This is a genomic window from Burkholderia sp. Bp9090 (genome assembly GCF_003857985.1).
GTDB lineage: Bacteria > Pseudomonadota > Gammaproteobacteria > Burkholderiales > Burkholderiaceae > Burkholderia.
Map to the genome: position 1 here is coordinate 1 of NZ_QTPV01000005.1, position 57,195 is coordinate 57,195.

Annotated in this window: 53 protein-coding genes; 37 read left to right on the plus strand and 16 right to left on the minus strand. The window is 67.7% G+C overall.

Translation table 11 applies throughout. The features are described 5' to 3' along the window. Positions 1–155, minus strand: a 155-nt coding sequence (locus DIE16_RS37505; RefSeq protein ID WP_185702671.1) for a hypothetical protein, incomplete at its 3' end; no start/stop codon positions are given. A gap of 336 nt (positions 156–491) precedes the next feature. Between DIE16_RS37505 and DIE16_RS06475 the strand changes: the two genes are divergently transcribed. Together DIE16_RS06475 and DIE16_RS06480 are read left to right on the plus strand one after the other, a co-directional pair. Then, positions 492–1,103 (plus strand): M35 family metallo-endopeptidase, encoded by a 612-nt coding sequence (locus DIE16_RS06475; protein WP_260426217.1) that lies wholly within the window; start codon positions 492–494, stop codon positions 1,101–1,103. 13 nt (positions 1,104–1,116) lie between these two features. After that, on the plus strand, positions 1,117–1,875 hold the full coding sequence (locus DIE16_RS06480) for a hypothetical protein (protein WP_124486157.1): 759 nt from the start codon (positions 1,117–1,119) through the stop codon (positions 1,873–1,875). Between the two features lie 112 nt (positions 1,876–1,987). Here DIE16_RS06480 and DIE16_RS06485 read toward each other — a convergent pair whose 3' ends face one another. Next, on the minus strand, positions 1,988–3,067 hold the full coding sequence (locus tag DIE16_RS06485; RefSeq protein ID WP_124486156.1) for a purine nucleoside permease: 1,080 nt from the start codon (positions 3,065–3,067) through the stop codon (positions 1,988–1,990). 364 nt (positions 3,068–3,431) lie between these two features. Continuing rightward, positions 3,432–4,496: a selenide, water dikinase SelD gene (selD, locus tag DIE16_RS06490; RefSeq protein WP_124520046.1), complete on the minus strand. Its 1,065-nt coding sequence runs from the start codon at positions 4,494–4,496 to the stop codon at positions 3,432–3,434. A gap of 105 nt (positions 4,497–4,601) precedes the next feature. Here selD and DIE16_RS06495 point away from each other — a divergent pair, with 105 nt between their 5' ends. Next, entirely contained in the window at positions 4,602–5,438 is an 837-nt protein-coding gene (locus DIE16_RS06495) for a DMT family transporter (RefSeq protein ID WP_124486154.1), read from the plus strand. Positions 5,439–5,681: 243 nt separating this feature from the next. Here the strand turns inward: DIE16_RS06495 and DIE16_RS06500 are convergent, their stop codons facing one another. Continuing rightward, a complete protein-coding gene (locus tag DIE16_RS06500; RefSeq protein WP_124520048.1) occupies positions 5,682–7,190 on the minus strand; it encodes a PLP-dependent aminotransferase family protein in 1,509 nt (502 codons plus the stop codon). 126 nt (positions 7,191–7,316) lie between these two features. On the opposite strand from DIE16_RS06500, the gene DIE16_RS06505 reads away from it, so the two are divergent. The 3 genes from DIE16_RS06505 to DIE16_RS06515 all read left to right on the plus strand — a co-directional run bounded on the left by DIE16_RS06505 (position 7,317) and on the right by DIE16_RS06515 (position 11,474). Next, a complete protein-coding gene (locus DIE16_RS06505; protein ID WP_124486152.1) occupies positions 7,317–8,600 on the plus strand; it encodes a 4-aminobutyrate--2-oxoglutarate transaminase in 1,284 nt (427 codons plus the stop codon). A gap of 89 nt (positions 8,601–8,689) precedes the next feature. Continuing rightward, complete coding sequence (gene gabD / locus DIE16_RS06510; protein ID WP_044845770.1) at positions 8,690–10,159, plus strand: NADP-dependent succinate-semialdehyde dehydrogenase; 1,470 nt, start codon at positions 8,690–8,692, stop codon at positions 10,157–10,159. A gap of 166 nt (positions 10,160–10,325) precedes the next feature. Next, entirely contained in the window at positions 10,326–11,474 is a 1,149-nt protein-coding gene (locus tag DIE16_RS06515) for a hypothetical protein (protein WP_260426216.1), read from the plus strand. A 74-nt stretch (positions 11,475–11,548) separates the two neighbouring features. Here DIE16_RS06515 and DIE16_RS06520 read toward each other — a convergent pair whose 3' ends face one another. Both DIE16_RS06520 and DIE16_RS06525 read right to left on the minus strand, forming a co-directional pair. Then, positions 11,549–13,093 (minus strand): PAS domain-containing methyl-accepting chemotaxis protein, encoded by a 1,545-nt coding sequence (locus DIE16_RS06520; RefSeq protein ID WP_044845772.1) that lies wholly within the window; start codon positions 13,091–13,093, stop codon positions 11,549–11,551. A gap of 409 nt (positions 13,094–13,502) precedes the next feature. After that, complete coding sequence (locus DIE16_RS06525) at positions 13,503–15,047, minus strand: PAS domain-containing methyl-accepting chemotaxis protein (RefSeq protein WP_124520050.1); 1,545 nt, start codon at positions 15,045–15,047, stop codon at positions 13,503–13,505. 546 nt (positions 15,048–15,593) lie between these two features. Between DIE16_RS06525 and DIE16_RS06530 the strand changes: the two genes are divergently transcribed. Continuing rightward, positions 15,594–16,154: a GNAT family N-acetyltransferase gene (locus DIE16_RS06530; RefSeq protein WP_124520052.1), complete on the plus strand. Its 561-nt coding sequence runs from the start codon at positions 15,594–15,596 to the stop codon at positions 16,152–16,154. 114 nt (positions 16,155–16,268) lie between these two features. After that, complete coding sequence (locus DIE16_RS06535; protein ID WP_409333439.1) at positions 16,269–16,745, plus strand: DUF523 domain-containing protein; 477 nt, start codon at positions 16,269–16,271, stop codon at positions 16,743–16,745. 102 nt (positions 16,746–16,847) lie between these two features. On the opposite strand, the gene pcaF is transcribed toward DIE16_RS06535, so the two are convergent. Further along, on the minus strand, positions 16,848–18,050 hold the full coding sequence (pcaF, locus tag DIE16_RS06540; protein ID WP_044845776.1) for a 3-oxoadipyl-CoA thiolase: 1,203 nt from the start codon (positions 18,048–18,050) through the stop codon (positions 16,848–16,850). A 226-nt stretch (positions 18,051–18,276) separates the two neighbouring features. Here pcaF and DIE16_RS06545 point away from each other — a divergent pair, with 226 nt between their 5' ends. Beyond that, the gene (locus DIE16_RS06545) at positions 18,277–19,065 is read left to right on the plus strand and encodes an IclR family transcriptional regulator (RefSeq protein WP_185500311.1); all 789 of its coding nucleotides are present in this window, start codon (positions 18,277–18,279) and stop codon (positions 19,063–19,065) included. A gap of 238 nt (positions 19,066–19,303) precedes the next feature. Here DIE16_RS06545 and DIE16_RS06550 read toward each other — a convergent pair whose 3' ends face one another. Together DIE16_RS06550 and DIE16_RS06555 are read right to left on the minus strand one after the other, a co-directional pair. Beyond that, complete coding sequence (locus tag DIE16_RS06550) at positions 19,304–20,635, minus strand: MFS transporter (protein WP_124520056.1); 1,332 nt, start codon at positions 20,633–20,635, stop codon at positions 19,304–19,306. Positions 20,636–20,698: 63 nt separating this feature from the next. Continuing rightward, positions 20,699–21,889 carry a M20 aminoacylase family protein gene (locus DIE16_RS06555; RefSeq protein WP_044845779.1) on the minus strand — a complete coding sequence of 397 codons (1,191 nt, stop codon included), beginning with the start codon at positions 21,887–21,889 and terminating at the stop codon, positions 20,699–20,701. 228 nt (positions 21,890–22,117) lie between these two features. Here DIE16_RS06555 and DIE16_RS06560 point away from each other — a divergent pair, with 228 nt between their 5' ends. From DIE16_RS06560 to DIE16_RS06570, 3 genes are all read left to right on the plus strand, one after another. After that, on the plus strand, positions 22,118–22,756 hold the full coding sequence (locus tag DIE16_RS06560) for a TetR/AcrR family transcriptional regulator (RefSeq protein ID WP_124892050.1): 639 nt from the start codon (positions 22,118–22,120) through the stop codon (positions 22,754–22,756). Positions 22,757–22,801: 45 nt separating this feature from the next. Continuing rightward, positions 22,802–23,785 carry an MDR family oxidoreductase gene (locus DIE16_RS06565; RefSeq protein ID WP_124892051.1) on the plus strand — a complete coding sequence of 328 codons (984 nt, stop codon included), beginning with the start codon at positions 22,802–22,804 and terminating at the stop codon, positions 23,783–23,785. A 133-nt stretch (positions 23,786–23,918) separates the two neighbouring features. Further along, positions 23,919–24,497, plus strand: a complete 579-nt coding sequence (locus DIE16_RS06570; RefSeq protein ID WP_044845836.1) for a peroxidase-related enzyme — start codon at positions 23,919–23,921, stop codon at positions 24,495–24,497. 205 nt (positions 24,498–24,702) lie between these two features. Here DIE16_RS06570 and DIE16_RS06580 read toward each other — a convergent pair whose 3' ends face one another. Both DIE16_RS06580 and DIE16_RS06585 read right to left on the minus strand, forming a co-directional pair. Further along, positions 24,703–25,578 carry an SDR family NAD(P)-dependent oxidoreductase gene (locus DIE16_RS06580; RefSeq protein ID WP_124486141.1) on the minus strand — a complete coding sequence of 292 codons (876 nt, stop codon included), beginning with the start codon at positions 25,576–25,578 and terminating at the stop codon, positions 24,703–24,705. Positions 25,579–25,765: 187 nt separating this feature from the next. Further along, positions 25,766–26,344 (minus strand): TetR/AcrR family transcriptional regulator, encoded by a 579-nt coding sequence (locus tag DIE16_RS06585; RefSeq protein ID WP_124486140.1) that lies wholly within the window; start codon positions 26,342–26,344, stop codon positions 25,766–25,768. A 203-nt stretch (positions 26,345–26,547) separates the two neighbouring features. On the opposite strand from DIE16_RS06585, the gene zwf reads away from it, so the two are divergent. Further along, positions 26,548–28,023, plus strand: coding sequence for a glucose-6-phosphate dehydrogenase (gene zwf, locus DIE16_RS06590; RefSeq protein WP_124892052.1), 1,476 nt, complete (start codon positions 26,548–26,550; stop codon positions 28,021–28,023). A 185-nt stretch (positions 28,024–28,208) separates the two neighbouring features. Here the strand turns inward: zwf and DIE16_RS06595 are convergent, their stop codons facing one another. After that, complete coding sequence (locus DIE16_RS06595) at positions 28,209–29,153, minus strand: LysR family transcriptional regulator (RefSeq protein ID WP_044845840.1); 945 nt, start codon at positions 29,151–29,153, stop codon at positions 28,209–28,211. Between the two features lie 101 nt (positions 29,154–29,254). Between DIE16_RS06595 and DIE16_RS06600 the strand changes: the two genes are divergently transcribed. The 7 genes from DIE16_RS06600 to DIE16_RS06630 all read left to right on the plus strand — a co-directional run bounded on the left by DIE16_RS06600 (position 29,255) and on the right by DIE16_RS06630 (position 35,788). Beyond that, positions 29,255–30,457, plus strand: coding sequence for an MFS transporter (locus DIE16_RS06600; protein WP_124892053.1), 1,203 nt, complete (start codon positions 29,255–29,257; stop codon positions 30,455–30,457). A 29-nt stretch (positions 30,458–30,486) separates the two neighbouring features. Beyond that, positions 30,487–30,810, plus strand: a complete 324-nt coding sequence (locus DIE16_RS06605; protein ID WP_124892054.1) for a MoaF-related domain-containing protein — start codon at positions 30,487–30,489, stop codon at positions 30,808–30,810. Positions 30,811–30,826: 16 nt separating this feature from the next. Continuing rightward, positions 30,827–31,813 carry an LLM class oxidoreductase gene (locus tag DIE16_RS06610; RefSeq protein ID WP_124892055.1) on the plus strand — a complete coding sequence of 329 codons (987 nt, stop codon included), beginning with the start codon at positions 30,827–30,829 and terminating at the stop codon, positions 31,811–31,813. Positions 31,814–31,918: 105 nt separating this feature from the next. After that, positions 31,919–32,725 (plus strand): 2,5-didehydrogluconate reductase DkgB, encoded by an 807-nt coding sequence (gene dkgB, locus DIE16_RS06615; RefSeq protein WP_124892056.1) that lies wholly within the window; start codon positions 31,919–31,921, stop codon positions 32,723–32,725. A gap of 64 nt (positions 32,726–32,789) precedes the next feature. After that, complete coding sequence (locus DIE16_RS06620; protein ID WP_124892057.1) at positions 32,790–33,905, plus strand: alkene reductase; 1,116 nt, start codon at positions 32,790–32,792, stop codon at positions 33,903–33,905. Between the two features lie 20 nt (positions 33,906–33,925). Beyond that, complete coding sequence (locus tag DIE16_RS06625) at positions 33,926–34,888, plus strand: cyclase family protein (RefSeq protein WP_124892058.1); 963 nt, start codon at positions 33,926–33,928, stop codon at positions 34,886–34,888. Positions 34,889–35,005: 117 nt separating this feature from the next. Beyond that, positions 35,006–35,788, plus strand: a complete 783-nt coding sequence (locus tag DIE16_RS06630) for an SDR family oxidoreductase (protein ID WP_124666376.1) — start codon at positions 35,006–35,008, stop codon at positions 35,786–35,788. Between the two features lie 82 nt (positions 35,789–35,870). On the opposite strand, the gene DIE16_RS06635 is transcribed toward DIE16_RS06630, so the two are convergent. Then, positions 35,871–36,536, minus strand: coding sequence for an O-methyltransferase (locus tag DIE16_RS06635; RefSeq protein ID WP_124666375.1), 666 nt, complete (start codon positions 36,534–36,536; stop codon positions 35,871–35,873). A gap of 48 nt (positions 36,537–36,584) precedes the next feature. Between DIE16_RS06635 and DIE16_RS06640 the strand changes: the two genes are divergently transcribed. The 7 genes from DIE16_RS06640 (at position 36,585) to DIE16_RS06670 (ending at position 43,562) form a co-directional block, all read left to right on the plus strand. Beyond that, on the plus strand, positions 36,585–37,262 hold the full coding sequence (locus tag DIE16_RS06640) for a TetR family transcriptional regulator (RefSeq protein ID WP_124892059.1): 678 nt from the start codon (positions 36,585–36,587) through the stop codon (positions 37,260–37,262). 538 nt (positions 37,263–37,800) lie between these two features. Further along, positions 37,801–39,189 (plus strand): NCS2 family permease, encoded by a 1,389-nt coding sequence (locus DIE16_RS06645; RefSeq protein ID WP_124892060.1) that lies wholly within the window; start codon positions 37,801–37,803, stop codon positions 39,187–39,189. Positions 39,190–39,426: 237 nt separating this feature from the next. Next, a complete protein-coding gene (locus tag DIE16_RS06650) occupies positions 39,427–40,020 on the plus strand; it encodes a hypothetical protein (protein ID WP_124892061.1) in 594 nt (197 codons plus the stop codon). Between the two features lie 30 nt (positions 40,021–40,050). Further along, positions 40,051–40,263 carry a hypothetical protein gene (locus DIE16_RS06655; RefSeq protein WP_124892062.1) on the plus strand — a complete coding sequence of 71 codons (213 nt, stop codon included), beginning with the start codon at positions 40,051–40,053 and terminating at the stop codon, positions 40,261–40,263. Further along, positions 40,260–41,180 carry a LysR substrate-binding domain-containing protein gene (locus DIE16_RS06660; protein WP_044845852.1) on the plus strand — a complete coding sequence of 307 codons (921 nt, stop codon included), beginning with the start codon at positions 40,260–40,262 and terminating at the stop codon, positions 41,178–41,180. The genes DIE16_RS06655 and DIE16_RS06660 overlap by 4 nt, the downstream gene beginning before the upstream one ends. 225 nt (positions 41,181–41,405) lie before the next feature. After that, positions 41,406–42,188, plus strand: a complete 783-nt coding sequence (locus DIE16_RS06665) for an ABC transporter substrate-binding protein (protein ID WP_044845853.1) — start codon at positions 41,406–41,408, stop codon at positions 42,186–42,188. 258 nt (positions 42,189–42,446) lie between these two features. Beyond that, a complete protein-coding gene (locus DIE16_RS06670) occupies positions 42,447–43,562 on the plus strand; it encodes a succinylglutamate desuccinylase/aspartoacylase family protein (protein ID WP_124892063.1) in 1,116 nt (371 codons plus the stop codon). 148 nt (positions 43,563–43,710) lie between these two features. On the opposite strand, the gene DIE16_RS06675 is transcribed toward DIE16_RS06670, so the two are convergent. Continuing rightward, positions 43,711–44,517: a MetQ/NlpA family ABC transporter substrate-binding protein gene (locus DIE16_RS06675; protein ID WP_044849040.1), complete on the minus strand. Its 807-nt coding sequence runs from the start codon at positions 44,515–44,517 to the stop codon at positions 43,711–43,713. Between the two features lie 307 nt (positions 44,518–44,824). On the opposite strand from DIE16_RS06675, the gene DIE16_RS06680 reads away from it, so the two are divergent. The 10 genes from DIE16_RS06680 (at position 44,825) to DIE16_RS06725 (ending at position 54,302) form a co-directional block, all read left to right on the plus strand. Then, positions 44,825–45,985, plus strand: a complete 1,161-nt coding sequence (locus DIE16_RS06680; RefSeq protein ID WP_124666368.1) for a porin — start codon at positions 44,825–44,827, stop codon at positions 45,983–45,985. A 223-nt stretch (positions 45,986–46,208) separates the two neighbouring features. Next, on the plus strand, positions 46,209–46,469 hold the full coding sequence (locus DIE16_RS06685) for a DUF2866 domain-containing protein (protein WP_044849042.1): 261 nt from the start codon (positions 46,209–46,211) through the stop codon (positions 46,467–46,469). 144 nt (positions 46,470–46,613) lie between these two features. After that, entirely contained in the window at positions 46,614–46,997 is a 384-nt protein-coding gene (locus DIE16_RS06690) for a DUF6232 family protein (RefSeq protein ID WP_124486125.1), read from the plus strand. A gap of 71 nt (positions 46,998–47,068) precedes the next feature. After that, complete coding sequence (locus tag DIE16_RS06695; RefSeq protein WP_124486124.1) at positions 47,069–47,296, plus strand: hypothetical protein; 228 nt, start codon at positions 47,069–47,071, stop codon at positions 47,294–47,296. Positions 47,297–47,563: 267 nt separating this feature from the next. Continuing rightward, positions 47,564–49,837: a TonB-dependent hemoglobin/transferrin/lactoferrin family receptor gene (locus tag DIE16_RS06700; protein WP_124892064.1), complete on the plus strand. Its 2,274-nt coding sequence runs from the start codon at positions 47,564–47,566 to the stop codon at positions 49,835–49,837. 49 nt (positions 49,838–49,886) lie between these two features. Then, positions 49,887–50,978, plus strand: a complete 1,092-nt coding sequence (locus DIE16_RS06705; protein ID WP_124892065.1) for a hemin-degrading factor — start codon at positions 49,887–49,889, stop codon at positions 50,976–50,978. Then, on the plus strand, positions 50,975–51,883 hold the full coding sequence (locus DIE16_RS06710; RefSeq protein ID WP_124892066.1) for a hemin ABC transporter substrate-binding protein: 909 nt from the start codon (positions 50,975–50,977) through the stop codon (positions 51,881–51,883). Before DIE16_RS06705 ends, DIE16_RS06710 begins: the two co-directional genes overlap by 4 nt. A 15-nt stretch (positions 51,884–51,898) precedes the next feature. Further along, a complete protein-coding gene (locus DIE16_RS06715) occupies positions 51,899–52,987 on the plus strand; it encodes an iron ABC transporter permease (RefSeq protein ID WP_124892067.1) in 1,089 nt (362 codons plus the stop codon). 17 nt (positions 52,988–53,004) lie between these two features. Continuing rightward, on the plus strand, positions 53,005–53,832 hold the full coding sequence (locus tag DIE16_RS06720) for a heme ABC transporter ATP-binding protein (protein ID WP_124892068.1): 828 nt from the start codon (positions 53,005–53,007) through the stop codon (positions 53,830–53,832). A gap of 86 nt (positions 53,833–53,918) precedes the next feature. Continuing rightward, on the plus strand, positions 53,919–54,302 hold the full coding sequence (locus DIE16_RS06725) for a VOC family protein (RefSeq protein ID WP_124892069.1): 384 nt from the start codon (positions 53,919–53,921) through the stop codon (positions 54,300–54,302). A gap of 31 nt (positions 54,303–54,333) precedes the next feature. Here the strand turns inward: DIE16_RS06725 and DIE16_RS06730 are convergent, their stop codons facing one another. Then, complete coding sequence (locus tag DIE16_RS06730) at positions 54,334–54,945, minus strand: trimeric intracellular cation channel family protein (protein ID WP_124892070.1); 612 nt, start codon at positions 54,943–54,945, stop codon at positions 54,334–54,336. 8 nt (positions 54,946–54,953) lie between these two features. Next, complete coding sequence (locus tag DIE16_RS06735) at positions 54,954–57,074, minus strand: penicillin-binding protein 1A (RefSeq protein ID WP_124892071.1); 2,121 nt, start codon at positions 57,072–57,074, stop codon at positions 54,954–54,956. Between the last annotated feature and the right edge of the window lie 121 nt (positions 57,075–57,195).

Genomic DNA, 57,195 nt, shown 5'->3' on the forward strand with positions numbered 1-57,195 from the left:
CGGCGCGGCACGCCGTCGCGCCATTCGCCCCAGTGCGTGACGATGTCCTGAACGAGCGGATTGCCCGCGCGGTACAGGTTTTCGGTCGCCGGGGCGAAGCGTCGGCCACTACGGCATATTTGTGCCGTAGTCACTGCACCAGTGTAGCGACACAATTGGTGACGTTATCCAAGGTCAATCCAGCGACCAAGTCGCATCCATGCCCGATACAGCGATTGACACGAGCTGATTAGTCTGCCGGTCGCGCTTGCCATCGTAGTCGATGGTCGATCGGCTGTATATTGCATGTCCAGCGGGCTCAATCCAGATCATCACGCCGGTTGAGCCAGCGAAAGGTTGCTTGTTCGCCGCAAGAACCCGCCGTCTTTCCCACCTTCCATTCACACTTCCCAATACTCATTCGTTGCATCGACCGAAATCTGGTACACCTTCGGTCCTACTTCAGGCACTTAGCATCAGCACTCCAAATGATATCCATATGGAGAGTGCCTATGACAACATCGCCACTGCCTGGTGTATCTCTCGATGGACCACCCATCTGTCCGAACATGACGGACGCGGCGTTCAGGAAACGGATGCTCGAATTGCGGGACGAAGCAGTCGAGATCACACTGCGACGGCGCAGGGAACTGATGCTCTGGAACCCGGCCACGGAAGCACGAGTGATCGAGTGGTTCGGCTCGGCAAATAGCGATACAAGACGCAGACTTACTTCAGGGCTCGACGCCCTCGCCAGGGTGATGGCCACGCTCGGGCCAGAAAATTTCGTCCGCATCGGTTCCGATGCCGACCGCGCAACAGGATGTCTTCCAAACATGAAACATCTCGACGCCGAGGTCGCGCATGTCTGTCGCTCCGACACCGCAACTCATACAATCGCCATCAATCTCCCGTTCTGCTCGCTACCCGAGCGATCAGCCGGGAACCTCTCCTCGCAGCAATTGACCATCGTTCACGAATGCGCGCATTTTGCAGACACTTTCGACGCGGGCGACCATCCAGCGGCATACGGTCGACGGGCCAGCGCCCAGTTCGCGAAACGCTACCCGGGCATGGCGATCGGTAATGCAGACAACATCGCGTGGTTCATTCTGGCACGTTGAATCGGAGCAACTCATGCGACGTGCCCTCTCTGTCATATTCGGCGCCCTCCTGTCACTCCCGATACAGGCCAATGCGTGCAAGGTCCTGTTGACCGACAGCATGGAACTGCCGCTGAATTCGGCCGAAATCGCCAACAGCGACAGACTCTCCGTCGTCAGACACTACCTGACCGCCAGGGAATGGACGCGCGAAGGGGCGGCGGTCTCGATCGACGCGACGGCCTACGATTGGGAAAGCCGCCCTAATCAACTCGCGCGGCAACGCGGTGCGCAGATGAAATCGTTTCTCGTGCAACTCGGAATGTCGCCCGACGACATTTACATCGACGAGCGAATCGTGTCGCGCAGGAACGGCAAGCTCGATCCCGATGACAGGAAGCAGCTTTGGGTCCAGTTCGTCCCGAAATGCCCGCCTGCGGGCTGTCAGAGTCTTTGCAACTCGGCAGGTACGCCCGGTGTCGCCAGTCATGCACCGACACCCGAAATGCCGGGGCCCGAGCCCGACTCGAGCCGCTTTTCATGCGGCGACAGTCGTGAACCCACGTCGGCACGTTTCGTGACAACGGAGCGCTGGACCGCACGCACGCGCAACCAGACCTTGCTTTTGCGAAATCAAGACCACCGGCTGCTAACGCATACCTGCTACCGGATCAGCACCAGTGCCACGCAATACATCGGCATGACGGACGAGCACGGTGAGACTGCGCCCATGCAGCTATTGGGGCCGGAATATACGCGCATCGAACTCAAACTCGCGCGCCCCGGCCCGTGATCCTCCGCAGCCGGTCCCGCGGGCCCCAATCCGGTCGCTCCAGGCGATATCGACTCGCCCGGAGCCCGGCCACGCGTGAATGATCGAGTGACTCCAGCGCGGCGCTACCCCCTCACCGGCGCGGCACGCCGTCGCGCCATTCGCCCCAGTGCGTGACGATGTCCTGAACGAGCGGATTGCCCGCGCGGTACAGGTTTTCGGTCGCCGGGGCGAAACCACCCTGGTCCGCATAGTTCAGCAGATTGTCCGCGCTCGTCTGCCCTGCATACGGCCGGTCGAAATCGGAACCCGTGCGCAGCACCGCGACGCGCGACAGGTCGACCCGCTTCACGCTCGCCGCGCGCTTGAGCGCTTCATACGTCGCGTTGTCTTCCTGCGCGGTCATGCAGTAGGTGCCCTTGCCGTCGGTGAGGATCTTGGTCCACTGGCGCGCGCGCTCGCCGATCAGCGTGCCCGAGAACCACGTATTGCCCGATGACGTGTCGCACTGGATCACCGTCGGCGGCCGATTCGCCGGCGCATACGTGAACTTCGCGCGCGCGGCCTGGGCCTGCGCGCTGTCGGCGAGCACGACGTTGCGCGACAGCGCATACGCGGCATCGGTCAGCTGCGGGTTGAGCTGGAATACTTCGGTGCGGTAGTCGAGCGGCGGCTTGTCGTTCGGGCTCTTCGTATTGATGCCGAGAAAGCCGGTATTCCAGCCTGCTGGAATCTCGCGCGCATCGAGTTCCCACTGCAGGCTGAAGTCGACCAGGTATTTCGACCAGGCGGCGGAACCGACCGTGCCTTGCGCGGGGTCGACGCCCGCGATGCCCGACACGAGGAAGTACGTGCGGCGCAGGTCGAAACGCTGCGAGAACGTGAGCGCCATGATCGTCGCGGACGCGTTCGCGTAGCCCATGCCGGTCGTCACCACGCACACGTCCTGCTTGTTGCAGTGAACGGCCGGATAGTCGGGCGACAGGCCGGGCACGGTGATGTCGCGCCACGGGCCGAGCCGGTCGAGCCATGCCTGGCCTTCCGGACCGAACATCGTGATGATCATGACCTTGACCGGGCGGCCCTGTGCACCGGTCTCGGCGAATGCGGCGTTGCCCCCATCGTTGCCCTGGTTGTTCTGCGCAATCGACGGCGCGGTCGCACAGGCGGCAAGCGAGAATGCAGCTGCGGAAAGGATGGAGCGAGTCAGCATCGGCGTTCCTTGTTTCGGTGATGTTGGGTGAGAACGGCTCTCGGAGACTGCGCGAGGGAGTATAGAACGCGCGTGTGCGATGCGGAACCCGACTACGAAACGGCGGGCGGTGTGCGCGGCTCCAGGATTCGCATGAAACGCGGCCGGGATCGACATGCGCGCCGCGCAATAACATCAGGAATACTATCTGATCGACCGACGCACGAGTCGACGTCGATGCGAATGACTGGATGCAAACCACGACGAGCCTTGCGTGGCTCTCGATCCACGGCCCGAACAGGAAATCGTTCATCGGTCGTCGATGCCTTCGAGGGAAGGCATCGATTCTAGCGACCGACAGCGATCCAGCGTGAAAAAAACCGCGTCAGGCGACGTCGACGCGCGCGGGCCCGTCCACCATCTCGCCGATCACGGCCGCACGGTCGAAGCCGTCGGCGCGGAAGCACGCGAGCACGTCGTCGACGGCATCCGGCGCGCACGCGACCAGCAGGCCGCCGGACGTCTGCGGATCGGTCAGCAGCGCCTGCGCGACGGGCGGCAGCCCGTCGGCGAGCCGCACGTCGGCGCCATATGCGGCCCAGTTGCGGCCCGATGCGCCGGTGAACACGCCGTCGGCGACGAACGCCTCGACGCCCGCCAGCCACGGCAGCGATGCGTAATGCACGCGTGCGGTCAGCTTCGCGCCGCGCGCCAGTTCGAGCGTATGGCCGAGCAGCCCGAAGCCCGTGACGTCGGTCAGCGCATGCACGCCCGGCAGCGCGGCGAGTTCGGCGCCCGGCCGGTTCAGCTTGGTGGTCGTCGCCACCATCTGCGCATAGCCCGCGTCGTCGAGCTGGTTCTTCTTCAGCGCGGCCGACAGCACGCCGACGCCGAGCGGCTTGCCGAGCACGAGCACGTCACCCGCGCGCGCGGCCGCGTTGCGCTTCACGCGCGACGGATGCACGACGCCAATCGCCGCGAGCCCGTAGATCGGCTCGACCGAATCGATCGAATGGCCGCCCGCGACCGGAATGCCGGCATCCGCGCACACCGATTCGCCACCGCGCAGCACGGCCGCGATCGTCTCGTGCGGCAGCACGTTGATCGGCATCCCGACCAGCGCGAGCGCGAGAATCGGCTTGCCGCCCATCGCGTAGACGTCGGACAGCGCGTTGGTGGCAGCGATACGGCCGAAGTCGAACGGATCGTCGACGATCGGCATGAAGAAGTCGGTCGTCGCGACGATCGCCTGCTCGTCGTTCAGCCGGTAGACGGCCGCGTCGTCGGAGGTCTCGGTGCCGACCAGCAGGTCCGGGAACAGCGCGGGCGGCGTCGCCCGCTTCAGCAGTTCGGACAGCACGCCCGGCGCGATCTTGCAGCCGCAGCCGCCGCCATGCGACAGGCTCGTGAGGCGCGGAACGGCGGGCGGGGTGAGGGGGGCTTCGGTCATCGTCGGCATCCGGTGAATAACAATGTTCTATTATCGACAATTCCGCGCGAGCGCGCCCGGCACCCACATAATTGACGGCGCCCGCCCTCGTCCGCTCGCTCATTCATGGATCACCTGTTCATCGGCCTCGTGCTGTGCTCCGCCCTCTTGCACGCGATCTGGAATGCATTCCTCCACGTGAGCGAAGACCGTCTCGTCCAGCTCGGCACGATGTCGCTGCCGTATCTCGCGTTCGGCATCGCGGGCGTTGTACTGCTGCCCGCGCCAGCGCCCGCCGCGTGGCCGTATGTCGCGGCGTCGGCCGTGCTCGAGGTCGCGTACTGCTTCACGCTGGCGCGTGCATACCGCAACGGCGAATTCGGGCAGATCTACCCGATCGCGCGCGGGATCTCGCCGCTGCTCGTATCGGTGCTGGCGCTCGCGATGCTGCACGAGCGACCGACGCCGTTCGGCTTCGCGGGCATTGCGCTCGTGTCGTTCGGCATCATGTCGCTCGCGTTGCGGCGCGGCTTCCGGTTCTCCGGCGAAGGCGTGCCGTACGCACTGCTCACGGGCGTGTTCATCGCCGCGTATTCGATCTGCGACGGCATCGGCTCGCGTGTGTCGGGCAGCGCACTCGGCTATATCGCGTGGGTTTATCTGCTGTGGAGCGTGCCGCAGCTCGTGCTGGTGTGCGCGATGCGCGGCGGCCCGCGCGTGGTGTTCGGTTCGCGCGCGTCGCTGCGGCAAGGCGCGATCGCCGGCACGATCTCGCTCGCCGCCTATGGAATCGTGATTCTCGCGTACCGGCATCTGCCGGTCGCGACGGTATCGGCGCTGCGCGAGACAAGCTCGATCTTCGCGGTCGCGATCGGCTGGTTCGTGATGCGCGAGCGGCCCGGCGCGCAGCGGCTCGCCGCATGCGCGCTGGTGGTCGCGGGCGCGGCGTTGATCCGGCTTTGACGCGCGTGCGTACGCCCTCAGGAAGGACCGGCAGTCACGGCAGGTCCGGTGCACTCGGCAGTCGGGCCGTTGTGTGCTTGCAGCCGAGGTTTTTCCAGGCGAGGCAATTGTCTCCGCACCGCGGAGACAATTGCCCTGGACCTGCTTGAAAACGCTGATCCATATCGACTCCCTCTCATACGTGACTTTCGCATCGCGCTCTGCCGTCTCGAGCGTGGGTCGTCACCTCAACTGCCGCACACGTCAAGCCGCCGCAATCATCCCGTCGAACGCCCGCTCGTCGATCGCCTCGGCCAGCGTCGCGAACGCCGTCGCGATCTCGTCCTCCGGCACGCACGCATAGCCGAGCAGCAACCCCGACGCCGCGCGCTCGCGCTCCGCGTAGTAACCGGACAGCGGCCGCACGACGATGTTGCGTTCGAGCGCGGCCTGCGCGACCGCGCGATCGTCGACCCCGTCCGGCAGCCGCGTGACGAGATGCAGCCCCGCATCGCTGCCGAGTGCCTGCAGCGTGTCGCCGTAGCGGCGCGCGACCGCATCGAGCAGCACCTCGCGGCGCTGCCCGTACAGCGTGCGCATCTTGCGGATATGCGACACGAAGTGCCCTTCCGCGATGAACTCGGCGAGCACCGCCTGCTGCAGCAGCTGCCCTTCGCGATACAGCTCGGCGCTCGCGGTCGCGAAGCTCTCGGCGAGCGGCTCCGGCGCGACCAGATACCCGACCCGCAGCCCCGGGAACAGCGTCTTGCCGAAACTGCCGACGTAGATCACCTGCCCGGCCGTATCGAGCCCCTGCAGCGACGCGAGCGGCCGGCTGCCGTAGCGGAATTCGCTGTCGTAGTCGTCCTCGATGATCCAGCAGCCGTGCTGGCGCGCGTATTCGAGCAGCATGCGGCGCCGCGCGAGGCTCATCACCATCCCGAGCGGATACTGGTGCGACGGCGTGACGAGCATCAGCTTCGGCGGCTCGGCGAGATCGGCGGCCGACGGCGCGATCCCTTCGTCGTCGACCGGAATCGGCCGCGTGGTCAGCCCCGACACGTTCAGCACGCTGCGCACGCCCCAGTAGCACGGATCCTCGGTCCAGATCGCGTCGCCCGGATCGGTCAGGAGCCGCACCGCGAGGTCGATCGACTGGTGGATCCCGGTCGTGATCACGATCTGCTCGGGCGTGCAACGCACCGAACGCGACGTGCGCAGGTAGTCGGCCAGCGCCTCGCGCAGCAGCGCGAGCCCGCCGCCCGGCGCGTAGGTGAGCAAATCGGGGCGCAATCTCCGCCAGTACTTGTTGTGCAGCCGCGTCCACACGCGCGCCGGAAAGCGCGACACATCGGGCACGCCGGGCATGAACGCGCCACCCTGGCGCTTCGACACGCCCGCGCCCTCCACGAGCCGCGTGCCGCGCGCCGACAGCCGCCGCGCGGACGATGGTGCCACCGCCGCGCCGGCGGCCGGGTCGGGCGACGCGCCGACGATCTCGTCCGGCGCGCTGTCGGCGACGAACGTGCCGCGCCCCGTCGCCGAGTTCACATAACCTTCGAGCGCAAGCTGTTCGTAAACCTGCGTGACCGTGTTGCGGGCGATCCCGAGCTCAGCCGCCAGCAGCCGCGACGACGGCACGCGCGTGCCGGCCGGCAGTTCGCGCGACAGGATCGCCTGCTGCAGCAGCCGGTGCAGCTGCCGGTAGATCGGCTGTTCGCCGCCGCGCACGAGGCGCTGCGCCAGCCAGTCCGACAACACGCTTGCGCGCATGATTGGCTCCTGAATATTTATTGAAATGGCTCTGATTGCCAGAGCCAAATGTGATTATAGTCGCCTCCATGGGCTGCCAATGCGGCCGATTTTTATCCCACCGGACAGAACATCAAGGAGATGACCGTGAAGAATGCCGACCTGCAGGCCCGCAAGAACGCCGCCACCCCGCGCGGCGTCGGCGTGATGTGCGATTTCTACGCAGCCCGCGCCGAGAACGCGGAGCTGTGGGATGTCGAAGGCCGCCGCTTCATCGATTTCGCCGCCGGCATCGCGGTGCTGAACACGGGCCACCGCCACCCGAAGATCGTCAAGGCGATCGCGGATCAACTGAACAGCTTCACGCACACCGCTTACCAGATCGTCCCGTACGCGTCGTACGTCGAGCTGGCGGAAAAGATCAACGAACGCGCGCCGGGCGACTTCCCGAAGAAGACCGCGTTCTTCACGACCGGCGCCGAAGCCGTCGAAAACGCGATCAAGATCGCGCGCGCCGCGACCGGCCGTCCGGGCGTGATCGCGTTCTCGGGCGGCTTCCACGGCCGCACGATGATGGGCATGGCGCTGACCGGCAAGGTCGCCCCGTACAAGCTGAACTTCGGCCCGTTCCCGGGCGACGTGTTCCACGCGCCGTACCCGAACGCGCTGCACGGCGTGACGACGGCCGACTCGATCAAGGCGATCGAGATGCTGTTCAAGGCCGACATCGATCCGAAGCGCGTCGCCGCGATCATCTTCGAACCGGTCCAGGGCGAAGGCGGCTTCAACCCGGCGCCGGCCGAGTTCGTGCGCGCGCTGCGCAAGATCTGTAACGAGCACGGCATCCTGCTGATCGCCGACGAAGTGCAGACTGGCTTCGCGCGTACCGGCAAGCTGTTCGCGATGCAGCACTACGACGTGCTGGCCGACCTGATCACGATGGCGAAGAGCCTCGCGGGCGGCATGCCGCTGTCGGGCGTCGTCGGCCGTGCGGACGTGATGGACGCAGCGGCTCCCGGCGGCCTCGGCGGCACCTATGCGGGCAACCCGCTGGCCGTCGCGTCGGCGCACGCGGTGCTCGAGATCATCGACGAAGAGAAGCTGTGCGAACGTGCGACGCAACTCGGCGACGTGCTGAAGGCGAAGCTGAATTCGCTGCAGGCCGACGTGCCGCAGATCGCCGACGTGCGCGGCCCGGGCGCGATGATCGCGGTCGAGTTCCTGAAGCCGGGTTCGGGCGAGCCGGACGCGGAATTCACGAAGCGCGTGCAGACGCGCGCGCTCGAGCGCGGGCTGCTGCTGCTCGTGTGCGGCGTGTACTCGAACGTCGTGCGCTTCCTGTTCCCGCTGACGATCCCGCAGGCCGTGTTCGACGAAGCGCTCGTGATCCTCGAGGAAGTGCTGAAGGAAACGGTCGGCGTGCCGGCCTGAGTTCCGGTCCACGTCAACCGAATGCGCCGCCGCCGTCGTCAGGACGGCGGCGGCCTTTTTATCCGTCATTTTCAAGGCAGGCGATTCATATGAGCACCGTTCAGGAAACCCTGGCACTGAAAGATCCGTCGCTGTTCCGCCAGCAGGCGTATGTCAACGGCGAATGGCAAGGCGCGGCGAACGGCGAGTCGTTCGAGGTCCGCAATCCGGCAACCGGCGGCCTGCTCGGCACCGTGCCGGCGATGGGCACGGCCGAGACGCGCCACGCAATCGAGGCCGCGAACGCCGCATGGCCGGCATGGCGCAAGAAGACCGCGAAGGAGCGCGCGGCGATCCTGCGCAAGTGGCACGACCTGATGATGGAAAACGCCGACGACCTCGCGCTGATCCTGACCACCGAGCAGGGCAAGTCGCTCGCCGAGGCGAAGGGCGAGATCGGCTACGCCGCATCGTTCCTCGAGTGGTTCGCGGAGGAAGGCAAGCGCGTGTACGGCGACACGATCCCGACGCCGGCGAGCGACAAGCGCATCGTCGTGACGAAGGAAGCGATCGGCGTGTGCGCGGCGATCACGCCGTGGAACTTCCCGGCGGCGATGATCACCCGCAAGGTCGGCCCGGCGCTCGCGGCAGGCTGCCCGATCGTCGTGAAACCGGCCGAGGCGACGCCGTTCTCGGCCCTCGCGATGGCCGTGCTGGCCGAACGCGCGGGCGTGCCGGCCGGCGTGTTCAGCGTCGTCACCGGCGATCCGAAGGCGATCGGCGGCGAGCTGACGTCGAACCCGATCGTGCGCAAGCTGTCGTTCACCGGCTCGACGCCGGTCGGCCGCCTGCTGATGTCGCAATGCGCGGCGACGGTCAAGAAGGTGTCGCTGGAACTCGGCGGCAACGCACCGTTCATCGTGTTCGACGACGCCGATCTCGATGCCGCCGTGCAGGGCGCGATCGCATCGAAGTACCGCAACAGCGGCCAGACGTGCGTGTGCACGAACCGCTTCTACGTGCACGAAGCCGTGTACGACCAGTTCGCGCAGAAGCTCGCGGCAGCGGTCGGCCAGCTGAAGGTCGGCCGCGGCACGGAGCCGGGCGTCACGCAGGGTCCGCTGATCAACGAAGCGGCCGTGCTGAAGGTCGAGGCGCACATCGAGGACGCGCTCGCGAAGGGCGCGACCGTCGTGACGGGCGGCAAGCGCCACGCGCTCGGCCACGGTTTCTTCGAGCCGACCGTGCTGACGGGCGTCACGCCGGCGATGAAGGTCGCGAAGGAAGAGACGTTCGGGCCGCTCGCGCCGCTGTTCAAGTTCGGCAGCGACGACGAGGTGATCCGCCTCGCGAACGACACCGAGTTCGGTCTCGCCGCGTACTTCTACAGCCGCGACATCGGCCGCGTGTGGAAGGTCGCCGAAGCGCTCGAGTACGGGATGGTCGGCGTGAACACGGGCCTGATCTCGAACGAAGTCGCGCCGTTCGGCGGCGTCAAGCAGTCGGGCCTCGGCCGTGAAGGCTCGCACTACGGCATCGACGACTACGTCGTGATCAAGTACCTCTGCCTCGCCGTCTGACGTTTCGGGGCCTGGCGCTTCGGCGACAGGCCCTGACCGCCCGGCCGGAACCGGGCGGTCACGACGCGGGCCGGTACCTCCTCTCCGCCGTGCCCGCGTCACCTTGCCGTGCGCGATGTCGGCACGCGTTCCGTGCGCGACGTCGATGCCGCATCGGCCAAACGTCATGCCGTTCGGCAATTTCGTTCAAGTCTCATTTCTCGTCCCGCTGCCAGCCGCTAGATTGAGCGTTCCACCTCGATCCGGTTTGCCTGCGCATGAGCAGTTCTTCCGTCCGCCCGACCTGCGTATCCCCCGCGCACCGCGCCCTCGTCGCGCGTCCTCGCACCCGTCCCGGCATCGCGCCCCGCACGAAGGGAGTCCGCACATGAGCGTCGGGTCAGCCGATCGTCGTACGTACCCGCCCAAGGAAAAGCGCGGCGGGCCGAGCAATCACCAGCCGTTCAATGTCGTCTATGACGGGCCCGCGCTCGGCGAGCACCGGATGGACGTGCGTGACCTCGCACCGGTGCTGCTCGCGATCGCCGACCTGTTCTCGTCCGCCAACAAGGAACTCAATGGCGACCACTCCGAGGTTCGTCTCGAGGTCAGGGGCGGCTTCAAGGCCGGCTCATTCCATGCAGAGCTGATCTTCGTCCAGTCGCTCGCGAGCCAGATCCGCGACCTGTTCGCCGGGCCGAACGCCAATGCGTTCAGCAACGCACTGGCAATCCTCACCGCATTGGGGATCATCGGTGGCGGCGGGCTGATCGGCCTCATTCGCACGCTGCGCGGGCGCAAACCGCATCGCACCGAGCCGGACGGAGCGCATGTCAGGATCTGGATGTCGGAGCAGGAATGCTTCGTCGTCGATGAACCCATCGTCCGGCTGTATCGGAACCGGGCCGTTCGCGTCAACCTGCAGAAAATGCTCTCGCCGCTCGAACATGACGGCATCGACAGCTTCGGCATCGTCCGCGACGACATCGTCGAACTCTCGATCGAACGCGACGAACTCGGTACGTTCGCGAGTAGCGACGATCCCGGCGAAATCGTCACCGACACGATCGCACTCAAGATGCTGAAGCTCGAATCCGTCGTGTTCAAGGACGGCAACAAATGGCGCGTGCACGACGGCACGTCCGCGTTCTATGCGTCGCTGGACGACGAACGGTTCATCGCGAAGGTCGATGCCGGCGAGCGCTTCGGAAAGGGCGACGTGCTGGTCGTCGATCTGCGCCAGACGCAGATCGTCACCGACGAAGGGCTTCGCAACGAATACCGGATCGTCAAGGTTCGCGAGCACCGTGCACCGTTGCAACCGGCGCTGATTTGATCTGCGCCTCCCCGTGGAGGTGACGCGCGGGCCGCGCGTCTCCACCGTGCCCGCGTCACCTGCCTTCCCCACCGTCAACGAAACACGTTCACCGCATCCACAAGCCGCGTCGCCTGCTGCTTCAGGCTTTCCGACGCGGCCGCGCTCTGCTCGACCAGCGCCGCGTTCTGCTGCGTGATGTTGTCCAGATGCACGACCGCCTGGTCGACCTGCGCGACCCCGGTGCTCTGCTCGGCCGTCGACGAGCTGATCTCCGCGATCAGGTCCGACACGCGCTTCACCTGCGTGACGATGTCCTCCATCGTCTTGCCCGCGCCGTCGACGATCCGGGCGCCCGATTCGACCCGCTCGACACTCGCGCCGATCAGTGTCTTGATTTCCTTCGCCGCGTTCGCGCTGCGTTGCGCGAGGGCCCGCACCTCGCCGGCGACCACCGCGAAGCCGCGCCCCTGATCGCCCGCGCGCGCCGCCTCGACCGCCGCGTTCAGCGCGAGGATGTTGGTCTGGAACGCGATGCCGTCGATCACGCCGATGATGTCGGAAATCTTGTGCGAACTCGCCGTGATGTCGCTCATCGTCGTGACGACTTCGCTCACCGCCCGTCCGCCGCGCTCGGCCGCCTCGCTCGCCGAAACCGACAGCTGGTTCGCCTGCAGCGCCGTCTCCGCGTTGCTCGATACGGTGGCCGTCATCTCGGCCATCGACGCGGCCGTCTGCTGCACGCTGGTCGACGCCTGTTCGGTGCGCGCGCTCAGGTCGTTGTTGCCTTGCGCGATCTCGTTACTCGCGCGCTGCACGTTGTGCACCTGCTCGCTGACGTCGTCGACGAGCCAGCGGAACATCAGCCCGAGCTGGTTGATCGTGCGCAGCGTCATGCCGATCTCGTCGACGCGGTTCATCGCCACGCCGGTGCGGCTCTCGCCGGTCGCGACGCGCAATGCCTGGTCGCGCAACTGAATCAGCGGACGCACGATCTGCGCGTCGAGCCACAGGCCGGCCGCCACCGCCACACCGACCGCCGCACCGGCAAACGCCGCGAGCCCGCCGCCGGTCAGCCCGCACGCCCACCCCGCGCCGACGACGGCCGGCGCCAGCACGCACAGGGTCGAATGAACGCGCGCGCGCACCGACATCGTCTGGAACAGCGACGCGACACGCATCAGCCCGGTACGGACGATCAGCCCCTTGTGGAAACGGCGATTGCCGGCCTTGCCTTCGCGGAACGCGCGATACAGCGCGTCGGCCGCCGCGATCTCGTCGCGCGACGCCTTGGTGCGCACCGACATGTAACCCGTCGGCTGCCCGTTGCGCATCACCGGCACCGTATTCGAACGGACCCAGTAATGATCGCCGTTCTTGCGACGGTTCTTCACGAGCGCGGTCCACGGTTCGCCGTTCTTCAGCGTCGCCCACATGTCGGCGAACGCCTCCTTCGGCATGTCCGGGTGCCGCACGACGTTGTGCGGCTGACCTTCGATCTCCTCGGGGGAAAATCCGCTGACCTGAATGAACGCGGCATTCGCGTACTTGATGTAACTGTCCGCGTCGGTGGTCGACATCAGCGTCGCGCCGTCGGGAAAATCGAATTCGCGTTGCGTGACAGGCTGGTTATTGCGCATGGTGTGGAGTTCCCAGGTTGCGGATCTTGGCGTCCGCTTGTGGATTGAACCGAGACCGTCCGCATCGCGGTCGTCCCGCATGCGTTCGATCAGACTCCTGCGCTTTCGGCAAATCCGGCGAAAACATTATGCCGGCTTCGGGTAAATATGCATGAATTTCGCATCATCTTGATCCAGCCGAACATTTTGTTTATATGTAAATAAAATCCAGCTTTATCAAATACTTGCGCCATCAATCATCTGACCATTCCGGCGCTTGTTCCAACGGGATTCACGAATCGATCTGGAATCGAGAATGCGAATCTCTCTCGTTTAATTCATGTAAATCGAAACGAAAATCGGGGATTTCGCCGCCTTGCCCCGATTTGCTTCGCGTTGCCTCGCAGTGGCGGGAGCGCGCCCCCGACGATCACCGAAACACGTTCACCGCGTCCACGAGCCGCGTCGCCTGCTGCTTCAGGCTTTCCGACGCCGCCGCGCTCTGCTCGACCAGCGCCGCGTTCTGCTGCGTGATGTTGTCCAGATGCACGACCGCCTGATCAACCTGCGCAACCCCGGTGCTCTGCTCGGCCGTCGACGAGCTGATTTCCGCGATCAGATCCGACACTCGCTTCACCTGCGTGACGATGTCCTCCATCGTCTTGCCCGCGCCGTCGACGATCCGGGCGCCCGATTCGACCCGCTCGACGCTCGCGCCGATCAGTGTCTTGATTTCCTTCGCCGCGTTCGCGCTGCGTTGCGCGAGCGCCCGCACCTCGCCGGCGACCACCGCGAAACCGCGCCCCTGTTCGCCCGCGCGCGCCGCCTCGACCGCCGCATTCAGCGCGAGGATGTTGGTCTGGAACGCGATGCCGTCGATCACGCCGATGATGTCGGCGATCCTGCGCGAGCTGTCGGTAATGTCGTTCATCGTCGTGACGACTTCGCTCACCGCCTGCCCGCCGCGCTCGGCCGCCTCGCTCGCGGACACGGCGAGCCGGTTCGCTTGCAGTGCGGTCTCCGCATTGCTGTCGACGGTGGCCGTCATCTCGGCCATCGACGCGGCGGTCTCCTGCACGCTCGACGCGGCCTGTTCGGTGCGCGCGCTCAGGTCGTTGTTGCCCTGGGCGATCTCGTTGCTCGCGCGTTGCACGTTGTGCACCTGCTCGCTGACGTCGTCGACGAGCCAGCGGAACATCAGCCCGAGCTGGTTGATCGTACGCAACGTCATGCCGATCTCGTCGACGCGGTTCATCCGCACGCCGCGGCGGCTTGCGCCGGTCGCGACGCGCAACGCCTGGTCGCGCAACTGAATCAGCGGACGCACGATCTGCGCGTCGAGCCACAGGCCGGCCGCCACCGCCACACCGACCGCCGCACCGGCAAACGCCGCGAGCCCGCCGCCGGTCAGCCCGCACGCCCACCCCGCGCCGACGACGGCCGGTGCCAGCACGCACAGGGTCGAATGAACGCGCGCGCGCACCGACATCGTCTGGAACAGCGACGCGACACGCATCAGCCCGGTACGGACGATCAGCCCCTTGTGGAAACGGCGATTGCCGGCCTTGCCTTCGCGGAACGCGCGGTACAGCGCGTCGGCCGCCGCGATCTCGTCGCGCGGCGCGCTGGTACGCACCGACATGTAGCCCGTCGGCTGCCCGTCGCGCATCACCGGCACCGCGTTCGCGCGCACCCAGTAGTGATCGCCGTTCCTGCGGCGGTTCTTCACGAGCGCCGTCCACGGTTCGCCGTTCTTCAGCGTCGCCCACATGTCGGCGAACGCCTCTTTCGGCATGTCCGGGTGCCGCACGACGTTGTGCGGCTCGCCGACGAGTTCGTCGGTCGAGAAGCCGCTCACATACGCGAACGTCGTATTCGCGTATGTGATGATGCTGTCCGCATCGGTGGTCGACATCAGCGTGACGTCGTCGGGAAATTCGAATTCTTGTTGGGTGACAGGCTGGTTGTTGCGCATGCAGGGCTCCGAAAGGCGGATCCGGCTGCAGGATCCGCGCAGCGCGAAAATCACGCTCAGTAGCCGAAAAACGGTTTATCGCTTTACGACGGTCTCGTCCTTGCTGTCGGCACCCTCCGGAAAAACCTTAATCCGGAAGCGCATGAAAGATCGAATTCGGTCATCTGCATGATTTCGATCAAGTCATCCGGCGATAATCACATCCGACGCTTTGCGAAAGTGAACCGATGCTTTATGGAATAACCCAGCGCAACGAGCCAATCTGCGCAGCCGTTGCGCGCAGCGAAACGACTCTGCCTGATCTGCTCCATTCGACCGGCATTTGAACTCGATGAAAAAATCCCGGCTGCAATTGAATCGGCCGCCCCGGAATACGGCACGGCCTGCGCATGACGGCGATAGACACGATCAGGCCGCGCTTTTCCGCGATCGCGACACGATGCGTGTTCCGCAAACGCACGACATGCACAACATGCGCGGCGCCGCAGCAGGCACGCGGCCGCACCCACCCAACCACACGCAACGCGCTGCACACCGGACCACCGCATGACACGCCGCACCGCCACCGAACGCGACGCACTCTCGGCACGCCTGCTCACCCGCGACGAACTGCCGCTCGTCTGGACCATCGACCGGCGCGAGATCATCCATCATCTGTACGCGCTGCGCGACGGCGAACTGCAGCTCGTCCCCGACTTCTACGACGTGCGCGGCTGGCCCGACGGCGAAGCCGAGCATTACACGCCGATCCTGCTCGACTGTCACGATCGCGGCGGCTGGTGTCTCGGCATGTTCGACGGCGCACGGCTGGTCGCGGCGGTCATCGTGGACGCCGATCCGCTCGGCCCGCGACGCGACATGCTGCAGCTGAAGTTCCTGCACGTGAGTCAGGACTGGCGCGGTTGCGGGCTCGGCGAGCATCTCTATCGCGCGGCCCGCGCGCAGGCACGGACGATGGGCGCCGCACGGCTCTACGTGTCCGCGACGCCGTCGCAGCGCACGATCGACTTCTACCTGCGCCTCGGTTTCACCGTCAGCGCATCGCCCGACCCGGCGTTGTACGCGCTCGAGCCGGAGGACATCCACCTGGAAGCGCCGACGGCCTGACGCGCGCGAACGCCACCCGCGCGCAACATTTCCGCGCGCCCGACACCGCCCGCACGGAGAACGACATTGCAGAACCCGCCGCAGCCGCCGGTCGCGCCGAAGATCCTCGTCAGCATGTGCGTGCTCGGCCACCCCGTCCGCTACAACGGCTCGGCGAGGACCGCCGCGCATGACACGCTCGCACGATGGCGGCGCGAAGGGCGCCTGGTGCCCGTGTGTCCGGAACTGGCAGGCGGATTGAGCGTGCCGCGTCCGCCCGCCGAGATCGCGGCAGGCGAATCGGGGCAACGCGTGCTGTCGGGTGCCGCGCGCATCGTCGACGTGCACGGCACCGACGTGACGGCCCCGTTCGTCGACGGCGCGCACACCGCGCTCGCGCTGGCACGCGCGCACGACTGCCGCTTCGCGATCCTGGCGGACGGAAGTCCGTCGTGCGGAAGCAGCTTCATTTACGACGGGAGTTTTGCGGGCCGGCGGCATGCCGGCGCCGGTGTGACGGCGGCGTTGCTGCGCCAGCATGGCATCGAGGTGTTCGCGGATACCGAGATCGACGCGCTCGCGGCGCGCATCGCGCGGCTATCACGAGGCTGAATGACGATGTGGCCGACACGACGATCTTCTCGTGCCGGCCACATCGTCCGGAAAGGCAGGGCTAAGCGGCGCGCATTCCGCGCGCTTCGCCGCATCGCGCGATCAGACGCGCTCGATCGCGATCGCGATACCCTGGCCGACGCCGATGCACATCGTGCACAGTGCGAAGCGGCCGTTGGTGCGATGCAGCTGGTACATCGCGGTCGTCACGAGACGCGCACCCGACGCGCCGAGCGGATGGCCGAGCGCGATCGCGCCGCCGTTCGGGTTCACGCGCGGATCGTCGTCGGCGACGCCGAGCATGCGCAGCACCGCGAGACCCTGCGACGCGAATGCCTCGTTCAGCTCGATCACGTCGAACTGATCGATCGTCATCCCGAGCCGCGCGAGCAGCTTCTGCGTGGCCGGCGCCGGGCCGATGCCCATCACGCGCGGCGCGACGCCGGCCGTCGCGATACCGAGCACGCGCGCACGCGGCGTCAGGCCGAAGCGCTTCGCGGCTTCCGCGTTCGCGAGCAGCAGCGCGGCGGCGCCGTCGTTGACGCCCGACGCGTTGCCGGCCGTCACCGAGCCGTCCGGGCGCACGACGCCCTTCAGCTTCGCGAGTGTCTCGAGCGACGTTTCGCGCGGATGCTCGTCACGCGCAAAGACGACCGGGTCGCCCTTCTTCTGCGGAATCGTGACCGGTACGATTTCCTCGGCGAGCGTGCCGTCCTGCTGCGCACGCGCGGCCTTTTGCTGGCTGCGCAGCGCGAACAGGTCCTGATCGGCGCGGCTGACGTTGTAGTCGACAGCGACGTTTTCGGCCGTCTCCGGCATCGAATCGACGCCATGCAGCTGTTTCATCAGCGGATTGACGAAGCGCCAGCCGATCGTCGTGTCGTAGATGTCGGCCTGGCGCGCGAACGCGCTGGCGGCCTTGCCCATCACGAACGGCGCGCGCGTCATGCTTTCGACGCCGCCGGCCACCATCAGCGCGGCCTCGCCCGACTTGATCGCGCGCGCGGCCACGCCGACCGCGTCCATCCCGGAACCGCACAGGCGGTTGATCGTCGAACCCGGCACGCCCTCCGGCAAACCCGCGAGCAGCGCAGACATGCGCGCGACGTTGCGGTTGTCCTCGCCGGCCTGGTTCGCGCAGCCGTAGATCACGTCGTCGATCGCCGTCCAGTCGACGTCGCGGTTGCGCTCGACGAGCGCCTTGAGCGGCACCGCGCCGAGGTCGTCGGCGCGCACGCCGGAGAGCGCGCCGCCGTAGCGGCCGATCGGGGTACGAATCGCATCACACAGAAAAGCTTCGGTCATCAGTGTCTCCGGTCTCATGCAAGCTGGGAAGTGAGTGAAACGCGCCCCTTGCTTTGCCCGCCGGGATGCGCTTAAATGTTCTATATACGAACATAAGATCGTGTATCGAACGTTCAACGCATCATAGGGAGTGCGGGGACGACCTGTCAAGCGCCCGGTCCGCGGTGCGGTTGGCGTGTCAGGCCCCATGCGCTATCTTCTCGGCTGCACGACAATCCGACCGTTCATGACAACCGAAGACATCCAGACGAAACCGGGCGACTCCTATGTGCAGTCGTTCGCGCGCGGCCTCGCGGTGATCCGCGCATTCGACGCCCAGCGCCCGGAGCAGACGCTCACCGAGGTCGCCTCGGCCACCGGGCTCACGCGCGCCGGCGCACGCCGGATCCTGCTGACGCTGCAGACGCTCGGCTACGTCGAGGCGGACGGCCGGCTGTTCCGCCTCACGCCGAAGATCCTCGAGCTCGGCTTCGCGTATCTCACGTCGATGCCGTTCTGGAATCTCGCCGATCCGGTGATGGAGCAGTTGTCCGCGCAGATCCACGAAAGCTGCTCGGCCGCCGTGCTCGACCGCACCGAGATCGTCTATGTGCTGCGCGTGCCGACCCGCAAGATCATGACGATCAACCTGTCGATCGGCAGCCGCCTGCCCGCGTACTGCACGTCGATGGGCCGCGTGCTGCTGTCCGCGCTCGACGACGCGGCGCTCGACGAAACGCTCGCGCAGAGCGGCATCCGCGCGCATACGCCGCGCACGATCACCGACATCGGCGAACTGAAGGCGACGATCGCACAGGTGCGCCAGCAAGGCTGGGCCGTGGTCGACCAGGAACTCGAAGTGGGCTTGATGTCGATCTCCGCGCCGATCCGCAACCGGCGCGGACAGGTGATCGCCGCGATGAACATCAGCGGCAACGCGCAGCGGCACACCGCGAAGCAGATGGTGAGGGAGTTTCTCGGGCCGCTGCAGCAGGCCGCGCAGACGGTGTCGGAACTGGTCGCGCGGCGCGGGTGAGCGGTGACTTCGCCCGCCGGATCGGCAACACGGTCATTCGCGCATATAAACGCGGATAGCGCAGATATAAAGACGGGCGGCATAAGCCGCCCGCTCAACCCTCAGACTCTGCTTGCAACGTCCTTCTCTCGGAACGCGGAGCTCCCTCCGCATCGCCCAATTTAAGGATGCGGCACAGCCCCGTCAATTTGACGAGAACGAAATTGCACCGCGTCGCTTCGGACAGCGGCATCCCGCATCAGTCCATCGACTCGCGCGCCGTCTCGCGCAGCATCGCGACCGCGATCAGCGACAGCACCACGCACGCGGCCACATAGCCGGCCGGCGCGAGCTTGCTGCCCGTCGTCTTCACCAGCCAGGTCGCGATCAGCTGCGCGGTGCCGCCGAAGATCGTCACCGCGAGCGCATATGCGATCGAAATGCCCGTCGCGCGTACGTGGCGCGGCAGCGATTCGCACATCAGCGCCATTTCGGAAGCCGACCCGAGCGAATAGAACAGCAGCATCAGCGCGGTCAGCGGCAGGATCACCGACAGCGTCGGATGATGGTTCATCAGCCAGAACGCCGGGAACAGCAGCAGCACCAGCACGCCGCGCCCGACGAAGATCGGCAGGCGCCGGCTGCCGAGGCGGTCCGACAGCCAGCCGAACAGCGGACACGTCACCAGCATCACGCAGCCCGACGCGACGCCGACGAACATCGACAGCTTCATCGGCAGCCCGAGCGTGTGGATCGCATAGGTCGGCATGTAGAAGGTCAGGATGTAGGTCGACACCGTGCCGCCCATCACCGTCAGCATCAGCAGCAGCACCGTGCGCGTGTGCTGCGAGAACAGTTCGCGCAGCACGCCGCGTTCGATCCCGTGGTGGTTGTCGCCGGGCGCATCGTCCGCGAGCCGGCGGCGCAAGTACATGCCCACCGGCGCGATCAGCACGCCCACGAGGAACGGCAGGCGCCAGCCCCAGCCCTCGAGCGCGTCCTTCGTCAGCGTGTTCGACAGCAGCGCCGCGAAGCCCGAACCCATCAGCGCCGCACCGCCCTGCGTCGCGAGCTGCCAGCTCGCGCGGAACGCGCGGTGCGACGTGCCGCCCTGCTCGATCAGCGTGGACGTCGCCGCGCCGAATTCGCCGCCTTGCGAGAAGCCCTGCATCAGCCGCGCGCCGACGACCAGCAGCGGCGCGGCCACGCCGACCTGCGCGTAGGTCGGCGCGATCGCGATCAGGCCGGTGCCGAGCGCCATCAGCATGATGGTCAGGTTCAGCGCGGCCTTGCGGCCCTTGCGGTCCGCATAGACGCCGAGCACGACGCTGCCGAGCGGCCGCGTGAAGAAACCGGCGGCGAACGTCGCGACCGACAGCAGCAGCGACGTGGTCGGATCGCTCGACGGGAAGAACAGCTTGCCGATCAGCACCGCGAAAAAGCCGTACACGGTGAAATCGAAGAACTCCAGCCAGTTGCCGATCACGGCCGCCGCGATCGCGCCGCGCTTCGTGACGGCCGGCGCGCCATGCGCATCGGTTGCGGCGGCGCCCGTCGACGCGGGGTGCAGCGCGAGATGGTCTTTCTGCATCGTTCGTCTCTCCTCTCAATGCGGCCGGAAGCGCCGGCCGCTCGTCGCGTGTCGCCGCCGGGGTTACTGCCCGAGGTAACGCTCCACGAGGCGCGTCCAGAACGCCGCGCCGATCGGCAGGTTGCGATCGTTGAAGTCGTACTTCGGGTTGTGCACCATGCAGCCGTCCTCGCCTTCGCCGTTGCCGAGCCGCACGAACGAGCCGGGCCGCTGCTGCAGCATGAACGCGAAATCCTCGCTGCCCATCAGCAGGTCGGCCTGCTCGACCACATGCGCGTCGCCGACCAGTTCGCGCGCGACCTGCGCGGCGAAATCCGTTTCGGCATCCGTATTGACGACGACCGGATAGCCTTCGATGTACTCGACGTGCGCGGTCGCGCCATAGCTCGCGGCCTGCGACTCGGCGAGCTCGACGATGCGGCGCTTGAGCAGCGCGCGCACGTCGGGGCTGAACGAACGCACGCTGAGTTCGAGACGCGCGCCGTTCGGGATCACGTTGTTCGCGGTGCCCGCGTGCATCGAGCCGACCGTGACGACCGCCGGCTGCGACGGGTCGACGTTGCGCGCGACGATCGTCTGCAGCGCCATCACGATGCTGGCCGCGACGACCACCGGATCGACCGTCAGGTGCGGCCGCGCCGCGTGGCCGCCGACGCCCTCGATCGAGATGATCGCCTTGTCGCCGGCCGACATGAACGGGCCGCGCCGCGTGAGGAACACGCCGGGTGCCGCGCCCGGATGGTTGTGCATGCCGAACACCGCATCGCACGGAAAGCGCTCGAACAGGCCGTCGTCGATCATCTTCTTCGCGCCGCTGTCGACGCCGTGCTCTTCCGCCGGCTGGAAATACAGGTGCACGGTGCCGGAGAAATTGCGCGTCTTCGCGAGGTGCTGCGCGGCACCGAGCAGCATCGTCGTGTGGCCGTCGTGGCCGCACGCGTGCATCTTGCCGTGCGTGCCGCTTGCATACGGCAGGCCGGTCGCCTCGAGGATCGGCAGCGCGTCCATGTCGGCGCGGATGCCGATGCTGCGCGTGCCGTCGCCCGCGCGCAGCGTGCCGACCACGCCCGTCTTGCCGACCCCGCGCGTCACCTGCCAGCCCCACTGCTCGAGCTTGTCCGCGACGAGCGCCGCCGTTTCGTGCTCCTCGTACGCGAGTTCCGGGTGGCGGTGAATGTGATGGCGGATCTCGCGCAACCCGCCGGCGGCGGGCATCAGATCCTCGATTTCGGTGAATCGGGCGTCGGTGGTCATCAAGCGGCTCCTGCTGATCGTCAGCGTGTCAGCCGCACGCAAACGGTGCGTGCGGGAAAGCGAGCCACTATAGCGAGCCGATATCGGTTCAATAAGATGCGGAATTTTTCACCGCGATAAGCTTTATTAATCAGGGTTAACGCGGGCAAAGGTCGTCGGCACGCGTTCGCCCGGCGCGATCGACACGCCCGCTATTGATTTTTGAGACGAACGGTCTATTATTCGGCCATGGATGTTCGAACCGATCCGCCGCGCCGCCGCGGCAGGCCACCGAAGCAGCACGAAGACCTCGTCGCGACACGTGACATGCTGTTGCGCACCGGGCTGGAGGTGCTCACCGAAAAGGGCTTTTCCGCCACCGGGCTCGACGAGATCCTCGGGCGCGCCGGCGTGCCGAAAGGCTCGTTCTATCACTACTTCGACAGCAAGGAGGCGTTCGGCCTCGAGCTGATCGATCGCTACGCCGAGTTCTTCGCGCGCAAGCTGGACCGTCATTTCAGCGAGACTGAAGCAACGCCGCTGGCGCGCGTGCGCGCGTTCGTCGACGATGCGCGCGACGGCATGGCCCGCTACGAATACAGCCGAGGCTGCCTGATCGGCAACCTCGGCCAGGAAATGGGCGCGCTGCCCGAGCGTTTCCGCGCGCGCCTGCGTGAGACGTTCGAGGATTGGCAGCGCCGTCTGGCCGACTGCCTGATCGCGGCACAGCAAGCCGGCGAACTGGCGGCCTCGGCCGATCCCGCCGAGCTGGCCGCGTTCTTCTGGATCGGCTGGGAAGGCGCCGTGCTGCGCGCGAAACTCGAACGCAGCGACGTGCCGCTCGCGCTGTTCGCACAGTTTTTCTTCGATGGATTGCCTCGCCGCTGAGTTTTTTTGCCATTAACTAGACGATCGGTCTAGAAAGGAGGACGGATGTTCCAGGGCATCGTGATCGACAAGGACGAGACCGGCCAGCACGCGCGGCTGCAGACGCTGGACGACGCGCAGCTGCCTGCGGGCGACGTGACGATCCGGGTCGGCTATTCGACGTTGAACTACAAGGACGGGCTCGCGATCACCGGCAAGAGCCCGGTGGTCCGCAAATTTCCGATGGTGCCGGGCATCGACCTCGTCGGCGAGGTCGAACACAGCACGCACCCGGACTACCGGGCAGGCGACCGCGTCGTGCTGAACGGCTGGGGCGTCGGCGAAACGCATTGGGGCGGCCTCGCGCAGAAGGCACGCGTCGACGGCGACTGGCTGGTGCCGCTGCCGTCCGCGTTTTCGCCGCAACAGGCGATGGCCATCGGCACGGCCGGCTACACCGCGATGCTGTGCGTGATGGCGCTGGAACGGCATGGCGTGCGCCCGGACGATGGCGAGATCGTGGTGACCGGCGCGGCCGGCGGCGTCGGCAGCGTCGCCACCGCCCTCCTCGCGCGGCTCGGGTATCGCGTCGTCGCCGTGACCGGCCGCCCGGCCGATGCCGACTATCTGCGCCAGCTCGGCGCGGTTGAGATCCTCGACCGTTCGCAGTTCGGCGCACCCGGCAAGCCGCTCGGCAAGGAGCGCTGGGCCGGCGCGGTCGACGTCGCCGGCAGCCATGTGCTCGCCAACGTGTGCGCGACCACGCGCTACCGTGGCGTGGTGACGGCCTGCGGCCTGGCCGCCGGCATGGACTTCCCCGCGACCGTCGCGCCGTTCATCCTGCGCGGCGTGACGCTCGTCGGCATCGACAGCGTGATGTGCCCGCGCGCCGAGCGTCTGGAAGCATGGCGCAGGCTCGCGTCCGATCTCGACGTCGAGAAACTGGGCACCATCAGCCATCAGGTCGGCCTCGCAAATGTCATCCCGCTCGCCGAGGACCTGATCGGCGGCAAGGTGCGCGGCCGCATCGTCGTGGACGTCAACGCATGACGCCGGCGACGGCGACGGCGACGGCGACGGCGACGGCGACGGCGACGGCGACGGCGACGGCGACGCATCGTTTCATACCCGGCCGGTGGCGCGCGCATCGCGTTCGCCCGTGCCGCTTTATCCAGGAGACCTCATGACCGCTGCAGACCACGCGCCCGTCAGCCGCTTTCCGGTGCCCGCGCTCGAAGACCTGCCCGACGACATTCGCGAACGCATCGCGGCCGTCCAGGAAAAGTCGGGCTTCATCCCGAACGTGTTCCTCACGCTCGCGCATCGCCCGGACGAGTTTCGCGCGTTCATCGCGTATCACGACGCGCTGATGGACAAGCCGGGCAACCTCACCAAGGCCGAACGCGAAATGATCGTCGTGGCCACCAGCAGCGTGAACCAGTGCCAGTACTGCGTGATCGCGCACGGCGCGATCCTGCGCATCCGCGCGAAGGATCCGCTGATCGCCGACCAGGTCGCGACCAACTACCGCAAGGCCGACATCACCGCTCGACAGAAGGCGATGCTCGACTTCGCGATGAAGGTTTCGCAGACTGCACACCAGGTGGGCGAAGCGGACTTCGACACGCTGAAGTCGCATGGCTTCACCGAAGAGGACGCGTGGGACATCGCGGCGATTTCGGCGTTCTTCGGGATGTCGAACCGCATCGCGAACGTGACGAACATGCGGCCGAACGCGGAGTTCTACGCGCTGGGGCGCTGAGGACCGCCGGCAACGGCGATCGCCGTCGAAGACCGGGGCGTGCATGCGCCCGGTCTTCCTCGGGTCGCCGCGCGCAATTGGCGTCGGCGTCGGCGTCGGCGTCGGCGTCGGCGTCGGCATCTGCATCTGCATCTGCAATCGGCAATCGGCAATCGACGACACGGCGCGACGCTCGCGCGAACCCGCGCCGCCCCGGCTCCCGCGCTTACCCGACCTGCTTCAACGCCTGCAGCCCATCCGGCAGCTTCGCGTCCGGGAACATCGTCGACAGCGTCGTATCGCGCCACCGCGCCGCCTCCTCTGCGCGCTGCGCTTCCGCCTGCTCGCACACGAACAGCGCATCGCCGCCGAGCAGCAAGCGCATCGGCACGTCGTCGCGACGCGACAGCTCGACGATCAGCGCCGCGATCCGCGCGGGATCGCCGACCTCGTGACCGCCGTACGCGCCGAGCAATTCGAGCATCTTCCCGACCGACGGCTGATAGTCGGGCAGCAGGCCGTCGACCGCGCGCTTCGCCTCCGAGGCCCATTCGGTGCGCATCCCGCCCGGCTCCAGCGTGCAGACGCGCACGCCGAACGGCGCGACTTCCTTCGACAGCACGTCGCTGAACCCGCCGACCGCCCACTTCGCGGCCTGATACGCGGACAGGCCAACCGTCGCCGTGCGCCCGCCGACCGACGACACCTGGAAGATGTGGCCCGCGCGCTGCGCGCGCATCGTCGGCAGCACCGCGCGCGTCAGGTTGACCACGCCGAACAGGTTCGTTTCGATCTGGTCGCGGAAGTCGTCGGCGCCCATCTGCTCGAACGGTGCCGTATGACCGTAGCCCGCGTTGTTCACCAGCACGTCGATGCGGCCGAACGCGTCGCGGGCCGCCGCCACCGCATGCTCCGCCGCCGCCGCGTCGGTCACGTCGAGTTCCATCGGCAGCAGCCGGTCGCCGTACCGTGCTTCCAGATCCGCGAGCCGCGCGGGATCGCGCGCGCCGGCCACCAGACGATCGCCCGCCGCCAGCACCGCTTCCGCGATCGAGCGCCCCAGGCCGCGTGCGGCCCCCGTTACCAGCCAGACTTTCGACATTTTTCCACTCCTCGACAAAGTTGAAACTGAAAAATGAATGATTACTCACTCATTAATATGGGCGACGAGACGATCGTTTTCGCCGCGCCTCGCCCTGCCTGAAACCGCCTTCCGTCGGTGCGGCAACGCCCGAACCCAAGGCGCCGCCGATCACCCGTCTTCAGATTTCCGTCACGCCGATCGCCACTCACACCGCGTGCAACACGGCCCACAGCGCACGAAACCCGGCCTCGCGGTACGCATCGGCCAACGCCGGGTCGCGCGCGATCGACTCCATCGCCGTTTCCGCGATCGACGTGAACAGCGCCGCGCAGAACGCGTGCGCGTCGTCGGTCTTCAGCCCGCCCGCCGCGGCGACTTGCGCACGCAGCAACGCGCTGATCGCGCCGAAGCCTTCGGTACCGGCCGCGCGATGCGTGTCGTCGATACGGCCGCTCACGCCGAGCTGCTGCAGCGCGCGCCGCCCGTCCGGGTTCGCGACGCCCCACGACACATAGCCGTTCCACGCATGCCGCATCGCCTGTTCGGCCGGCGCGTGCTCCGGAAACCCGGTCATCATCGCGTCGCGCAGGCCGGCCTTCAGGCTCAGGTACAGCGCGTTCAGCAGCGCATCCTTGGTCTCGAAATAGGTGAACACCGTGCCTTCCGCCACGCCGGCGAGCCGCGCGATGCGCGCGGTGGTCGCGCCCGCGCCGTCCTCCGCGAGCGCGCGGGCGGCAGCGGCGAGGATGGCGTCGTGCTTGTCGGGACTGCGCGGTCGGGCCACGTTCGATTCCTTTAATGAGTGAGCGCTCAATCATAATCGCGCCAACGCAGGTCATGCAAGCCCTGTTACATACGCGGGAACCGATCCGCAATCGATCAAAAGCGTGCACTATTAGTGTTTTCACGTACTGGCGCGCCAACCCACCGGCGCCCGGCGCTCGCCGTTCGTTCCACGCTCACACCGCTTCAGACCGCGAACCACTCATGACGAATAAGCCCAACCAGACCGAAGCCGACCAACCCGTCGACATGATCATCTTCGGCGGCGGCGGCGACCTGGCCGCCCGCAAGCTGTTGCCCGCGCTGTACATGGCGCACCTGCACTGCAACCTGCCGCCGGAGACGCGCATCATCGCGGTCGGCCGCCGCGACTGGGGCATCGACGGCTACCGCAAGTTCATGGACGAGCAATCGCGCCCGTTCATCGACGACAAGGCCTTCGACGCCGACGCGTGGAGCCGTTTCCTCGACCTGTTCCAGTACGTGCTGATCGACGTGAGCGCGCCGGAAGACTACGCGCGCCTCGCCGAAGCGGCGCGCAGCGAGGCGATCCGCGTGTTCTATCTGTCGACGTCGCCCGAGCTGTTCACGACGATCTGCGACAACCTGTCGGCCGCGCACCTCGTCGATGCGCGCTCGCGCGTCGTCCTCGAAAAGCCGCTCGGCCACGATCTCGCGTCGGCGAAGGCGATCAACGATGCGGTCGGCAAGCATTTCGCGGAATCGCAGATCTACCGGATCGACCATTACCTCGGCAAGGAAACCGTGCAGAACCTGATGGTGCTGCGCTTCGGCAACCCGATCTTCGGGCCGCTGTGGCAGGCGCCGAGCATCCGCAGCGTGCAGATCACGGTGGCGGAGACGGTCGGCGTCGGCAGCCGCGCGGGCTTCTACGACCATACCGGCGCGCTGCGCGACATGGTGCAGAACCACCTGCTGCAGCTGCTGTGCATCGTCGCGATGGAGCCGCCGGTGTCGCTCGACCCGGACGCGGTCCGCGACGAGAAGCTGAAGGTGCTGCGCTCGCTGCGGCCGATGGCGCTGTCGGACGTCGCGCGCGATACCGTGCGCGGCCAGTACACGGCCGGCGCGGTCGACGGCCAGCCGGTCAAGGGCTATCTCGACGAGGAGAACGTGCCGGCGGACAGCCACGCGGAGACCTTCGTCGCGCTGCGTGCGCACATCAACAACTGGCGCTGGGCGAACGTGCCGTTCTTCCTGCGCACCGGCAAGCGGCTGCAGCGCCGCCAGTCGGAAATCGTGATCGAGTTTGCCGACATGCCGTTCTCGATCATCCCGACCGGCCCGCGCCACTACAGCAACCGCCTCGTGATCCAGCTGCAGCCGGAAGAGTCGATCCAGCTGCAGATGCTCGCGAAGGAGCCGGGCAGCGGGATGAAGATGGTGCCCGTGAGCCTGAACCTCGACCTGCAGCAGGCGATTCCGGAACGGCGCGCGGAAGCGTACGAACGGCTGCTGATCGACGTGATCCGCGGGCGCCTCACGCACTTCATGCGCCGCGACGAACTCGAGGCCGCCTGGTCGTGGGTCGAGCCGATACTCAACGGCTGGAAGCAACTCGGCGACCGTCCGCGCCTGTACACCGCAGGCACGTTCGGGCCGGCGGCATCGTCGGCGCTGCTGGCGCGCGACAACATGTCGTGGTCCGAGGAGGCGTAAGAAGCTTAAGAAGCGCAGCACACGATGGCATGCCGGCGACGCGAGCGCCGTTGGCATGCCGGGTCACATCAGGGGCGCCCGCCGCACACCGCCCGCCTCCCGGCCGTAACCTTCGGCCAGAGAAAATCGCCTGAGCCGTCCTGCGCGGGAACGGCACCCGGCGGCGACGACGCAGCCGCCCCCGGCTACACCGTCCCCATCCACGCCGCCTTGCGCCGCGCCGGCGCATCGCTGCCGCCGCTCCCGCCGCCCAGCACCTCGATCATGTAATCGACGAACGACGCGATCCGCGACGAAATCGCGGTATTCCGGTAATACACCGCGTTGATCGGCTGCTCGACGTCGAGCGTCTGCCGCGCGAGCACCTGCACGAGCCGCCCGGCCTCGCGATCCTGCGCGGTCATGAAATCCGACAGGCACACGACGCCCGCGCCCTCCAGCGCGAGCTGCCGCAGCGTCTCGCCGCTCGACGACCAGATAGCGGGCTCGATGCGGCTCGGCTCGCCGTCCGCGCCGAGGATCGGCCACACGTTCAGCGATTCGGGCTGGGTGAAGCCGAGCAGCGTGTGCTTGCCGAGATCCTCGACCTTGCGCGGCTGGCCGTGCGCTTCGATATAGGCGGGGCTCGCGAGGATGCGCAGCCGGCTGTTGCCGATCCGCCGGCTGTGCAGGGTCGAATCCTTGAGCCGGCCGATCCGGATCGCGACGTCGGTGCGCCGCTCGAGCAGGTCGATGATGCCTTCGTTGCTGTTCAGCTCCAGGTCGACCTTCGGGAAGCGTTCGCGGTAGCCGCGCACGAGCGGCACGATCACGTGCAGCATGAACGGCGTCGCGGCATCGACGCGCAGCCGCCCCGACGGCATCTCGCGCCGCGCGAGCATCTGCTCCTCGGCGTTCTCGACCGATTCGATGATCGCGCGCGCGTCCTGCAGGAACGCGCGCCCCTCTTCGGTCAGTTCGAGCCGGCGCGTGGTCCGGCGCAGCAGCGTGGTCTTCAGCTTCTCCTCGAGCCGCGCGAGCGTGCGGCTCGTGGCCGACACGGTGAGGTCGAGCTGCTGGGCGGCGGCGGTGATCGAACCGGTGTCGACCACGGCGGCAAAGGCCTGGAGTTCGTCGAGGGTGATCTTCATTCTTGATCTGAAATCAAAACAATTTGGTTTATAGACCAGTTTTTCCGCAAAAGTAAAGGCGGCACACTGCGCTCCATCCTCACTGGAACCAGGATCCCGCCATGCCACTCGCCCTGCTTGCGCTGACCATCAGCGCCTTTGCCATCGGCACGACCGAATTCGTGATCGTCGGGCTGATCCCGACGATCGGCGCCGATCTCGGCGTCAGCCTGCCGTCGGCCGGCCTGCTCGTCAGCCTCTACGCGCTGAGCGTCGCGATCGGCGCGCCGCTCCTCACCGCGCTCACCGGCCGCGTGCCGCGCAAGACGCTGCTCGCCGCGCTGATGGCGCTCTTCACCGTCGGCAACCTCGTCGCCTGGCAGGCGCCGGGCTACGAATCGCTGATCGTCGCGCGCGTGCTCACCGGCCTCGCGCACGGCGTGTTCTTCTCGGTCGGCTCGATCATCGCGACCACGCTCGTGCCGAAGGACAAGGCCGCCAGCGCGATCGCGACGATGTTCAGCGGGATGACCGTCGCGTTCGTCGCCGGCATTCCGCTCGGCACCTTCATCGGCCAGCACTTCGGCTGGCGCGCGACGTTCCTGATCGTCGCGCTGTTCGGCCTCGTCGCGTTCCTCGGCGCGGTGGCGTTCGTGCCGCGCGGTCTTCCGCAAACGCCGCCGGCGCCGCTCGCCCGCCAGTTCCGCGTGCTCGCCCAGCCGCGCCTGCTGCTCGTCTACGCGATGACGGCGGTCGGCTACGGCGGCTCGCTGATCGCGTTCACCTACATGGCACCGCTGCTCGAACAGATCGCCGGCTTCACGCCGTCGCAGGTCAGCCTCGTGCTCGTCGGCTACGGCGTGTCGGTCGCGGTCGGCAACGTGTGGGGCGGCAAGCTCGCCGACAGCGTCGGCCCGGTCAAGGCGCTCAAGCGGATCTTCCTGCTGCTCGCGATCGTGCTGCTCGCGCTGACCTTCACGGTGCACGTGAAGTGGCTCGCGGTGCTGACGATGCTCGCGTGGGGCGCGGTCGCGTTCGGCAACGTGCCGGGCCTGCAGGTGTACGTCGTCAAGCAGGCGCGCCACTTCGCGCCGGACGCCACCGACGTCGCATCGGGCTTCAACATCGCCGCGTTCAACCTCGGCGTCGCGGGCGGCTCGTCGCTCGGCGGCCTGATCGTCGCGAACGTCGGCCTCGGCCACACGCCGTGGATCGCCGCCGCCGTCACGCTCGGCGCATTCGCGCTGACCGCGCTGAGCGGCCGTCTCGACCGCGGCCAGGGCCTGCCCGAACGCACGGCCGAACCCGTCGAACTCGCCCATTGAACGTCAACCTTTTGCAGGAGCTACTCAGCATGAACGCATCGACCCAACGCCCGCCGTTCGCCGGCAAGACGTTCGAAGTCCGTTACGAGGGCCTCACCGCGCTCAACGCCTATGACGAAGACGGCCTCCACATGCGCTACGAGATCACCGAAGGCGCATACGCCGGCGCGAAGGGCGAAGTCGCCTGCACGTGGCAGCACGTCGCCGGAGAGACCTACGCGATCTCGTGGCAGGAAGCCGACCGCGCCACCGTGGTGCACATCGACGATTTCGCCGCCGGCACGTCGCGCTCGTTCTTCACCGCGGCGTCGCTCGATTTCTACCGGCTCGAAGGCAGCCTGCGCGCGATCTGAACGGAGTCGCCCGATCATGTCCACCTCACTCGACAAGCTCACCGCCGGCGGCTTCAGCATCGGCATCGAACTGCCGCTCGACAACGACTGGTCGCCGGCCGGCGACGCGAAGCGCCAGCACGACGGCCGCCGCCCCGGCGTGCCCGACCTGGAAATTCACGCGGAACTCGCGCAACTGGCCGACACGCTCGGCTTCCGCGCGCTCTGGGTGCGCGACGTGCCGGTGTACGACCCGTCGTTCGGCGACGCCGCGCAGGTATTCGAGACCTTCTCGTATCTCGGCTACCTCGCCGGCATCACGCGCGACATCCTGCTCGGCACGGCGGCCGTCGTGCTGCCGCTGCGCGAACCGCTGCTGACGCTGAAATCCGCCGCGACGATCCAGGAACTGAGCCGCTCACGCCTGCTGCTCGGCGTCGCGAGCGGCGACCGGCCGGTCGAATATCCGCTGTTCGGCCGCGACTTCGCATCGCGCGGCGCGAATTTCCGCGACCAGATCGCGCTGCTGCGCGACGGCGCGCGCGCTCACCTGCCGCCGGGCCTCGACGTGCTGCCGGCCGCGCGCTCGCCGGTGCCGCTGCTCGTCGCGGGTCTCGCGCAGCAGACGCCCGCCTGGATCGGCGAACACATGGACGGCTGCCTCGCGTATCCGGGCACGCCGGACGATCACCTGAAACGGGTCGCGAACTGGCGCGCGGTGGCCGGCGACAAGCCGTACGTGAGCTTCATCCACCTCGACCTCGCGGACGATCCGCACGAGCCGCTGCAGCGGCACCGCTTCGGCGCGCGCGCCGGGCGCATCGCGCTGACGGAGGAACTCGCGGCGATGCGCGACGCGGGCGTGCAGCACATCGGCCTGCATTTCCGCCGCAACCGCCGTCCGCTCGACGAGACGATGGCCGAGATCGCGTCGGACGTGCTGCCGGCATTCCATGCGAATGCGAACGGCCACGGCCTGACGAAGGCACGCCGGCAGCCGGCTCGACCCACGACAGATATTTGACTTTAAATCAAATATTTTTGACCTCTAAAGGCGTTTATCTCATCAGTATCAAACGCCAGAATGACTTCCATACCGCAATCGGTCCACCTATCCCAGGAGCACAAGATGAGCAACATTCCCGCATTCGGCCTCGGTACGTTCCGCCTGCAAGGCCAGGTTGTGATCGACTCGGTCCGTAACGGCCTCGAAGTCGGCTATCGCGCGATCGACACCGCGCAGATCTACGGCAACGAAGCCGAAGTCGGCGAAGCGATCGCCGCGTCGGGCGTGCGCCGCGAAGACGTGTTCCTCACGACGAAGATCTGGGTCGACAACTACGCACCGGAAAAGCTGGTGGCGAGCCTCGAGGAGAGCCTGCGCAAGCTGCGCACCGACTATGTCGACCTGACGCTGATCCACTGGCCGGCCCCGGACAACGGCGTGTCGCTCGAGGCATTCATGACTGCGCTCGCCGAAGCCAAGGCGAAGGGCCTCACGCGCCAGATCGGCATCTCGAACTTCAACATCGAACTGACGAAGCAAGCGATCGCGGTGGTCGGCAAGGATGCGATCGCGACGAACCAGATCGAACTGAGCCCGTACCTGCAGAACCGCAAGCTGGTCGAGTTCCTGAACGCCGAAGGCATCCACGTGACGTCGTACATGACGCTCGCGTACGGCAAGGTGCTCGGCGACCCGGTGATCGGCGCGATCGCGCAGCGTCACGACGCGACGCCGGCGCAAGTCGCGCTGGCCTGGGCACTGCAGCTCGGCTACTCGGTGATCCCGTCGTCGACCAAGCGCGAGAACCTCGCGAGCAACCTGCTCGCGCAGACGCTGCGCCTGACCGACGAAGACATGGCGCAGATCGCCGCGCTCGAGCGCAACGGCCGCGAAGTCGATCCGGCCGGCCTCGCGCCGACGTGGGACTAAGCGCGCCGCACCCTCAATCGACCCGTCCGCGGCCAGCCGGCCGCGGCACCGACAGGAATCCATCATGACCCAGGACCCGCTGTTCCAACCGCTGCAATTCGGCGCGCTGACGCTGCCGAACCGCATCGTGATGCCGCCGATGACGCGCTCGCGCGCGAGCCAGCCCGGCGACGAAGCCAACGAACTGATGGCCGCGTATTACGCGCAGCGCGCGAGTGCGGGCCTGATCGTCAGCGAAGGCACCTACATCGCGCCGCTCGGCAAGGGCTACGCATGGACGCCCGGCATCCACACGCCGTCGCAGGTCGCCGGCTGGCGCAAGGTGACGGACGCCGTCCACGCCGCGCACGGCCGCATCTTCGCGCAGCTGTGGCACGTCGGCCGGCTGAGCCACACGAGCCTGCTCGGCGGCCGGCAACCCGTGTCGTCGTCGCCGCTCCAGGCGAAGGGCGTGAACGTGTTCATCGCCGGTGAAGACGGCAGCACGCCGGGCTTCGTGCAGGCCTCCGAGCCACGCGCGCTGTCCGTCGACGAAATCCGCGAGATCGTCGATCAGTACCGCGCCGCCGCGCGCAACGCGATCGAAGCCGGCTTCGACGGCGTCGAGCTGCACGGCGCGAACGGCTACCTCGTGAACCAGTTCATCGACTCGAACGCGAACACGCGCACCGACGCGTACGGCGGCTCGCTCGAAAACCGTCTGCGCTTCCTGCGCGAAGTCACGCAGGCGCTGATCGAAGGCACCGGCGACGCATTGCGCGTCGGCATCCGCCTCGCGCCGTTGACCACGCTGAACGGCTGCGTCGACGACGATCCGGAAACGACCTACCTCGCCGCCGCGAAGCTGCTCGGCGAACTCGGCGTCGGCTACCTGCACATCGCGGAAGCCGACTGGGACGATGCGCCTCTGATGCCGGTCGAATTCAAGCAGCAGCTGCGTGCCGCGTACCCGGGCGTGCTGATCTACGCCGGCGCGTACACAGCAGAGCGCGCCCGCGAAGCGATCGCCGCCGGCTGGGCCGACCTCGTCGCCTTCGGCCGCCCGTTCGTCGCGAACCCCGACCTGCCCGAGCGCCTGCGCACCGGCGCCGCGCTCACGCCGCACGACCGCAATACGCTGTTCGGCGGCGGCGCACAGGGCCTGACCGACTATCCGACGCTCGCGCAAGCCGCGGCGTAAACGATCCGAAGGAATCCTGCATGAAAGCAACGCTCGCCCGGCTCGCGCTCGCCGCGATCCTGCCGTTCACGGCGGCCCAGGCGGCGCACGCCGCGCCGGCCGTGCACGCGGCCGACTGGTATCCGTCCGTGTACGGCGCGAACGACGAAATCGGCGCGGCCAACCTGCTGACGCCCGACGTCGTCAGGCAGGCGGTCGGCCTCGTGAAGGCCGGCAAGACCTATCCGCTGGCCGTGCCGGTGGACAAGGACCTGCCGGCATTCCGCCACCGCAGCTTCCGGCTGTACAACGTGCAGGTCGGCCAGCAGGCCGGCAAGAGCCTCGGTCCGAACAAGTTCACGTTCAACGACGAACTCGTCAACGCATGGACCGGGGTCGGCACGCAGCTGAACGGCATCGGCCACATCGGCATCGACAACGTGTACTACAACGGCAACAAGGCGGCGGATTTCGTGACCGTCGACGGCGTGAAGAAGCTCGGCGTCGAGAAGGTGCCGCCGATCGTCACGCGCGGCGTCGTGCTCGACATGACCGCTTACTACGGCAAGCCGATCGTGCCGGGCGGCACCGAATTCACGGTCGCCGACATCCAGGCCGTTCTGAAGAAGGAAGGGCTGACGCTGCGCAAGGGCGACGTCGTGCTGTTCAACACCGGCTGGCTCGAGCTGATCGGCAAGGACAACAAACAGTTCCTCGATGTCGAACCGGGCATCGGCATGGAAGCCGCGAAGTGGCTCGCCGACCAGGGCATCGTCGCGTTCGGCGGCGACACGTGGGCGTCCGAGGTCTATCCGAATCCGCACACGCAGGACGAATTCCCGATCAACCAGTACATGCTCGCGAAGCGCGGCATCTACAACCTGGAGCTGATCGACAGCCGCGCGCTGGTGCGCGACAACGCGTGGGAATTCCTGTTCGTGCTCGGCCAGCCGCTGTACGTCGGCTCCACGCAGGTCAACATCAACCCGGTCGCGATCCGCTGATCCCGCGGGCCGTTCGTCGACCGGTTGCCGGCGGCCCGCAACGACGGTTTCCCATTCCGGCGCTGCCCGCTTCGGTCGGCGGCGCCGTTCTTTTTACAGGTTTTGCAGGAACTGATAATGAGCACGCAAGCATCGAAACTCGCCCTCGTCACCGGCGGCTCGCGCGGTATCGGCCGTGCCACGTCGTACGAACTCGCGCGACAGGGCTTCATCGTCGCGGTCCACTATCGCGCCGATCGCGCGGCGGCGGAACAGACGCTCGCCGGCATCCGCGAACTCGGCGGCCGCGGCGTCGCGATCCAGGCCGACCTCGACGCGCCGGACGGCGTCGCCACACTGTTCGATGCCCTCGATCGCGCGGTCGCCGAACAGAACCTGCCGGCCACGCTCGACGTGCTCGTCAACAACGCCGGCGTCGCCGACGGCGGCACGCTGGACGACACGTCGGTCGCGCTGTTCGACCGCCAGTTCTCGCTGAACGTGAAAGCCGTGTTCTTCACGACGCAGCAGGCCGTGAAGCGCATGCCGCGCGGCGGCCGGATCGTGAACCTGTCGAGCGTGCTGTCGAGCCGGGTGTTCGAAGCCGGCGGCAACTTCAGCGCGATTTCCGCGTACGCCGCGTCGAAGGCCGCCGTCGACACGCTGACGCGCCACTGGGCGGTCGAACTCGGCCCGCGCGGCATCGTCGTCAACGCGGTCGCGCCCGGCCCGGTCGATACCGACATGAACGCGAGCTGGCTGCGCACCGACGACGGCCGCGCGACGATGACGTCGGCCAGCCCGCTCGGCCGCGTCGGCACGCCCGAAGACATCGCGGGCGTGATCGGCTTTCTTGCGAGCCCGGCGTCGCAATGGACAACCGGCCAGGTCATCGACGCGAGCGGCGGCTACCGCCTGTAAGTCACGCAGGTGCCGCCGGGTCGACCGGCGGGCACCGATCGGGCCGCCCGCGGCGCGCGGCTTGCTTGCAACGTCTCGCCGCTCAGCCGATCCGCATCGACAGCTCGACATCGCCGCCGAACGGCACCGACAGGTAGCCGTTCTCCGGCGCACGCACGTAGGCGAGGTAGTCGGGGCTGTATTCCGCGTTGTCGGCGACGACGAACGCGCCGGGCCGCAGCCGCGGCTCGACCCGCGCGAGGATCTCCGGATACAGCGCCTTCGCGCCGTCGAGCAACACGAGATCGACGGTCTCCGGCAGATCGGCCGCCAGCGTGCGCAGCGCATCGCCCACGCGGATTTCCACCAGATCGGCCAGCCCGGCCGCCGCCAGGTTCGCGCGCGCGCGTTCGACCTTCGACGCTTCGAACTCGCTCGTGATCACCCGGCCGCCGCCGTTGTCGCGCAGCGCGGCCGCGAGGTGCAGCGTCGAGATGCCGAACGACGTGCCGAATTCGACGATCGAGCGCGCACCGCAGCCGCGCGCGAGCATGTACAGCAGCGTGCCCGTCTCGCGCGACACCGCGAGCGGATAGTCCTTCAGGCGTGCATAGAAATCGGCGTAACCGGTCTTGCTGCGCATCAGCCGCGCGTGCTCGTCGTGCGACAGGTCGGCGAAGTCCGGGCTCGACGCGGGCGACGATGCCTCGGCTTCGTCGAACAGGCGCGCGAGCAGCGACGCCAGCGGGTCGTGAATCAGGGTGGTCATGCGAATCTCCGGTGTCAGGTTGAGTGCGTCAGGGCGCCCGACTAGAATATGACGAACTATTCAGGTTTTACTATTCGCATTGGCAGACCCGTCATGACCGACCGCCGCAACACCCCGATCGCCTCGCGCAGACTGCCTCGGCAGGCCCGCTCGACCCAGCTCGTCGACGCCGTGCTGCAGGCCGCTATTCAGGTTCTGGCGACCGAAGGCGCGCAGCGCTTCACGATGGCGCGCGTCGCCGAGCGCGCCGGCGTGAGCGTCGGCTCGCTGTACCAGTACTTCCCGAACAAGGCGGCCGTGCTGTTCCGGCTCCAGCACGACGAGTGGCGGCAGACGTCCGGGATGCTGTGCGCGATTCTGCAGGACCCGCGGCAGACGCCGCCCGAGCGCCTGCGCACCGCCGTCCACGCGTTCATCCGTTCGGAATGTGACGAGGCGCCCATGCGCATCGCGCTCGACGATACCGCGCCGCTCTATCGCGACGCCCCCGAGGCGCAGGAAGTGAAGGCCACGTGCAACCGGATCTTCAGCGCGTTCATGCGCGAAGCGCTGCCCGACGTGCCCGACGCCACGCATGCGCTCGCGTGCGAATTGATCATGACGACGCTCACGACGGGCGGCAAGGCATTCTCCGAAACCGCGCGCACGCCTGCGGAAATCGACGCATATGCGACCGCGATGGCCGACATGTTCTGCACGTACCTCGCGCATCTCGCGCGTGTCTGATGCAGTGGCAGGCCAGGACGAGCGCGGGCGCGGCCCGCGCGCGGCACCGGCATCATCCGGATGCGGGTTGCGCACGGCCGCGTTTTCACATCCGGCGCGGCTGTTTCCGCGCGCCCGCGCAGCCTCTCCGAAAGTCCTTCGTAAGAGTCGATGCATCACCCGCTCCCGCCCCGCCCGCCGACCCTGCATTCAAATAGTCGCCTTAACGGATTCGAACTAGGCGTATACACGCGTTCCGCGACGACGAAGCCCCGTTGCACGCCGATATAAGCGCTGCGACATGCGCTGCATGCTCTTCCCCCAATGGGACGTGATGGGCCGTTCGCCTAACCTTCGCTACGGCAAAGCACACGTGACAGGATCGACCGCACCACGCGTCGCACGACGCGGCACACGCGCCCCCTTCGACGCGCGTACGACGACACGACTCACGCGTGAAGCGTCCCCACGACGCCGCCGAATATTCCAACCAGATTCGAGACACCCTGACGACGGTCCGCCACGGGCCGTTTCAGCATGCTGATAAAGGAGCAAGCTCATGAGTGATACCCCGGTGCAGCCGACGGTCGGCGTCGGCGCGGAAGAAACGGACTTCGGCACCAAGGGAGTCATCGACCGGTACTTCGGCATTTCGTCGCGCGGCAGCACGCAGCGTCGCGAAATCGTCGCGGGCGTGACCACTTTCCTCGCGATGGTCTACTCCGTGTTCGTCGTGCCCGGCATGTTCGGCAAGGCCGGCTTCGACACGAGCGCGGTATTCGTCGCGGTCTGCCTCACCACCGCGTTCGGTTCGCTGCTGATGGGCCTGTGGGCGAAGCTGCCGATCGCGATCGGCTGCGCGATTTCGCTGACGGCGTTCACCGCGTTCGGGCTCGTGCTCGGCAAGGGCCTGCAGCCGGCCGTCGCGCTCGGCGCCGTGTTCCTGATGGGTCTCGTGTTCACGGGCATCTCGGTCACCGGCGTGCGCTCGTGGATCCTGCGCAACCTGCCCGCGGGCGTCGCGCACGGCACCGGGATCGGCATCGGCCTGTTCCTGCTGCTGATCGCGTCGAACGACGTCGGCCTCGTGATCAAGAATCCGGGCGCCGGCCTGCCGGTCTCGCTCGGCCAGATCACCGCGTTCCCGGTCATCATGTCGGTCGTCGGCCTCGCCGCGATCTTCGGGCTCGAGAAGCGTCGCGTGCCGGGCGGCATCCTGCTCGTCGTGGTCGCGATCTCGCTGATCGGCCTCGCGTTCGATCCGGCCGTGAAGTACCGCGGCATCTTCGCGCTGCCGTCGCTGAGCGCACCGGGCCACGCGTCGCTGATCGGCGCGATGGACATCAAGGGCGCATTGTCGATGGCCGTGCTGCCGAGCGTGCTGGCGCTCGTGATGACCGCCGTGTTCGACGCGACCGGCACGATCCGCGCGGTCGCGGGCCAGGCCGGCCAGCTCGACGAGAACGGCCGCATCATCAACGGCGGCCGCGCGCTGACCGCCGATTCAGTCAGCTCGATCTTCTCCGGCTTCCTCGGCGGCGCGCCGGCGGCGGCCTACATCGAGTCGAGCGTCGGCGTGGCGGCCGGTGCGAAGACGGGGCTCGCGGCCGCGGTGGTCGGCGTGCTGTTCCTGGTCGTGATGTTCTTCTCGCCGCTCGCGGGCCTCGTGCCGTCGTACGCCACGGCCCCCGCGCTGATGTACGTCGGCCTGCTGATGCTCGGCAGCGTGAGCAAGCTGCACATGGACGACATGGTCGACGCGATGTCGGGCCTCGTGTGCGCGGTGTTCATCGTGCTGACCGCGAACATCGTGACGGGCATCATGCTCGGCTTCTCGACGCTCGTGATCGGCCGCGTCGCCAGCGGCGAATTCCGCAAGCTCAACGTCGGCACCGTGCTCATCGCGGCCGTGCTCGTCACGTTCTATCTCGGCGGCTGGGCGATCTGACCGCGGATCATGCGCGACGTCGCCTGCCGAAGGGCGGCGCATCGGGACGGCATCGTCTCCTCCACCATCGTCGTTGATGGTCTCCAGGCTCGGGAACGTACGTTGCCGGGCTTTTTTTCGTCGGTGCGGCGGGGGTGCCACCGGGCCGTTCGACCGACACGGGAAACCGCGGCAGCGTGCCGCGCATCGCGAATCCGCACGCGGTGCTACGATCGCGTTTTATCCTCCGGAACGCTCATGAATCCGTTCGGCATCGTCTCCGAATCAGACACGCGGACCACGGCGCGCAAGCCACCGTTCATCCCGTCGTTCGGTTTCGTCGAAGTTCATGAATCGCGGCCGATCGACGCGCCGCCGTCGCGCATCATCGATGCGGTGGCCACGCTCGACATGCGCGCCGATCCCGTCATCGACGCGCTGCTTGCCGTGCGCGAAGCGCCGGCGGCCATCGCCCGCGCGCTGGGCCAGCGTCCGGCCGGCGCCGCCCGCGAGCGCTTCGGCTTCGATTCGTTCACGCTGCTGCATCGCGACGACACGTCGCTGTCGCTCGGGCTCGTCGGACGCTTCTGGCGTCCGACGCCCGACGTGCGCACGATCGACGACGCCGCGGCGTTCGTGCGGCACGACGATCCGGATGACGCGAAGCTGGTGTTGCGCTTCGAGGTCGTCGGGCTGTCGTCAGGCGCGCGGCTGCTGCGCACCGAAACCTTCGTGCACTGTCCGAGCGCGCGCACGCGCCTGCTGTTCCTGCCGTACTGGCTCGCGATCCGGCTCGGGAGCGGCTGGATCCGCCGCCGCACGCTCGCGGCCGTCGAACTGGCGCTCGCCTGACACGCCGGGACGCCGTCGAACGGAAACGCGATGATGTCGTATCGCGGCATACATCGACGGCATCTCGAACACGCACGCAACATCATCTGCAATCCTGATCGGTTTGCCGCCGGACACGGCGAAACTGTGCCGCGCACCGCCGTGCGATTTTTGTTCCGCCCCGCGCCCGCCGTCACCTCGCGCTACCCTATCGATCTTCGCGCCGGCGCCCCGGCCCGCCGCCAGATCCGAACCGATCGATGACCCGCATCCGCAACCACCTGAACATCGCGCAGCTCCAGGCCTTCGTCTCCGCCGCGCATCACAAGAGCCTGCGCGCCGCCGCGCGCGAGCTCGGCGTCACCCAGCCCGCGATCACGCACACGATCCGCGAACTCGAAACGGCGCTGAACGCGGAACTGCTCGTGCGCAGCGTGCGCGGCGTCGAGCTGACCGCGTGCGGCCACGCGCTGCTGCCGCGCGCCGAGCAGCTGCTCGGCGACATGCGCCGCACCGTCGAGGCCGTCGAGCAGGTGAAAGGGGAAATGTCGGGGCGCGTCGCGGTCGGCACGATGCCGTCGATCGCGCTGACCGCGCTGCCGCACGCGGTCACCGCCTTCCGCCGGTCGATGCCGAACGTGAACCTGCATCTGGAGGAAGTGACGGTGCCCGACGCGCTCGCGCAGCTGCGCAACGGCACGCTCGACATCGCTGCGATGCACCATGTGCCCGCGCTCGACCGCGATTTCACGCAGGTCCCGCTGCTGTCGACCGAGTTCACCGTCGTGATGCGCGAAGGCCACCCGCTCGCGCACGCGCGCCGATTAGAGGAATTGCTCGACGCGGAATGGATCGTCACGGTCGGCGCCGAGCAGTTTCCGCACAGCGTGATGGTCGGGATGTTCGAGGCGCGCGGGCTGCCGCTGCCGAAGCGCCTGCTGCGCTCGCCGATGTCGTTCGCGGTGACGCTCGGGCTCGTCGCCCGCTCCGACGTGATCGGCTGCTTCACGCGCCCGCTGGCCGCGATGGTGGCGCCGCTCGGGATCCGCACGGCCGATCTCGACGAAAGCATGCCGCGCTTCGACCTGTCGATCATCGCGCGCCGCGACCTGCTACCGACGCCGGCGGTATCGCAATTCGTCACCTGCCTGCAGCGCGCGGTCAACGAAACGCTAGGTTGAATCGTTCCTTCCTCTGAAACGGTCGCGCGCCGCATGCGCAGCCGTCGGGTCCGGTATCGGGGCTTGTCCTAGGCGCCCTGCCGGTATTTTGTCTTGATAATCTTGCGCACGTCGCGCGCCCGCATCGGGCAGCGAAACGGACAGTCCGACGCGAAGCCGCGCCGGGCCGAAGGCTTACGGCGCGGCACAACCGCGCACCCATCGAACAAAACGAGGAGTCACCGAGTGAAAAAGATTCTTGCGGCTGTGACCGTGGCCCTGCTCGCCGTATCGGCCGGCACTGCATACGCGAAGGACTGGACGACCGTACGCTTCGGCGTCGACGCAAGCTACCCGCCTTTCGAATCGAAAGGGGCTGACGGCAAGGTGGTCGGCTTCGACGTCGATCTCGGCAACGAAATCTGCCGCCGCATCAACGCGAAGTGCGTGTGGATCGAGAATGACTTCGACGGGATGATCCCCGCACTGAAGGCTCGCAAGTTCGACGGCGTCCTGTCGTCGATGTCGATGACGCCGGCACGCGAGGAACAGATCGCGTTCTCGTCGAAGCTGTTCAACACGCCGACGCGCCTCGTCGCGAAGAAGGGCGCCGGCCTGATGCCGACGGCCGAATCGCTGAAGGGCAAGTCGGTCGGCGTCGAGCAGGGCACGATCCAGGAAACCTACGCGAAGACGTACTGGGCCTCGAAGGGCGTGAACGTCGTGCCTTACCAGAACCAGGACCAGGTCTACGCCGACCTGATCTCGGGCCGTCTGGACGGCGCGCTGCAGGACGCGGTGCAGGCTGAAATCGGCTTCCTGAAGACGCCGCGCGGCGCGAACTTCGATTTCGCCGGCAAGGACATCGACGATCCGAAGACGCTCGGCAACGGTGCCGGCATCGGCCTGCGCAAGGAAGACACCGACCTGAAGGCGAAGATCGACGGCGCGATCGCCGGCATGCGCAAGGACGGCACGTACGACAAGATCGCGAAGAAGTACTTCGATTTCGACGTGTACGGCAAGTAACACCGCGCAACGCGCGCTTCGCGACCGCGCAGACGGGCTCCGCAAGGAGCCCGTTTTTTTTGCTCGCGCGCGGTGAAAGGCCGCGCGACACGCGAGGACGAAGGGCTGCGGCGCCGTTATTTTTTACGCGCCAACCCGATGATTCGTAAAGGAAATCGACATGGCCGGCGCGCGGTTTGATAGGTTCGCGGAAGGCAACGTACAATCGATCTTCCACGCATACCGGATCACTCGCGGCTGCGCCGCCCTCCCCTCATCATGCAAACGCAGACCCATCCGCTGATTTCCCCCGCCGTCGGCACCGAACGCCAGATCACGAGCTTCCACTACGGCCCGCGCGGCGGCAGGAAGGTCTACATCCAGTCGTCGCTGCACGCGGACGAACTGCCCGGCATGCTGGTCGCCGCGCTGCTGCGCCGCAAGATCGCCGCGCTCGAGACGGCCGGCAAGCTGCGCGGCGAAGTGGTCATCGTCCCCGTGCCGAACCCGATCGGCCTGTCGCAACACGTGTTCGGCGATCACCTCGGCCGCTTCGAGCTCGGCTCGATGCAGAACTTCAACCGCAATTTCTACGATCTCGCGGCGCTCGTGCTGCCGCGCATCGAAGGCCGCCTGACGAACGACGCGCAGCGCAACCTCGCCGCCGTACGCGCCGCGATGCGCGAGGCGCTCGACGAACAGAAGCCGCGCACCGAGCTCGAATCGCAGCGCCTCGCGCTACAGAAGCTGTCGTTCGACGCCGACATCGTGCTCGACCTGCATTGCGACAGCGACGCGGTGATGCACCTGTATACGAACCCCGATCTGTGGGAAGACGTCGAGCCGCTGTCGCGCTACCTGGACGCGCAGGCGTCGCTGCTCGCGCTGAATTCGGTCGGCAACCCGTTCGACGAGATCCACAGTTTCTGCTGGTCGGATCTGCGCAACCGGTTCGGCGATCGCTTCCCGATCCCGAACGGTGCGATTTCCGTCACGGTCGAATTGCGCAGCGAGCGCGACGTGTCGTACGAATTCGCGGAGAAGGACGCGCAAGCGATCGTCGAATACCTGACCGAGCGCGGCGTCATCGACGGCACGCCCGCGCCGCTGCCGCCGCTCGCGCATCCGGCCACGCCGCTCGCGGGCACCGATCCGCTCGTCGCGCCGGTGTCCGGCGTGATCGTGTTCCGCACGCCGGTCGGCGCATGGATCGAGGCCGGCCAGGATGTGGCCGACATCGTCGATCCGCTGACCGATCGCGTGATCACGCTGAAGAGCAGCGTATCGGGCGTGCTGTACGCGCGCCAGATCGTGCGCTTCGCGACCGCCGGGATGGAAGTCGCGCGGATTGCCGGCGCGAACCCGATCCGCACCGGGTCGCTGCTGTCGGCCTGAGTCGCCTCCGGTCCGCGCCGCCTGAACGGCCGGCCCGCGCGCCGCATCGCGACGCGCACCAACGAAATCGCCCGCTTGCGCGGGCGATTTGCTTTTTGGCCTGACGGCATGCCCGGCGACGTGGCCGGGGGGCAGCCGGGCGCAGCGTTCAGAACGCCGGCACGATCGCGCCGCCAAACTTCTGGTCGATGAACTTGCGCACGTCGTCCGATTCATAGGCCGCGACGAGCTTCTTCACCCACGGCTTGTCCTTGTCCTGCGCGCGCACCGCGATCAGGTTCGCGTACGGCCCGCGCAGGTCCTCGATCGCGATCGCATCCTTCACCGGCGTGAGCCCGGCCTTCACCGCGTAGTCGGTGTTGATCGATGCGGCGTCGACATCGGGCAGCGCGCGCGGTAACTGCGCGGAGTCGAGTTCGACGATCTTGATCTTCTTCGGGTTCTCGGCGATGTCGAGCGGTGTCGCGTTCACGCCGTTGCTGCCGACGCCCGGCTTCAGCTTGATCACGCCGTACTTCTGCAGCAGCAGCAGCGCGCGGTTGCCGTTGGACGGATCGTTCTGGATCCCGACCTTCGCGCCGGCCGGCAAGTCCTTCAGCGACTTGAGCTTCTTCGAATAGAAGCCCATCGGCGCCGTGTAGGTCAGCCCGACGTTGACGATCTTGTAGCCGCGCTGCTTGATCTGGCTGTCGAGAAACGGCTGGTGCTGGAAGCCGTTCGCATCGAGGTCGCCCGCATCGAGCGCCGCGTTCGGCTGCACGTAGTCGTTGAATTCGATGACCTTGATCGCGAGCCCTTCGCGTGCGGCGACTTTCGTCACCTCGGTCCAGATCTGCGCGTCGGGGCCGCTCATCGTGCCGATCTTCAGCGTCTGGGAATCGGCGTGCGCGCCGGGCGCGGCAAAGGCCAGCGCCGCGGCAAGCGCGCCGAGGCCGGTCAGGATCGAACGTCGCATGGTGTCCTCTTGTCCCGTGTCGTTGTTGAAGCGCGCATCGTGGCACGGGGCCGGACCGGCACCAACCAAGCTTATTTCATGTGCATATTCCTCACTCCGATCGAATCTCAGGCGGAATCGGTATAACTCCCTGCTGTACAACCGGGCAGAATCCAATGTCGCATCGGCACCACAGATTTGTCATATGACAAAGGCTGTCACATTCATTACGTGGCCCGCCGATAAAGTTGCGACCGGTCCGTGAAAGCGCCCATAGAGAGCGCCGGAACCGCAACTGGACACGCCATTTACTCGCTCGGAGAATCCTTTGAACAAGAAACTGTTGACCATCGCCATCCTCGCAGCAACGGCTGGCACGGCGCACGCACAAAGCAGCGTGACCCTGTACGGTGTCATCGATGCCGGTATCAGCTACGTGAACCACAGCAAGACCGCGAACGGCGGCAGCGGCAAGCTGTTCAAGTACGACGACGGCGTGGCCCAGGGCAGCCGTTGGGGCCTGCGCGGCACCGAAGACCTCGGTGGCGGCCTGAAGGCGATCTTCGTGCTCGAAAACGGCTTCAACAGCGGCAACGGCACGATCGGCCAGGGCGGCGCGATCTTCGGCCGTCAAGCATACGTCGGCCTGAGCCAGGCGCAATACGGCACGGTCACGTTCGGCCGTCAGTACTCGTTCTCGACCGACATCCTCGGCTCGAACTACTCGACGGGCGGCAACACGGTCGCGGGTAACTACGCGTACCACGTGAACGACGTCGACCAGCTCACGTCGAGCCGCATCAACAACTCGGTGAAGTTCCAGAGCGCGAACTACGCCGGCTTCACGTTCGGCGCGTTGTACGGCTTCTCGAACTCGACCGACTTCGCAGGCGCACCGTCGACCACGACGGGCACCACGACGACGGCCGGTTCGTCGCGCGCATACAGCTTCGGCCTGAACTACGCGAACGGCCCGTTCGCGCTCGGCGCCGCCTACACGGACATCCGCTTCCCGAGCCAGTCGACGCCGGCATTCTCGACGTCGATCGCGAACATCGCGCTGACGAACATCCGCGACCTGCGCACGTACGGCGTCGGTGGCCGCTACCTCTTCGGGCCGGCAACGGCATGGCTGCTCTGGACGCGCACGCAGTTCACCCCGATCGCGGCTGGCGCATCGGGCACGTTCTACAACGCGTATGAAGCGGGCGTGAAGTACGCGATCACGCCGGCCCTGTCGGCAGCCGTCGGCTACACGTACACGAACGCCACGCAAAGCGGCAACTCGGCACACTGGAACCAGGGCAACCTCGGCCTCGACTACGCACTCAGCAAGCGTACGGACGTGTACGCGCTGGTCATCGGCCAGAAGGCGTCGGGCAACAACGTGCAAGCGCAGATCGGCTCGAGCACGAGCTACTTCAGCACGTCGGGCAACGGTGCGACGAACCAGATCGCCGCTCGCGTCGGTATCCGTCACAAGTTCTAAAGCATCCGCTTAACTCGTCCGCTCATCGCGCGGATGACGACGGCACGAAGCGCCCCGCTCCATGCGGGGCGCTTTTTTATGGGCTTTTAAGTTTCGCTTAATTCTGGGCTGAGAGGATGCTCTCACCCCCCCTGTTGGCCGCCTGAGCATCGGCGGCTTCTTTTTTTTGAGACCCACTACGGCACCGCCATCAACTGCCCGCAAGACAGGATCGGAGGCCAAGATGATCGAAGATACCGTTTTCAGCCATCTGCACGCGATTCTGACGCGTCAGCATTCGCTACCGGTCCAGAGCTGCCGCGTGTCGGTGGCGATGCAGCGCCCGTGGGGCCGCCCGTACCGGCTCGTCGAATGGACGATGCATCTCGACGCGCCCGCGCGGCGCCAGATCGTGCCGGCCGAATCGACCGACGAAGAAATCGCCGAGGTCGTCGCGTCGCACGTGCCGGGCCGCCTGTACGGCGACGGCCAGCTGCAGTTCTGACTTCCCCTTGTTACGCCTGGTTACGCCTCGCTACCCGTCCCTGCCCGCAGCGCGGCCGGCCCGCACGCATCGTGCGGCACTCGGTCTCGTTTGACGCGGCAACGAAGTCTGCTACGCTGCGCGTTTTCGTCCACGCACCATACGATGGAAAACGCATTCAACGAACGCGGCGTGATGGTCACGCGCAACGGCCTGTCGGCTGCCGGGCAGGTCTTCCCGCTGCGTGACATCCGCAACGTCGACGTCGTCAAGATCCCGAAGAATCGCCTCGTGCCGTCGCTGATCTCGCTGATCGGTGTGGTCGCCGCCATTGCCGGCGGCATCGGCGGATCGAGCGCCGCGCTGGTCGTCGGCGTGATGCTCGCCGTCGTCGGCTATCTCGCCTGGACCACGCAGGACATCACGTACCGGCTGATGGTCGAGATGCCCGACGGCAAGCGCGAAGCGCTGTCGAGCGTCGACCCCGAATTCGTCGAACGCGTCGCGCAGGTCGTGCGCGATGCACGGACGGCGACGGCCGCCGGCTGATTTCCGCTGCGCGCGCCGACCACCTACTATGAAATGAGCGGCACGCCGCCGCGTCGTTCGAGGAGGTCGGCATGAACCCCCAATCGCTGTCCGGCATGCTGCGCGCGCAGGAACTGCTGCTCGTCACGATGATCCGCGCGCTTCCGCCCGACGCACGCAGCGCGCTCGTCGACCTCTACGCCGAACAGCTCGCGTTCGCCGAACAGGCCGGCTTCGAAGGTCACGGCGATCGCGCGACACACGACGCGTTCATCGCGCATGCGCGCAACCTGCTGATTCGCATCGAATCGCTCGCATAGGGCCTCTGCTCACGCCGATAACGGACCCGCGCCGGCCCGCTTCTCCCGAATTTGCCCCTGCGCGGCGCGTCCGGTCCGCGCCGGCGGCGCACGTCCGCAGACGCCGCTTTCCGTTCTTGTATTGATAATAATTCTCATTTACACTGAACGAATCATCAATTCCCTGTCAATTCGCCGTTCGCCGCCTGCCGCGCGCGAACGGGCCAGCCAGGTGAACGCGTCACCCAGCCAGCCTTCGGGCTAGTCATCGTCAATGGGAGACCACCTGTGCATTGCTATCCGCTGGCGCGGCGGCCGATCTGTGCCGCGCTGTTCGGCGCGTTCGGCCTGTCCGCCGCCCCGGCTTACGCCGATTCGTCGCCGCAAGGCGCCAACCCGCCACCTGCCGTCCTGACCGCCGCCGCACCCGCGCGCGGCGATGCGGCGCTGCTCGACCCCGTCACCGTCACGGCCACCCGCACCGCCACCGCCGCGAGCCGCACGGCTGCATCCGTGTCGGTCATCACCGACGACGATCTCGACGAGCAGCAGGCCACCAACATCAAGGACGCGCTGCGCTACGAGCCGGGCGTCACGGTGCGCCGCACCGCGTACCGCCCCGGCAGCGCCGCGCTCGGCGGCGGCCGCGACGGCGATTCGAGCATCAACGTCCGCGGCCTCGAAGGCAATCGCGTGCTGCTGATGGAAGACGGCATCCGCCTGCCGAACGCGTTCTCGTTCGGGCCGCTCGAAGCCGGCCGCGGCGACTACGCGGATCTCGACATGCTCAAGCGCATCGAGATCCTGCGCGGGCCGGCATCGGCGCTGTACGGCAGCGACGGGCTGACCGGCGCGGTGAACTTCATCACGAAGGACCCGCGCGACCTGCTGTCGATCTACGGCAGACCCACCTACTTCTCGCTCCGGCCGGGTTACGACTCGGCCGACCGCAGCGTCGGCGCGACGGTGTCGGCCGCGGCCGGCAACGACCGCGTGCAGGGGATGATCGTCGCCGACGGCCGGCGCGGCCATGAGGTCGACACGCGCGGCGGCAACAATTCCGCGAGCACGCTGCGCACGACGTCGAACCCGCAGGACGTCTATTCGGAATCGCTGCTCGGCAAGCTCGTGCTGACACCCACCGCCCGCGACACGATCAAATTCACCGCGGAAACCGTGCAGCGCCGCGTGAGCACCGACGTGCTGTCGGCGATCAACCCGCCCGGCACGCTCGGGCTCACGACGCACGACCGGCTCGAGCGCAACCGCTTCAGCATCGACTACGACTTCCGCGACGATGCGTTGCGCTGGTTTCAGAATGCACACGTTCAGTTCTACTACCAGGATGCGAAGCAGGATCAATACGCGTTCGAGACGCGCGGCGCGCCGCTGAAATCGCGCTCGCGCGACAACCAGTACAAGGAGCGCACGTTCGGCGGCGCCGCGTTCGCCGAAAGCGGCTTCTCGACGGGCCCGCTCGCGCACAAGCTGCTGTATGGCGTCGACGGCAGCGTGTCGCGCGTGACGAACCTGCGCGACGGCACAGTGCCGGGCGTCGGCGAGGCGTTCCCGAACAAGGCGTTTCCCGATACCGACTACACGCTGTTCGGCGCGTTCGTGCAGGACCAGGTCGGCTATGGCCGCCTGCTCGTCACGCCGGGGCTGCGCTTCGACACGTACCGGTTGAGCCCGACGCGCAACGATCCGCTGTTCACCGGCACCGCGGTGTCGACGAGCGCGAACGAAGTGTCGCCGCGCGTCGCGGTGCTCTACGAGATCACGCCCGCGCTGATTCCGTATGCACAGTACGCGCACGGCTTCCGCGCGCCGACGCCCGACCAGGTGAACAGCAGCTTCTCGAACCCGGTGTACGGCTACACGTCGATCGGCAATCCGAACCTGAAGCCCGAAACCAGCGACACGTTCGAAGCCGGCCTGCGCGGCAAGGCCGGCACCGGCTACGGCGTCTTGCGCTACAGCGCGGCCGCGTTCACGGGCCGCTACCGCAACTTCATCGCGCGCACGACGATCGCGGGCGGCGGCCGGCCAACCGACCCGTTCGTGTTCCAGTACGTGAACTTCGCCGACGCGCGCATCCACGGCCTCGAAGGTCGCGCCGAATGGATCATGCCGAACGGCATCACGCTGAAGACCGCGATGGCGTTCACCAGGGGCTCGACACGGAACGACGGCGCGGCGAGCCAGCCGCTGAACACGGTCAATCCGTTCTCGGCGGTGTTCGGCGTGCGCTACGAACCCGGCGAACGCTGGTTCGTGCAGACCGACCTGCTGTTCCAGGCCGCGAAACGCGACAAGGACATCGACAAGTCCGACTGCTCGAACAAGGCGTGCTTCGCGCCGCCGTCGTCGTTCGTCGTCGACCTGCGCGGCGGCTACCGCTTCAACAAGCATGTGAGCGCGACGATCGGCATCCGCAACCTGTTCGACCGCAAATACTGGAACTGGTCGGACGTGCGCGGCATCGCCGCCGATTCGCAGGTGCTCGACGCGTATACGTCGTCCGGACGCACCGTCGCCGTCAGCATGAAAGTGGATTTCTGATGCGCGCGATCGCGCGTTCCTGCCCAACCGTTACTTGAAGGAGTCCGACATGATGCATTCCGCCCTTCCCGGCCAGCCGGCCACACCGGCCCGCGCGTCCGCCGCGTTGCGCGACGCATTCGTCAAGCTCAAGGCCGAGCGCCAGCTGCGCAACCGCGACGTCGCGCAGGCGCTCGGCGTCAGCGAAGGCGAGGCGCTCGCCGCGTTCGTCGGCGAGCACGTGGTGCGGCTCGACGCGCGCTTTCCGGCGATGTTCGAGGAAATGCCGCGCCTCGGCCGCGTGATGGCGCTCACGCGCAACGACACGGCCGTCCACGAGAAGGACGGCGAATATGCGCAGATGAGCCACGACGGCCCGGTCGGCCTCGCGCTCGGCGACATCGACCTGCGCATCTTCTACCGTCACTGGGCGTCCGCGTTCGCGGTGCACGACGAGACCGCGCACGGTCCGCTGAAGAGTTTGCAGTTCTTCGACGCGCAGGGTCACGCGATCCACAAGGTCTACCTGCGCGCGCACAGCGATCACGCGGCGTACGACGCGTTCGTCGAACGCTGGCGCGCGGCGTCGCAGGAGCCGGGGCTCGACGTCGTGCCCGCCGCACCGAAAACGCCCGAGCGGGCCGATACCGGGATCGACGTCGCAGGCTTTCGCGCCGCATGGGACGCGATGACCGACACGCACCAGTTCTTCGGCATCACGCAGCGCTTCGGCGTGAGCCGCATGCAGGCGCTGCGCCTCGCCGAGCCGCGGTACGCGTATCCGGTCGAGGCGACGCGCGCGCTGCGTCACGTGCTCGAACGGGCCGCGAGCAGCGGCCAGCCGATCATGGTGTTCGTCGGCAATGCAGGGATGATCCAGATCCACACGGGCCCCGTCGCGAACGTGCGCGAGGTCGGCGCATGGATCAACGTGCTCGACCCGGGCTTCAACCTGCACGTGCGCGAGGACCTGATCGCCGCCGCGTGGGTCGTGAAGAAGCCGACGAGCGACGGCATCGTCACGTCGCTGGAGCTGTTCGACCGGCAGGGCGACCATGTCGCGCTGCTGTTCGGCGAACGCAAGCCCGGCAAGGTCGAACGCGACGACTGGCGCGCGCTCGTCGCGACGCTGCCGTCGGCGGCGCGCGGAGACGCGCGGTGAGCGCGCGATCGTTCCAGCCGCGACGCCGCGTCGTGCTCGCGAGCGCGGTGGCCGGTGCGCTCGCGGGCGCTCTGCCGGTGCGCGCGCTTGCGCAGGCCGGGCCGAAGCGCGTTGTCGTGATCGGCGGCGCGCTCGCGGAAACCGCGTTCGCGCTCGGCGGCGCCGACGCGCGCGGTTACCGGCTCGTCGGCACCGACACGACCTGCACGTACCCGGACGCCGCGAAGCGCCTGCCGAAGGTCGGCTACCAGCGCGCGCTGTCGGCCGAGGGGCTGCTGTCGCTACGGCCCGATCTCGTGCTCGCGTCGGCGGAAGCCGGCCCGCCCGCCGCGATCGCGCAGGTGAGAAGCGCGGGCGTCGCGGTCACGACGTTCGACGAGCGGCACGACGTCGATTCCGTGCGCGCGAAGATCACCGGCGTCGCGCAGGCGCTCGACGTGCGCGACGCGGGCACCGCGCTGCTGCAACGCTTCGATCGCGACTGGCAGGCCGCGCGCGACGCGGTCGCCGTGCGCGTGCCCGGCGGCGCGCAGCCGCCGCGCGTGCTGTTCGTGCTGAACCATACCGGCAACCAGGCGCTCGTCGCCGGCCAGCGCACGGCCGCCGACGCGATGCTCCGCTACGCGGGCGCGCGCAACGCGATGCAGGGTTTCGATCACTACAAGCCGCTGACGACCGAGGCGCTGGCCGCCGCCGCCCCCGACATCGTGCTGATCTCCGACGAAGGGCTCGCGGCGGTCGGCGGCCGCGCCGCGCTGCTCGCCGCGCCCGGCTTCGGCGCGACGCCGGCCGGCCGCGCACGGCGCGTCGTGTCGCTCGATGCGCTGTTCCTGCTCGGCTTCGGTCCGCGCCTGCCGCTCGCCGTCACGACCCTGCACCGGCGCCTGTCGGATGCGCTCGCCTGATTCCGGAGCGCCACGATGCCCGCTCACGCTTCGTCCTTCTCCACCCCGTCGCCCGCCTCGCGCCCCGGCGCCGCGCGCATCGGCACGTCACACCGCGTTGCGCCGTTCGCACTGGCCGCGCTCGCGGTGCTCGTGTGCACGATGTCGGTCGTCGCGCTGTGCGTCGGCGCATACCGCATTCCGCTTGCGGAAGCGTGGGCCGCGCTGACCGGCGATGCCGCCGCGCAGCAGGCGCGCGCGGTGCTGTTCGACATCCGCGCGCCGCGCGTCGCGCTCGCACTGCTGGTCGGCGGCGGCTTCGGCGCGGCCGGCGCCGCGATGCAGGCGCTGTTCCGCAACCCGCTCGCCGATCCGGGGCTCGTCGGCGTGTCGAGCGGTGCCGCACTCGGCGCGACGACGATGATCGTGCTCGGCCCCGCGCTCTTTGCCACGCACGCGAGCGCGGCCGCGCTGCCCGTCGCCGCGTTCGCGGGCGCGCTCGCGGTCGCCGCGCTCGTCTACCGGCTCGCCGCGTCGCACGGCCGGCTCGCGCTGCCGCTGCTGCTGCTCGCCGGCATCGCGATCAATGCGCTGGTCGGCGCGGCCATCGGGCTGCTCACGTTCGTCGCCGACGACGCGCAGTTGCGTTCGCTGACGTTCTGGAGCCTCGGCAGCCTCGGCGGCGCGCAATGGTCCGCGCTGGCGGCCGTCGCGCCGTGCGTCGCGATCGGCTGCGTGCTGCTCGCGCGCGACCGTGACGCGCTCAACGCATTGCAGCTCGGCGAAGCCGAGGCACTGCACCTCGGCGTGCCCGTGCAGCGGCTCAAGCGGCGCGTGCTCGTCGCGGTCGCGCTCGCGGTCGGCGCGCTGGTGTCGTGCGCGGGCATCATCGGTTTCATCGGCCTCGTCGCGCCGCACTGCGTGCGCCTCGCGTGCGGCCCCGACCAGCGCGTCGTGCTGCCCGGCGCCGCATTGCTCGGCGCGCTGCTGACACTCGCCGCCGATCTCGCCGCGCGCACCGTCGCCGCACCCGCCGAGATTCCGCTCGGCGTGCTCACCGCACTGCTCGGCGCACCGTTCTTTCTCGCGCTGCTGTGGAAAAACCGCGGCGCGCTCGGCGGCTGATCCTTCATGCACCCATCATGCTGACTGCCCATCATCTCGACGTCGCCCGCCGGCACCGCGCCGTTCTGCACGACCTGTCACTGTCGATCGAACCCGGCCGCGTGACCGCGCTGCTCGGTCGCAACGGCGCGGGCAAGAGCACGCTGCTGAAGACCCTGGCGGGTGAACTGACCGGCAGCGTCGCGCCGAACGGCGTGCGCGTGACCGGCGATATCACGCTGAACGGCGAGCCGCTCGCGCACATCGACGCGGCGCGGCTCGCGTGCCTGCGCGCCGTGCTGCCGCAGGCCGCGCAACCGGCGTTTCCGTTCAGCGTCGACGAAATCGTGCTGCTCGGCCGCTATCCGCATGCGCGGCACGGCGGCGCGCGGCACGTGATCGCGCATCGCGATCGCGACATCGCGTGGCAGGCGCTCGAACGCGCGGGCGCCGACGCGCTCGTCGGCCGCGACGTGACGACGCTGTCGGGCGGCGAACTCGCACGCGTGCAGTTCGCGCGTGTGCTCGCGCAGTTGTGGCCGGACGACGACGCGCAGCCCGGCCCGCGCTACCTGCTGCTCGACGAGCCGACCGCCGCGCTCGATCTCGCGCACCAGCATCGCCTGCTCGACACCGTGCGCTCGGTCGCGCGCGAATGGCGGCTCGGCGTGCTGGCGATCGTCCACGATCCGAACCTCGCCGCGCGGCACGCGGATACGATCGCGATGCTCGCCGACGGCTCGATCGTCGCGCACGGCGCGCCGCGCGACGTGATGACGCCCGCGCATATCGCGCAGTGCTACGGATTCACGGTGAAGATGGTGGACACCGGCGACGGCGCGCCGCCGGTGATGGTGCCCGCGTAGCGCGGACGATGGCATCGCTCGATGCATTGCCATCGTCCGCGCCTTTCGATCAAGATCGATCTCACATCCCCTTCGAGGAGACCGACGTGCCGCTTCCGTTGACCCGCATCATCCTGTACGTCCATGACGTCGCGCTGCTGAAGGCCTTCTACCAGCGGCATTTCGAGCTACCGGTCATCGAGGAGATCGACAACGAGTGGGTCGTACTCCGCGCGGGTGCCGTCGAACTCGCGCTGCATCTGGCCGGCCCCGCTTTCCGCCATGCGGGCACGCTCGCGCGTTCGCATGCAGACACGTGCAACGTAAAACTCGTCTTCGGCATCGGCACCGATATCGCCGCGCATCGCGACCAGCTCGCCGGCGACGGCGTGACCGTGCGCGATCTCAAGCGCTACGACGGCTTCCCGTACCGGATGTATGACGGCATCGATCCGGAAGGAAACGTCTTCCAGGTGATGCAACCCGACTGAATGCTGGCGCGGCAGGTGCGGCCGCGCGCACTCAGTGCTCCAGGTCCGCCGCGCCGAACGTCCGCATCTTCCAGCCGAGCCGCACGGCGAGCATCCGCATCGAGAACCCGGCCGCCAGCGCGGCGGCCGTCGCGACACCCGCGTCGATGCCGAGATGCTGCATCCCGACATACAACCCGCCGGTGACGAACGCGACGCTCGCATAGAGCTCCTCGCGCAGGATCAGCGGCATCTCGTTGCACAGCAGGTCGCGCAGCATCCCGCCGCAGACACCCGTGATCGCACCGGCCAGCACGACGATGATCGGCGCGGTGCCGGTCGACGCGCCGACGTCGCAGCCGATGATCGTGAACGCGGCGAGGCCGATCGCATCGACGGTGACGAACAGCGCCTTCATCCGCGCGACGTGCCGCGCCGCCCACGATGCGACGGTCGCCGCGGCCAGCGTGATCACCAGGTATTCCGGGTGCGCGATCCAGCCGAGCGGATAGTGGCCGAGCAGCACGTCGCGCACGGTGCCGCCGCCGAGCGCCGTCACCGCGCCGACGAGCGCGAGCCCGAAGCGGTCCATCCCGCGGCGCATGCCCATCAGCGCGCCCGACATCGCTTCCGCGACGATCGCAATCAGATAAAGCGTATGCATGGTGCGCGTCAGTCGTCGGTCCGGAACAGGTCGAGCACGCGTTCGCGCTCGGCCGCATCGACGGCCGCGGGCATCGGCTCGTCGTGCCTGCCGCCGTCGCGCTGCGCATCCGGCGCATCGGTTGCCGGCGCCCCGCCGCATGCGAAGCGGCTGCGGATGTAGGCCGGCACGTCGGCCGTACACGCGCCGTGCGTGTATTCGGCGTAGACGAAGTCGCCGTCGACGAGCGCGACATCCTGCGGCGGCGTCGCATCGACCGGCGTGCGCCCGTCGACGGCCGTCTTCATGTAGTCGAGCCAGACCGGCAGCGCCAGTGTCGCGCCGGTCGCGCGCCCCATCGGGCGCGGCGTGTCGTAGCCGAGCCACGCGACCGCGACGATGCCCGACGAGTAACCGGCGAACCACACGTCCTTCGAGCCGTTCGACGTGCCCGTCTTGCCGGCCGCGTCGTCGCGGCGCAGCGCGAGCGCGCCGCGCGCGGTGCCGGCGCGCACGACGTCGCGCAGCATGCTGTCCATCACGAACGCGTTGCGCGCCGACACGACGCGCCCGCCCGACGGCGCGGTCGCTTCGTACATCGCGCCGCCGTGACGCTGCTTCACCGACAGGATCAGGCGCGGCTCCATCCGCGTGCCGCCGTTCGCGAACACGCTGTACGCGCTCGCGAGTTCGAGCGGCGTCACGGCGCCCGCGCCGAGCGCGAGCGGCAGCGACGCCGGATTGCGCTGCGCGTCGAAGCCGAAATGCACCGCGTGCTGCTGCACGTAGCGCGCGTCGGTGGCCTGCATCAGGCTGACCGCGACCAGGTTCTTCGAGCGCACGAGCCCGCGCCGCACCGGGATGAAGCCTTCGTAGCGGTTGCCGAAATTGCGCGGCCGCCATGGCTGCGCGCCGGTTTCCGCGCGCGTGAGCGTGCGCTGCGTGTCATCGACCAGCACGCCGGGGAAGTAGCCCTTCTCCAGCGCCGCCGAATAGACGAACGGCTTGAAGCTCGAGCCCGGCTGGCGATACGCCTGCAGCGCATGGTCGAACACGTTGCGGTTGAAATCCGCGCCGCCGACCAGCGCAAGCATGTCGCCGGTGGCCGCATCGAGCGACACGAGCGCGCCTTCGAGCCCGTTGCGCGCATCGCGCTGCGCGCGCGGCTGCCGGTTCAGCGTGCGCTGGAGCGCCGCTTCGGCCGCGCGCTGGTCGCGCATCGAGATCGTCGTCGTCACGTCGAGGCCGAGCGTGTACGCGTCGTCGTGAAACCGCTCGACCATCATCCTGCGCGCACGCTCGGCGACGTACGGCGCCGCGACGATCCCGGGCGGCGGCGTGGTCGCCAGCGCGATCGGCGCGTCGACGGCCGCGCGATACGTCGCGTCGTCGAGCTGGCCGAGCGCATGCATGCGGCCGAGCACATAGTTGCGCCGCGCGGTCGCACGCGCAGGATTGACGACCGGGTTGAACGCGGACGGCGCCTTCGGCAGCCCCGCGAGCACGGCCGCTTCGCCCGCACTCAGCGCATCGAGCGGCTTGCCGAAATACACGTTCGCGGCGGCCGCGAAGCCGTACGCGCGCTCGCCCAGGTAGATCTCGTTCATGTACAGCTCGAGCAGCTTGTCCTTGCTGTATTCGCGTTCGAGCTTGGCCGCCATCAGGATCTCGGCGAGCTTGCGGCTCAGCACCTTGTCGCGCGTCAGGTAGAAGTTGCGCGCGACCTGCATCGTGATCGTGCTGCCGCCCTGCCCCGGCTGCCCCGTCACGACGTTCGCGAACGTCGCGCGCGCGAGGCCGCCGACATCGACCGCGCCGTGCTCGTAGAACTTCGCGTCCTCGGCCGCGAGCAGCGCGTGACGCATCAGCGGCGGGATGCGTTCGAGCGCCACGAACTCGCGCCGCTCGACACCGTATTCGGCGAGCAGGTCGCCGTCGCGCGAGAAGATCCGCAGCGGCAGCGCGGGACGATAGACGGCCAGGTGCTCGACGGACGGCAACTGCGTCCAGATGCGATCGATCGTCCAGGCGCCGATGCCCGCGCATGCGAGCGTCAGGCCGAGCAGCGCGCCCGCGAGCGTGCGCCACACGCGGCGGCGGTGCGGCCGCGGCGCGGGTGGCGGTGGAGGGTTGGCGATGTGGTCGGTCATGTCGGGCTCCTTCTTCAGTGCCCGCGACGGCCGGCGCAAGAGGGACGCCGACCGGTCACGGAAGGCGCGCATTGTCGAAGGGATGGCCCGAAACCGGAAGATTCTTTAGCCAAAGTTTGGC

Bases quoted from the DNA above. Each gene is read 5' to 3' on its own strand.
- DIE16_RS06690 (WP_124486125.1), top strand. From the start codon at position 46,614: ATGGAAAACGCATTCAACGAACGCGGCGTGATGGTCACGCGCAACGGC.
- DIE16_RS06535 (WP_409333439.1), top strand. From the start codon at position 16,269: ATGTGCGTGCTCGGCCACCCCGTCCGCTACAACGGCTCGGCGAGGACC.
- pcaF (WP_044845776.1), bottom strand. From the start codon at position 18,050: ATGACCGAAGCTTTTCTGTGTGATGCGATTCGTACCCCGATCGGCCGC.
- DIE16_RS06565 (WP_124892051.1), top strand. From the start codon at position 22,802: ATGTTCCAGGGCATCGTGATCGACAAGGACGAGACCGGCCAGCACGCG.
- zwf (WP_124892052.1), top strand. From the start codon at position 26,548: ATGACGAATAAGCCCAACCAGACCGAAGCCGACCAACCCGTCGACATG.
- DIE16_RS06635 (WP_124666375.1), bottom strand. From the start codon at position 36,536: ATGACCACCCTGATTCACGACCCGCTGGCGTCGCTGCTCGCGCGCCTG.
- dkgB (WP_124892056.1), top strand. From the start codon at position 31,919: ATGAGCAACATTCCCGCATTCGGCCTCGGTACGTTCCGCCTGCAAGGC.
- DIE16_RS06475 (WP_260426217.1), top strand. From the start codon at position 492: ATGACAACATCGCCACTGCCTGGTGTATCTCTCGATGGACCACCCATC.
- DIE16_RS06620 (WP_124892057.1), top strand. From the start codon at position 32,790: ATGACCCAGGACCCGCTGTTCCAACCGCTGCAATTCGGCGCGCTGACG.
- DIE16_RS06645 (WP_124892060.1), top strand. From the start codon at position 37,801: ATGAGTGATACCCCGGTGCAGCCGACGGTCGGCGTCGGCGCGGAAGAA.
- DIE16_RS06705 (WP_124892065.1), top strand. From the start codon at position 49,887: ATGATGCATTCCGCCCTTCCCGGCCAGCCGGCCACACCGGCCCGCGCG.
- DIE16_RS06685 (WP_044849042.1), top strand. From the start codon at position 46,209: ATGATCGAAGATACCGTTTTCAGCCATCTGCACGCGATTCTGACGCGT.
- DIE16_RS06550 (WP_124520056.1), bottom strand. From the start codon at position 20,635: ATGCAGAAAGACCATCTCGCGCTGCACCCCGCGTCGACGGGCGCCGCC.
- DIE16_RS06735 (WP_124892071.1), bottom strand. From the start codon at position 57,074: ATGACCGACCACATCGCCAACCCTCCACCGCCACCCGCGCCGCGGCCG.
- DIE16_RS06480 (WP_124486157.1), top strand. From the start codon at position 1,117: ATGCGACGTGCCCTCTCTGTCATATTCGGCGCCCTCCTGTCACTCCCG.
- DIE16_RS06660 (WP_044845852.1), top strand. From the start codon at position 40,260: ATGACCCGCATCCGCAACCACCTGAACATCGCGCAGCTCCAGGCCTTC.
- DIE16_RS06555 (WP_044845779.1), bottom strand. From the start codon at position 21,889: ATGACCACCGACGCCCGATTCACCGAAATCGAGGATCTGATGCCCGCC.
- DIE16_RS06600 (WP_124892053.1), top strand. From the start codon at position 29,255: ATGCCACTCGCCCTGCTTGCGCTGACCATCAGCGCCTTTGCCATCGGC.
- DIE16_RS06720 (WP_124892068.1), top strand. From the start codon at position 53,005: ATGCTGACTGCCCATCATCTCGACGTCGCCCGCCGGCACCGCGCCGTT.
- DIE16_RS06570 (WP_044845836.1), top strand. From the start codon at position 23,919: ATGACCGCTGCAGACCACGCGCCCGTCAGCCGCTTTCCGGTGCCCGCG.
- selD (WP_124520046.1), bottom strand. From the start codon at position 4,496: ATGACCGAAGCCCCCCTCACCCCGCCCGCCGTTCCGCGCCTCACGAGC.
- DIE16_RS06560 (WP_124892050.1), top strand. From the start codon at position 22,118: ATGGATGTTCGAACCGATCCGCCGCGCCGCCGCGGCAGGCCACCGAAG.
- DIE16_RS06595 (WP_044845840.1), bottom strand. From the start codon at position 29,153: ATGAAGATCACCCTCGACGAACTCCAGGCCTTTGCCGCCGTGGTCGAC.
- DIE16_RS06605 (WP_124892054.1), top strand. From the start codon at position 30,487: ATGAACGCATCGACCCAACGCCCGCCGTTCGCCGGCAAGACGTTCGAA.
- DIE16_RS06630 (WP_124666376.1), top strand. From the start codon at position 35,006: ATGAGCACGCAAGCATCGAAACTCGCCCTCGTCACCGGCGGCTCGCGC.
- DIE16_RS06495 (WP_124486154.1), top strand. From the start codon at position 4,602: ATGGATCACCTGTTCATCGGCCTCGTGCTGTGCTCCGCCCTCTTGCAC.
- DIE16_RS06715 (WP_124892067.1), top strand. From the start codon at position 51,899: ATGCCCGCTCACGCTTCGTCCTTCTCCACCCCGTCGCCCGCCTCGCGC.
- DIE16_RS06730 (WP_124892070.1), bottom strand. From the start codon at position 54,945: ATGCATACGCTTTATCTGATTGCGATCGTCGCGGAAGCGATGTCGGGC.
- DIE16_RS06545 (WP_185500311.1), top strand. From the start codon at position 18,277: ATGACAACCGAAGACATCCAGACGAAACCGGGCGACTCCTATGTGCAG.
- DIE16_RS06640 (WP_124892059.1), top strand. From the start codon at position 36,585: ATGACGAACTATTCAGGTTTTACTATTCGCATTGGCAGACCCGTCATG.
- DIE16_RS06610 (WP_124892055.1), top strand. From the start codon at position 30,827: ATGTCCACCTCACTCGACAAGCTCACCGCCGGCGGCTTCAGCATCGGC.
- DIE16_RS06485 (WP_124486156.1), bottom strand. From the start codon at position 3,067: ATGCTGACTCGCTCCATCCTTTCCGCAGCTGCATTCTCGCTTGCCGCC.
- DIE16_RS06520 (WP_044845772.1), bottom strand. From the start codon at position 13,093: ATGCGCAATAACCAGCCTGTCACGCAACGCGAATTCGATTTTCCCGAC.
- DIE16_RS06655 (WP_124892062.1), top strand. From the start codon at position 40,051: ATGATGTCGTATCGCGGCATACATCGACGGCATCTCGAACACGCACGC.
- DIE16_RS06675 (WP_044849040.1), bottom strand. From the start codon at position 44,517: ATGCGACGTTCGATCCTGACCGGCCTCGGCGCGCTTGCCGCGGCGCTG.
- DIE16_RS06525 (WP_124520050.1), bottom strand. From the start codon at position 15,047: ATGCGCAACAACCAGCCTGTCACCCAACAAGAATTCGAATTTCCCGAC.
- DIE16_RS06695 (WP_124486124.1), top strand. From the start codon at position 47,069: ATGAACCCCCAATCGCTGTCCGGCATGCTGCGCGCGCAGGAACTGCTG.
- DIE16_RS06515 (WP_260426216.1), top strand. From the start codon at position 10,326: ATGCCGTTCGGCAATTTCGTTCAAGTCTCATTTCTCGTCCCGCTGCCA.
- DIE16_RS06500 (WP_124520048.1), bottom strand. From the start codon at position 7,190: ATGCGCGCAAGCGTGTTGTCGGACTGGCTGGCGCAGCGCCTCGTGCGC.
- DIE16_RS06530 (WP_124520052.1), top strand. From the start codon at position 15,594: ATGACACGCCGCACCGCCACCGAACGCGACGCACTCTCGGCACGCCTG.
- DIE16_RS06650 (WP_124892061.1), top strand. From the start codon at position 39,427: ATGAATCCGTTCGGCATCGTCTCCGAATCAGACACGCGGACCACGGCG.
- gabD (WP_044845770.1), top strand. From the start codon at position 8,690: ATGAGCACCGTTCAGGAAACCCTGGCACTGAAAGATCCGTCGCTGTTC.
- DIE16_RS06580 (WP_124486141.1), bottom strand. From the start codon at position 25,578: ATGTCGAAAGTCTGGCTGGTAACGGGGGCCGCACGCGGCCTGGGGCGC.
- DIE16_RS06625 (WP_124892058.1), top strand. From the start codon at position 33,926: ATGAAAGCAACGCTCGCCCGGCTCGCGCTCGCCGCGATCCTGCCGTTC.
- DIE16_RS06670 (WP_124892063.1), top strand. From the start codon at position 42,447: ATGCAAACGCAGACCCATCCGCTGATTTCCCCCGCCGTCGGCACCGAA.